The organism is Sulfidibacter corallicola (genome assembly GCF_017498545.1).
GTDB classification, from domain to species: Bacteria; Acidobacteriota; Holophagae; order Acanthopleuribacterales; family Acanthopleuribacteraceae; genus Sulfidibacter; species Sulfidibacter corallicola.
In genome coordinates, this window is record NZ_CP071793.1 from 3795172 (window position 1) to 3852842 (window position 57671).

Here is a 57671-nt window from a genome sequence, read left to right on the forward strand (position 1 = left end):
TACAACCTGCGAGAGACCCTCGCCAATTTCGCGATCTTCGCCGGCCTTCAATTGGCGAAAATCGGCATCATCGTGTGGCAGACCTGGGTTCTCGACCTGTTTTCCCCCCTGGCCCCCTTCACCCTGCCCGCCAGGCCCGGCGCGGTGCTCCTCGTTTTTCTCGTCGTCGATTTCCTTTATTACTGGCAACACCGCATCATGCACGAGGTCCGCTTCTTCTGGTGCTTCCACGAAGTCCACCACTCCAGCCCCTGGTACAACTTGAGCACCAGTCTGCGCCTCAACTGGTTTTCCGGCCTCGTGGGCATCTTTTTTCTTCTGCCGGCCGTGCTGGTCGGCGCACCACCTCGCTGGATCGCCCTCGCCCTGTTGCTCAACCTGGTCTTCCAATTCTTCCTGCATACCCGCCTGATCGGCGATCTGGGCCCTTTGGAAGGCTGGGTCAATACCCCCTCGGCACACCGCGTCCACCATGGCCGCAACCCGGAATACCTCGACAAGAACTACGGCGGCGTGTTGATGATCTGGGATCGGCTGTTCGGCACCTACGTGCCGGAATCACGACCGGTGCAATTCGGCGTCACGACCGGATTTCACGGTCACAATCCGGTGACGCTGGTGTGCGGTCCCTTCGTGCGCTACGCGCGGTCGATTTGGGCTTGTCTTCGCGAGCGGGTGCGCTAAGCTCTTAGGCGGATGACGCGAAGCCGGTCGCCGTGACGATACCGCACGGAAAACCCACCGGCCGCGCCATCGGATGATTCCACCCGCGCACGAAGCCCGGGTCGGGAGGTTGCATGGCGCGTGGACCCAAACAGATTCGAGATGCACGGACCCTGGCCGTTCGGTGCCTGGTGGAATCATCGCGAGGGCGGCGTCTCGTCCCGGAAGCGATGCACCGCTTCGATCACGCACTCAGCAGCCGCGATCTGGCGTTCGCACACGAGATGGTCTACGGCACCTATCGCTACCTGCCCGGTCTGGAGAAGGTCCTGGCCCGCTTCTGTCCCAAGCCCAAGTTCCCACCGGAAATTCGGTGGCTGCTGCTGTCCTCGCTGTACCAGATCGGGTTCATGCGCACCAAGGACTACGCGGTGTTCGACGAAGCCAACAAGCTGGCCGTTCACCTGGGATATCCCCGCCTGAAGGGCCTGGTCAACGCCGTTCTGCGCAACGCGCAGCGCGCCGGAGACGCGTTATGGCGCGACAAGGATGGCGCCGACTGGCTGCTGCCCACCTGGCTGAAGGACCTGCTGGCGGGTCAACACGGTGCAGATGCCGTGGCCGATTGGACCCGTACCTGGCGCGACCGCGCGGAATTGGCCTACTGGCGCAACGACGCCCCCGTCTCCGAGGAAGAGCGGCGCTCGGACGTGGTTCCGCACGGTTTTCGCCGCCAGAGCGCGTTACCGCCCGAATGGCTGAGTGAAGGCCGCATCTACATCCAAAACGAATCCTCGCAGGCCGTTTCGGAACTGGCCTGCCGCCTGAAGCCGAAAACCGTACTGGATCTGTGCGCCGCACCGGGAGGTAAATCCTGTTACGTGGCCAGCTTCAGCGGCTGCGATACCCTGGTCGCGAGCGACATGGCCCCGGAACGCGTCGCCCTGATCGAGGAGAACCGCAACCGCCTGGGCCTGGATTTCGAGACGCTGTGCGCCGACGCGACCCAATTGGCATGGGACAAGCCCCTCTGTGACCTGGTCATGTTGGATGCGCCCTGCAGCGGCATCGGCATTTTGGGTCGCCACCCGGAAATCAAGCACCACAAAAGTCAGCCGGTCGACGAAAGCCTGAAAAAAACACAGGCGGCGTTGCTGAAACGCGGCTGGGAGCTGGTCGCGCCAGGGGGCTACCTGTTGTACACCGTATGCTCGCTGGATATGAGCGAGGTCCCGCCACCACCCGAAGGAGCGGTGGTCGACGTGCAAGCACTCGCGCACATGCCCTCCGGCGTTCCGCTCACCCATTTCGAGCGTTTGTTCCGCATTTCGCCGAGCAACGTTTTCGACGGCTTCTGCGGCATGCTCCTGTCCAAACCGAAGTGATCTCCCCGGATTCGTCGGAACCCGGAGGATCGTCATCGACCGTCAGGCGCGATCCGTGCCGAAATCACCGCCGAGCAGTGTCTTGATTTTTCCGGTCAACAGGTCCAGGTGATCGCCGAGGTTTTCCACGGTCTTGCCGAGGTCGTCGTTCGTCTCACCGTAGGCTTTCAGCTCTTGAGCCATGTTCCGCAAGACCAGCAACTCGTGGGCGATGATCTTGTGTTCGCGCTCCCACTCCTTGCGGGGAAGAATCCAACTCATGGCGCCGATCATGCGCATGGCGCGCCCGCTGGTCCCGAAGATGGCCACGCCGAAGTCGTGAACCCAGTGGTAACTGCCGTCCTTGTGTTTCATGCGGTAATCCGCTTCGAAATGGGATGACTCCCGTGCCTGATGGCCGCGCAGCCGGCTGGAAACCATTTCGAAATCGGCCGGATGAATGCGCGAAAACCATTCGTCCAGATTGTTCTCGATCTCGTCGGTTTCGTGTCCGATGATTTTCTTCCAGCGCGTGGAGAAATTGACCTGGCCGTTTTGGAGATCCCAGCTCCACAAGCCGTCGTTGGGGCCCCGAAACTCCGGCTCGGCCCCGCCCCCACCGCGCGCGGCAAATTCGCGCAAACGGTTCAGCTCCAAGTGCAGCCGCACCTTGTACAGCAGCATGGTCGGGTCTTTGCTCTTGGAGACCAGATCGTTGGCCCCCTTTTCGAGAAACTCCGGGGTTCGATCGCCGCCCTCGTTCATGGCGGTCAACATCAAGACGGGCAGGCTCTCTTTGTTGTGGACCTCGCGGACCTTCGCCAAAAAGGTCAGGCCGTCCATTTCGGGCATCATTACATCGGTCAGCACGAGGTCGAAGGACTGTCCTTCCAGCGCCCCCTGTCCCTCGACTCCGTTCTCTACCGCAGTGACCGAATAACCCGCGCCCTCGAGGTGAAGTTGCATCATGCGACGGGTGAACGCGTCGTCTTCGAGTAGCAGGATGGCGGATTTAGGGCTCATCGGTGTTCCTCCTGAATGGTGGCGGTGGGGAGTCCGATTTTGCGATATCGGCCGAATCATGCACAATTCAAACAAGTTGTAAATCGGCGGAAGTGAAAGAGGCGACCATGGCTCGGAAACGATACGGGGTGACATTCACTTCAGGGTATCGGCGCCGGCGCATCACATCATGGAAAAAGGACCCTGTCCCCTAAATCTTCGAACAAAAGCGCGATTCGCTCAATAAGGAAAATCACCGACAGGCCTTCTATTTTCGCGACTTCGTCGGGCGTTCCCCAAGCCCGAAACATACTATTGAATCGATTCCGCCTCGAATGCCACCACCTCGTCGTCCTCGATGCGGTAGTCGATCGAGATCGGTTGACAGCAAACTTCGCAATCCTCGATGTAGGTTTGGCGTTCGACGGACGTATCCAGCAGCATGGAGATCCGCTGCCAACAGTAGGGACAGGTAAAAAAGTATTCTTCCATGGATTACTGGGCACCTCGTCATCAGGGTTTCGAATGGTCTTCGCGAGAGGGAGCGGAGCGGTTTCGAGAAAGGGCCGAGGGGCGGTTCTTTGCATCGAGGGTTTCCTTGTTCGGCCCCCGAGTGGTGGCCGGCCCCGAATTGACAGGATGGGCTAAAGCGCCTATGATGGGGACCTCCGGAACGTATGATTTTTTCGCCGCCCGGCTTGCGACTTGGCGTTACATTTTAACGACAAAACGCGGGCAGTCGGACCCGACCTCCGCCATCGGGAGTATGGCCAGCAATCAGTTTAACTTTGAGGACGATAAGGCCATGACCAAACGGATCATTCCCATATCCTCCGGAAAGGGAGGCGTGGGTAAGACCTCTTTTGCCATCAATTTGGCGTTGTGCCTGTCCCAATTCGGAAAAACGGTTCTCGTCGATCTGGACACGGGCACATCTTCGATCCGCAACGTGATTGGCGCGCCGATTCGACGCGACCTTTACCACTTTTTCAAGAAAAACGATCGGTTGGACGACTGCATCACCCCCTTGCCCGTGATACTGGATCCCGACAAGAAGTTCGACAACTTCGGGTTCGTCGCGTCGCCACTGCACATGATCAATTCCATCGCCAACATGAGCCAGGAGGACCGCAACCGGCTGATCGACGCCATCAACGGCATTCACGCGGACTACGTCATTTTGGACCTGCGTGCCGGTTTGGATCCGATGGTGACCGATTTCCTGCCCCACTCGAATACCGGCATCCTGGTGTTCACGCCGAACCATCCCGCCGCCACCCTGTCCGCGTCGGACATCGTCAAGGCCGCCCTGTTCCGTAAATTGCGCGAGGTTTTCCACGTGGGTTCGCCGGTCTATTCGATGTTCAAGCCCGGTACCGTCAAGTCGGACCGCATCAACGAAATGATCGATATCGCCGAGGATGTCTACGAACCCGAGATCGCCAATCTGGACCACTTCCTGAGTATCCTGGAACGGGAAACCGAAGGCCATCCGATCGTGAAGATGCTGGTCGACATGGTCGAGTACTTTCGGGTGTATTACGTGCTCAACCGATTCGACGGGGTGGACTCGTCCTTCGATACGGCCATCAAGCCGTTTGTGGAAAACATCGCCAACAATATTTCGCCGCGTCCCAATATCAGCAATCTCGGATGGATCATCGAGTCCAAGAAATACCATCAATCCAATATCGATCTCGTGCCTTACATCCTTCAATACCAAGGGAACCAGGCCGCAAAAGCCGCAAAGAAATCGGCCCACAAATCCAAAAAGAAAATCGATCGCGACCTGGAGGAACTCTACAAGCTGAGTGGCTTGCGCAAGGAGAAACCCGCCAAGCGGCAGAAGCGCAACCAAAAGCGCAAAGAAACCGAAGACGCGCTGCAATCCCAGCTCAACGCGATCGAGGCGATGTACAAATCGAAAAAGAAAGAAAACGAGTACGAGAACTTCCAGTACATCATTTCGTGTGTCCGCTATCTCTTTCAAAGCAAGCGGATCGCCGATTTCGGCGACACCCGGATCTTCAAAAAGGGCGAATTGGTCCCCCTGCTCCTGCGACGTCGGCTGTCGACGATCCACACCCTGTAGTTTCGCGAGGGCAGGTATCGAGCGGCCGCGATTCGCTGAATTCATGCGTGCGGCCCGGCCGATGATCGGTGGGCTCGAGAGGACGCAGGCAGCGACTTTAGATGCGGCGCGAAACGACCGTTAAGATCTCCAATCACCCCTTTCGTTTGGAGCGCGTTCATGCCGCTTTTCAACGAGCATCACCCGGTTCCGGATCCGTGTAAGTTCCCCGCCAAGGGCACCATCGTGGTTTCTCTGGAAGACGCCTTCGCGCGCAACCTGCCCGTGACGTCGATCGAGTACAACCCACCCCCGGTGAGCGATCCCCGCAAACAAGATCTCGAATACTGGAAAACCTTGCAAACACCCGACATGGAGGATGAAAAGATCCTCAGGCAGTTGCGCGGCAAGTTGACCATGTTGCGCCTTTGCCACGAGCGGAATCGCGGGTTCGTCTCGCTGACCGATTCGGCCGCGGGCATTCGCCGCCTGCACAACCTGACCCTGATCCGCTTTTTCTCCGATGCCGAGCTCACGCACCGCTGGTTTTCCCAACCGCCCATCGTTTGGGAGCCGCGTCGCGTGATTCTCCACGTCACCCGCAATCACGATCTGGATTGGCTGCGCCGCTATTTGGCGCAGTTGGGCAGGCAGGGCTTCGGCAATCTCCTGTTGATCAGCGGCGACCCCTTGAAAGGCATGAAGCTGCCGACGGTGACCGGCGAGCGGGCGATATCCGCCTCCAGCAAAGAAGCCCGGTCTTTGCGTTTGAAAAGCAGTGTGGACCTGTTGAAATTCGTGGCCGATTTCGAAAACTCCTTCTTTTTGGGGGCCGGCCACAATCCCTTCCTCAAGGCCTCCGCCGGGCAGCGTCACCTCCAGCGCAAATGCGAAGCGGGATCCAAGTTTTTCATCACCCAACCGGTCTCCTATTACGCCGAATGCTGGCAGGCCATGTCGGATCTCAAGAGCTTTTGCGAAGCACAGCGCATCGAGCAACCCTTCATTCTCGGTGTGTTCAACTATTCGGTACCCTGCAACGCTCTCGGCTATCGTGCCGAAACGTTCGAAAAACGCCGCGCCTTTTGGAAGAAGTTGTTCGGCTTCGTGCCTCAGGGCGTGCGCGCGGATTACGATCGCGGTTTGGACGGCAACGAAATCCTGGCCCGTTCCATCAACAAACTGAGGCGGATGGGTTACTTTCACTTCGATGTCATGAACGCCGAAAAACGCGGCTGGCGCGTGATTCGAGACGAACAGCGGCTGCTCCACGAAAGCGATCGACTGGCCGGCGTATTCGATTCCGCCTCGCTGTGGTAACCGGCGGTCACCGGCGGGAACGCGACCGTCCGACGGGTTGCCACACACACCGAATCGGCGGCACCCGACGCGCACAGTCCGGGACCACGCGGCCCTAGTGATGGCCTCCATTCAAGGCCGCTCCCGTGGCACCCGATAAGACGGACAATGCCGGACGCATTTTTTTCCGTCGAAACCCGCGATAGGTACGCATTCTGCACAGGTCACGAGGTGACCCCTCTCTTTCGGTTCCCACCGGAACCATTTTTCCCCATGAAGATCCCTACTTTCACATAGATAAAAAGCCCGAATTCCGCAGCGAGCGCTTGGAAAGCGGTTACCGAAACGAGAAGTTCCCATCATGAAACCCAAGCTCAGCCAAGAAGAAATCAGCATGTTGCTCGGCAAGGATGCCGACGCCTCCGCGAACGAGGATCAACAAGATCCGGGTGGGCTCATGGACCAATCCGAGATCGACAAGCTGATTCAACAGGCTCAGGGCAAAACTGCCGGTCCGGAAAAAACTGCCGAGCAGCCCGCACCGCCCCAGGCTGATCAAGGCGGTGCACTCGACCAAGCCGCCATCGATGCCCTTCTCGCACAAAAGGGTGGCGCAACCAAGCAGGCGCCGGCACCTGCCGCGGATTCCGGCGGCGCCCTGGACCAGGCCGCCATCGACGCCATGCTCGCACAGCAGAAACAGAGCCCCGCCCCGGCTTCCAAACCCGAGCCGGCCAGCGCGGTCCAATTCGACGCGGCGATGGATCAGTCCGATGTGGATGCACTGTTGGCGCAACACGGCCGCAATCCGCAGCCCGCCGCGAAGCCGAAGCCGAAACCGAGCCCAGCACCGGCGGCCAGGCCCGAGCCCAGTGCGCCCGACAACCTCGGGGCGCCCATGGATCAAGCCGGCGTGGACGCCCTACTCGCTCAGCACCGCCGCAACCCACAACCCGCGCCAAAACCGGAGCCGCCACCTACGACCGGACCGGGCGAGGCGCTGGATCAGGCCGCCATCGACGCGCTCCTCTCCGGACAGAATCAAGCACCGAAGACCACACCTCAGCCTCAACCGGCAGCGTCGGGTGATTCCAGTGGTGCGCTGGATCAATCCGCCATCGACGCCATGCTCGCTCAGCAAAACAAGCCACAACCCACTCCCGCTCCCGATCCCGGCGCGCCCCTCGACCAGGCCGCCATCGACGCCATGCTTGCCGGGCAGAGCCAGCCTCAGCAGGCTCCCGCTCCCGCTCCCGATCCCGGCGCACCCCTCGATCAGGCCGCCATCGACGCCATGCTTGCCGGGCAGAACCAGCAACAGCAGGCTCCCGCTCCCGACCCCGGCGCACCCCTCGACCAGGCCGCCATCGACGCCATGCTCGCCGGACAGAACCAGCCACAACAGGCTCCCGCTCCCGATCCCGGCGCGCCCCTCGATCAGGCCGCCATCGACGCCATGCTCGCCGGACAGAACCAGCAACAGCAGGCTTCCGCTCCCGATCCCGGCGCGCCTCTCGACCAGGCCGCCATCGACGCCATGCTCGCCGGACAGAACCAAGCGCCAACCGCCACACCAGAGCCGGCCGGATCCGGTGATCTCATGGATCAGGCCGCCATCGATGCCCTCCTCGCTCAGCAGAACGCGCAACCGGAACCCGCCACTTCGGCCCCAGCCCAGGATTCGGGCGCGCTGCTCGACCAGGCCACCATCGACGCCATGCTCGCCAATCAGCAGGGCGGTTCACCTCCTGAACCGAGCCTTCCCCAGGACGGCCCTCTCGACCAAGCCGCCATCGACCAACTCTTGGCACAGCAAGGCCAGGCACCCCAACAGCGAGCGCCGGCGGAGCCCGCCGCAGACACCCTGCTGGACCAGGCCGCCATCGACGCGCTCATCTCCGGCCAGGGTCAGGCGCCCCCCGAACCGGCGGGCGGCCCCTTGGATCAAGCCGCCATCGACGCGCTCATCTCCGGCCAGGGAGATGCGGCGAGTGCCGCGCCGCCACAAGACGGTCCCCTCGACCAAGCCGCCATCGACGCGCTCATCTCAGGTCAGGCTGGCGCACCTGCCGCACCTGCCGCACCCGCCGCCGAACCCGCTTCCGGCCCTCTCGATCAGGCCGCCATCGACGCGCTCATCTCGGGTCAGGCCGGCGCACCCGCCGCGCCTCCACCGCAACAGGACGGCCCCCTCGACCAGGCCGCCATCGACGCGCTAATCGCAGGCAATGCCGCCCCCGCAGGACCGAGCGATCAGCTCGACCAGGCCGCCATCGACGCCATGTTCAACAACGCGCCCCCGCCGGCGGCACCACCCGAGGGCGGAGGCATGTTGGACCAGGCGGCCGTGGATGCGCTGCTCGGTGGTGGACAGGCTCCCGGCCCTCAGGCGCCACCCGAACCCGAGGCCGGTGCCCAACTCGATCAGGCCGCCATCGACGCCATGTTGGCCAACTACCAGCCAGGCGCCTCGGCCCAGGCTCCCGGCGCTGCCGAGCCAGATTCCGACGAAGCCCTTTTGGGCGATCGCGACGCCGCGCCCAAGGACACCGCACCCAGCACCTTGCCGGAAAAGGTTCCCCAGGTTCCCAATTCGCTGGGAGCCCCGACGCTGTCGCCCGCGGAAATAAAGCGGGCCAAGAAGGTCCACCGCGCCCACTACAGTCCGTGGGTCACCGGTATTCATCGCTCCGTGCTCTACCAGCCGAATCAGATCGACGTCCAGGAGACCGCACTTTCGGCCATCCAACACCTCTTCGGCATGGCCAACATGTTCCGCCAGCACGTCGGCGAAGCAAAGCGTTACAACGAAATCGCTTCGATCACCAACAAGTGGGGTCACGAAGCGACGATCGCGCTGACCCGCAACGAGTACCAGCCGTTGCGGATTCGCATGAAGGGCATTCAAACGCTGAACGTGTACCGCAAAACCGTTCAAGGGGAACAGGTTTTCCTGGTGGACTACTTCAAGCCGAACTCACCTTCGACTGGACGGCGTTGGGTCAATTGGTTCGTCATGCACTTCGATCGAGAAACCCTGGAAGAGCTGAGTAAATTGGCCTGAGCACCGGGACTCAGGGTTCGGGATGAAGCACCCATCCCAGCTCGCCGCTGAAACGCGCCTTTTCCGGCAGGTTCACCTCGATACAGGTGCCGGGAAAGAAGGAAACACGAGCGCCCGTCAAGGAAAACGCGAGTTCGGCAATGATCGGCAGGTGGGAGACCAACAGCGAATTCTCTTCCATTTCGGCAATGCTCATCAAAACCGATTCCGGATTGCCGCCGGGCACGAGATCCGGCAGCTCGGCCAAAGGGACCTTGAACGACTGGCACACCAATTCTGCGGTCTGCCTGGCGCGAACGAAAGGTGAATGAAATATTTGACGAATGGCGACGCCTCGTTCTCGCAGGATCTCGGCTTGGCGACGAATCCCGAGACGTCCCTCCTCCGTGAGATTGCGCCGGCTATCGTCGGCGTGCCCCGAAAGGGATTCGGCATACCCGTGACGAATGAGGTAGATCTTCATGGTCCTGTCCTTTCCGTTTGGCGCCAACGCCAATCGAACCTGCCCCCCGAGAGGGGTGCGTCGTCTTTCACGTTGTGTCGACCTGATTGTAACAGGGAAACGCGGAGGAATATTCGAATCCGGGGATCAAACGTTTAGAGTCGGGCATTCTCCAGACGATAGAAGGTTGTTCGGGTATAATCGAAGGTCAAACAAGAGAGTGGGAGACCGCAGTACAGATGAGTGAGAACAGGAGGATCCACAAACGCTACGGATCCGACATGATTTTCTGGATGAAGCAAGTCGATTCCAATAAGGATTTCAGCCCGTTCTACATCGTCGACATCAGCGCCGGCGGACTAAAGATCGAAACCAAGGATCTTTTTCCCGTGGGCACCGAAGTCCACCTGAGCTTCGAGCTTCCCCAGCACACCGATCTCATCGAGGCCATGGCGATCGTTCGCCACATCGAATCGGTGGACGAGGGGTATCATACCGGTCTTCAGTTTCAGCAAGTCAAAGGGGTTCCCACCAGCATGCTGCTGGAGTACCTGGAAGAGATCTACGGCTGAAGCCCCTACCGCCGGCATTCCTGCTCACCTTCGCGGCTCGGGTTTTCCGCCGGAGCGTGCCGCGGTGGTTCATACGACGAAACCATCGACCGTTCGACCACCCAGCGGCCTCGCGGGAAGCGACTCGCTAAATCCATTCCTCCGGTTCCTCGCCGATCGGGAGGTGAACCGCGATCAATGCCCGATCGTCTTCACCGGTTTCGATGACGAGTCGGCCATCCATTTCGCGCAGGAGTTCACGACACAGGGCGAAGTCCAGACCCATCAGGGTTTCGAGATCCGGTTCACGTGCCAACACCTTCAACTCCTCCGCCGCGAACCCGATGCCGCCGTAGCTAATTTGAACGACCACCCAACCGGGCTCCGCGGTCCGCGTCCGGATCACCAGCCGACGGTTCCCCTTGTCGGCACGCGACAGGGTTTTCCGGCCTCCCCGGACCAATTGCACCATTACCTGCATCAGTCGAGCCTTGGACAACCGAATCAGCGGCAGCGGCGCGAGGTCCTGGACGACCTCCACGTGATTCTCCAACAAAATCGATTGCTTGATTCGGAGCACGTCTTCGATCAGGATGCTCAAATCGACGGTTTCACTGTAGGAGCTGACCTTGGCGTACTGCTGCTGGGCCTCCACCAGCTCACACACCTGGTGGACCTGATCGCGAAAATCGACCACCTCCTCCAACAGCGAATCGTGGATCCGATTCAGGGAGTCGGTGGTGGCGCTCAACTGGTCCGGCAATCCTTGGCCGCGAGCGTTGTACTCGAAGAAATGGCCCAAATCGGCTTCGTTGGCCGAGATCGACTGAGAGACGAGATGGAGGTCGGGGGTGGCGCGCAGCTCCCTGGCGGCTCGCTCCATGATGCGAATGGAGTGGTGCATGTGGGTGAGCGTCTGGTTCACGTTCTGAAGCACGTTCATCCCGACCTCGGCCATTCCAGCTCGGTGGAACGATTCGACGAGTTCGCGATTGGCCTCGATCTGGGCCTCACAGAGTCGATTCAGCTCTGCACGACTCTCGCCCTTGCAGTCGGCGATGAAGGCGATCCGACGCAGCCCGTTGCGGCGCCGAACCAGGTGTAGGCACGTGAAAAAGACCGTCACCAACAAGAACAGGAGGGGTAGCCAATAGGCATCCCGCCACCCGAAGGCCGGCACGTGAAGCGTCAAGGACCTGCCCGTTTGGTTCCACACACCGTCGTTGTTGCTGGCGATCACCTGAAACCGGTAATCGCCCGGCGGTAAGGACGTGTAGAAGGCCACCCTGCGCTCGCCGGCCTCGTGCCAGGTCTCGTCGAACCCTTCCAGCCGGTAGCGAAACCGAACCTTTTGGACATCGCTCAGGCTGGTGGCCGTGTAGCGGATGGCCAACTTGCGCATGTCGTGAGGGGCCTGCACGACCACGCGAGGATCGTGGGCCTGGCCGTCGATCTCCACGGCCTCGATCAGGACGGCGGGCGGCACGCGATTCCGAGAGAGATTTTCGGGTTTCACCACCACCGCGCCACGCGTGGTGGCGAACCACAGGAATCCGTCGCGGGTCTTCCAACCCGGCGATTGGGTACCGCCATTGCATTCCACCGTTTTCATACCATCCCCGGTACCGAACGAAGTGCATTCGACCCCGGTCAGGCTTCCGGCGGCAAAACGGTTGAGTTGGTGACGATCGACCCGGAAGATGCCGCGGTTGCTGCTCATCCACAAGTGGTCCTCGTCGTCCTCTTGAATGTGGAAAATCTTGTCGTCGTGCAGGCCGTCGGCCCGTGTCACGGCAACGACGCGCTCACCTGCGACGCGGAAGAGTCCGGCACCGTAACTTCCGGCCCACACCACATCGCTCTCGTCGATGTGCAGCGAGACGATGGTCGTGCCCTGGACCCGAGGGATCGCACGATAGTCGGCGGGTTCGTCCGACTCGAAGACCCCGAGTCCCCATTGGGAACCGACCCAGATCCGTCCACGCCCATCCTGGGCGATCTGCACGGTGGCGGTCTCTCCCATGGGTCCGGGAACCGGGTGCGATCGTTTTCCGTCGAACAAGTGCAGTCCGCTCTGGGTTCCCACCCAAAGGCGCTTGCGACGGTCCACGAACAGAACGCGCACGCGATCATCGAGCAAGTGGCCGCCGGCCACATTGAACACGTCGATCCGGTTCTCGAACAGGCGCGCCAAGCCGCCCGCCATGGTGCCGATCCAAAGCGCTCCACGCTCGTCTCCCGCAATGGAAAACACGGTATTGCCGGGGAGTCCATCGTCGGTCGTCAACCACTGTCGAAGGCCTTGTTGGAAGCGACCCAAGCCTCCGTCGGTGCCCAACCAGACATTGCCCTCCGAATCCTCGAACACGGCGCGAACCACATCGTTCAACAGGCCTTCTTCGCGCGCGTAGGTCAACAGTTTGGGGCGTCGGAACCGGGAAAGGCCCGACCGCTGGCGACCGATCCACAAATTCCCCTCGCGGTCCACGAGCATGGCCTCCAGGATGTCTCGGCCAAAATCGGAGGCCGTCCCGACGCTGTCGATCCGATCGCCGCGAATGCGATTGATTCCCCGAAAAGTACCCACCCACAGGTGGCCCTGACGATCGGCGGCGATAGTCGTCACCACATTGCTGTTCAGCCCGTGTTCCTCGGTCAAACGCTCGCGGCGCTCCTGCTTTTGCCGGATCAAGCCATTGTCGGTGGCCAGCCAGAGCGTGCGTTCCCGGTCCATGTGCAGGTTGAAGATCATGGGCTCGTCCGTGGTCTCGCCAAGGGGTACCCGAGAGACCTCGCCGCCGGAGAATCGATAGAGTCCGTTGTCCTTGGCGATCCAAATGCCACCCACGGGATCGCGCAGCAGATCGTTCAGACGTCCCAAACCCAAATCGGCACCCGAGCACATCTGCTCCAGGCGTCCCTCACGATAGCGATAAATCCCGCGCCGGGCGGTACCGATCCACATTTCATGGGCGCCACCCGCCACCAGGGCGGGGATCTCGTACTCGGCCAACGGCTCCAGCGAGGGATTGGGCGCGTAAGTACGCCCGTTCATGGTGAACAGGCCGGCTTGGGTCCCGATCCAGAGTACGCCGCGACTGTCCTCGGCCAGGGAGAGCACGCTCTGACTGGGCATCTCGGGGATTTCCCGACGCGTCCAGGTTTGGAAGCTGAAGCCGTCGAAGCGGGTCAACCCGAGCTGGGTGCCGAGCCACAAAAAGCCGTCGCGCGTTTGCAGGATGGCGGTGATCGAGTTCTGGGGCAGGCCATTGCGCCGGGTCCATTGCGTCTGAACGAATTGGCTGAGCGCGAGTTCCGAATCCTGGGCGACCGCGGGCCCGACCCATGCGATCAGGGCCACCAATCCAATCAAGACGAGGCGAGAGACAGGCCCGAACGGTCTCGTGGGCGACGAGATCGAGGACCTAGGGCCGGTATCGGACCACCTCGGGCTGCCATCAAGTGGGTATGCGCACAACAAACGTCGCTCCTCGCAGGGGTCCATCCAACCGCACCGTCAGGTCCCCTTCCATTTCCCGCATGACCTTGCGGCAATAGTGGAGACCGAAGCCGTGACCTCGCGGCTTGGTCGTGAATCCATGGCTGAACACCTGGTCGAGGTGATCGGGCTCGATGCCCGGTCCACTGTCGCAGACCTCGACGATGACCTGCTCCCCGTCCTGGTGGGTGAAAATCGCGATCATTCGCTCGGTGGGAAGTGGGCTCTCCTCGGCCTCTTCCACGATGGCTTCGTAGGCATTTTTGATCAGGTTGACGAGGATCTGAAGAATCTGTGATTTGCGACCGCGTACCGGTGGCAACGGCTCCAGGTTCTGTTCCACCTCGATGCTGTGTTTGCGAAGAGCGTGGCTCTGCATCTTGACGGCGTCCTCGATCAGGATGTTGATGTCGAATCGATCGGGCCGCCCTTTCTGGATTTCCCGCATCGATTTCACGATTTCGTTGAGATGGCCGGCCTGAACGTTCAAGTTCGCGAGCTCGTGCACGAGGCTTTCGTTTCCCTCGTCGATCAGATCTCCCATTTCGTGCAATGCCCGCGCGACCCGACGGCCCTGAGGGTCGCGGCCAAAGAAATGGACCAGATCGTGGCGATTGCCGTCGACCAGATCGGCAACCCGCCGCAACACCTGATAGACGCCCGTCGAACGCATCATTTTCTCGACGATCCCCGCCGACACGGAGACGCTGTTCAGTACATTGCCCACGTTGTGCAGCAACAGGGTCGCCACTCCGCTTTTCTCGGCTTCCTCGCGCACCTCCTCCACCTGGCCCCTGGCCCGTGCCAGGCGATGCGTCACCTCGTGACACTCTTCGCGAAGCCGCTCGTATTCGGCGGCTTTGGCGGCCATGGAGCGCTCGATCGGCTTCATGAGGCCGCAGTGGGCGAGCCAGGCGATCCCCGTGAAGGCGAGCAGACTCATCCACAGGAACCAACTGGACTGGTACAGCCTGGGAGACACCAGAAAGGCCTGCGAGGCGCGATGGGTGAGTCCGGTTCGATTGGTCGCCCGGACCTCGAAAACATATCGCCCGGGCGGCAACCCCGTGTAATACGCCACCCGCCGATCGTCGTGAGATTCCCAGTCCACCTCGTAACCGGTCAGGCGTGATTCGAGCTTCAGGGACTCCGGCGCGAAGAAGTCCAACGCGGAGAAATGGATTTGCAGGTCGTGAAAATCGTCGGCCAGTGCGGGAAGGTCCTGCCCGTCGGATGCCAGATTCACCACCCGACCATCGATCACCATCTGCTCCAGGAACACCCGCGGCGGTTCCAGCTCGGGGGGATTCCGATGGTATGCGGCCGTATCGATGAAGGTCACGCCCTGGGTGGTGGGAAAATACATCACGCCATCGCGAGAGCGCGTCCCTACCGGATATCCGCCCGAATTGCACTCGGGACTTTTCATGCCATCGGCATATCCGAAGACCCGGCCACGCACTCGGGTTTCGCGACCAGCTAAAAGATCTTCCAGGTGGGACCGGGCCAACATGCAGACCCCGAGATTCGAGGAGAGCCAGAGGTTTTCGTAGTCGTCTTCCAGAACGCTGAAAATGGCGTCGTCGAACAGTCCGTCGGCCATGGAGAAGGTGTGGAATCGATTGTCGGAGAAACACATCAGGCCGCTGTTCCCGGTGCCCAGCCAAATACAGCCGCGCTCATCCGCATACACCGCGAGAATGTCTTCGGCGGGAAGTCCGCTCTCCAGGGACGGCCAGCGATCGATCCGTTCATCGGCAATTCGGAACAGACCGGCATCGGTCCCTACCCATATTTGGCCACGGTTGTCCTCGGCGAATGCCTGCACGGTGACAGAAGCCAAATCGGCCTCCCAATACACTTTGAGGCGACCTTCCTGCAGGCGACCGATCCCTTCCTCCATCCCGAACCAAACGCGATCCCGGCTGTCCACGAACACGGGGAAAAACAGGCCATCCACGTTGACGGACACCGCTTCGCCGGTGTCTTCCATGGCCATCCGGGTCACCTTCACGAGCGATTCATCGACCAGGCGAAACAGTCCATTGACCGAGGCGAACCAAGGATTGCCGTGGGAATCGAAGGCCACACCGGGAAAAATGGTGCGGCGCAACGCGTCCGGCCCGGGAAGCAGCCGCTCCGCCCTACCGTCCCAGATATCGAATCCAGGTGCATCCGTCTGAATCCACACATCATCGCCACGCATCGCCAGACACCAGACCATGTCGTCGTTCAATCCATCGAGTGCGGTCACGCTTTGAAAGGGTCCCTGGGAAAGCCGATGCACGCCACTGCCGGCACCACCAATCCACAGATTGCCGCTGCGGTCCTCGAAAAGATCGTTCAACAGGCTGATCGGCCGGGCTTCGATGGTTTCCGAAAGGGTGAGGGTCTCACCGTGAAGGCGTCCGATACCGGCACCGGATGCAAACCAAAGAACGCCGTCGCGATCCATGAGCAAGTCGTAGATGTGGTTGAACTCGGGTTTGCCGTCGTGCAGGAACACCCGGTCGAGCCGCCCGAGCCCGGCCCCCTCGGAAGCGGGAGTCCACCGAAACAGGCCCCGACCGGCGGTTCCGATCCAAAGCCGGCCTCGCTCGTCCAGCTCCAAGCTGTAGAGCACATCGCCCAGTTCGTCGATTTCGGTACCGACGGGCTCGAAACGCTCGTCGCGATATCGCCACAGCCCCTGGCCATCGGTGGCCAGCCATACACCACCCTTGCCATCGGGCGCCATGTCGACGATCTTCTCGGCGGGGAGGCGATCCAAATGGCGAAGCCACTGGCCATCTCGTCGCTGAATCAGGCCCAGCCCGCCGGTGCCGACCCATAACCCCGATTGTGTGGCCAGCAGGGTCAGGATGGGCACGGGAGCGCGGTTTTCGCTCCACGTCCCGTTTGGAGCCGTGGCGCGCGAGAAGCCCTCGGGGCCGTAGCGAAGCAGGCCGTCCGCATGGGTTCCCACCCACAGGACGCCCGTGTCATCCACCGCCAGGGAGCGCACGTCGCCAATTCCCAAAAGCGGCGTGTTGGCGGGGTCGAACAGTTTGAAGCGGCTGCCGTCGAAGCGGACCAAGCCCTCCTGGGTGGCGATCCAGACGAATCCCTCGGGGGTTTGGATGACTTGGGAGACGGAATTTGACGGCATCCCGTCGCGAATGGTCCAACGCTTGTAGATCAGGCGATCCAAGGCCACGGACGGATCCAGTGCGAGAACCTGCCAGGCCGCGGGGCATACCATGACCAGCAGCCATAAGCCATTTCGAATCAATGCGCCATGAACTTTGCAGGACTCACGCACGAGATGCCAACCCATCGGATTCGCGCGCGGCTCAGGGACGGAAGCATGTGCGACGCGAGATCCATAGATATCTGTTAGGTTCTTTTCTCAAGCATACCATAGCGCAGGGGATCGTCGTTTGACCAAGGCGTCGACAACCCACTCGGTTCAAAAGCGTTAACCGGCCACATCCAGAAACGGAACAATCTCGGCATCTTGGAAACGAGGGCCGATCCCGCCAGGACCCGACGGCAAGGCCGAGCGGGATAGTCTGTGGACGAGCGGAACCGCGACAGCCGAAATCCATTCGCCTACCCATCCAGGCGACCCGCCGAGGTCGCCATCGGCCCGATTGGTCCGCTCAGGGGTTGGCCAGGAAGCGCTTCGGTCGCTTGAAGTCGCGCGCACCACAGGCACGGGCGTGGCGGGCCAGTGCCTGATCCAATGCCTCGGAATCCGGCGCCACGTCCTGTTCGCGCCACACCCGGTCGACGTGCAACACCCCGTCTCGGCAACGTCCCTCGAGCCGCCCCACCAGGCGACCGCCCTGCAACAGCGGGCACACGTACCAACCCCAGATCCGTTTTTTGATCGGCTTGTAGACCTCCCACACGTAGTCGAAACCGAATATTTGCTTGACCAGCTTGCGGTCCCAGAGCAAGGGATCCAAAGGCGCCAGAATCCTCAGATGCTCGTCGGGATCGGCGGTGGGGCGCGCCATGAAATCCCGGGGTGCGAGAAACGGCCGACTGGATCCCTCCACCCGAACCTCCACCACTTCGCCCTCGGCCAGCATGCTTCCCAGCGGCTCTCCCTGGCGCGCGAATGACAGCACCGACCAATGGGGTCCGCCGGCCCGCGGCAGAAGGCCACAGGCTTCCACCCGTTCGCGGATGCCCCAGCGCGCGAACGAGTCGTCTGCATCCCGCTGATGGTGTTCGGGCAGGGCGCGACTGGGGATGTCGTAGAGTTTGTCCTTGCCGCGTTTGCCGATCACCACGACCTGGCAACGACTCCACAGGATCTCCAATGCCATGGTTCCCGCTTTCCCGGTGCTTTTCCATCCGCTGTAATTCAAGGGCTGGATCTTGCCGTAATCGTCCAAATCTGCCGGGGTCAACGGGCCTTCCCGCGTGACCTGGTCCAACACGGCCGCGACTGTTTCCGGCGGAACCCGATCCCTGCGGCTGGTCTCTCCCCACCAATTCCGTTCCGTAGTGAACGCGCGGTAGTAGGGAAAGGCTTCGGCCGGCAGCCAGCACCGCTCCTTGGCGAAATGTTCGAACCCCTTGCCGCGAAGCTGATCACCGAACAGCGAAGAGAAATCCGCTCCGCCCGTGCGCGCCAAAACCACCATGTCGGGACTCGAGCCCATCGGACTCAATGGATCGATCTGGATGCAGCGCAAATGGCGCAACAGATCCACCAGCCCGGCTCCGGCCGCGCCGAACGCGAACCGGTTCAACACCAGTTGCGACAGCATGTAACGGCGTGCTTCGTCCTTAGATATGCGCAGAACCATGTCACCCCCTCGGAATTTCCCCATTCTACAGCAGAGGTCCCCGCAGCTTGCCTTTCGATCCAAGGAAGATGCGGGCTGGTACCCATCCAGAACCTGTGCACCTGAAATGTTTCTCCTGGATCGACCGGGTTTCCCATGCAAACCGGCATTGGCGACCAGGCGTCGGTCCCCAGCTAAATGACCGATTAAAAAGCCTTGATAAAAACCCGCATCCAAGATGCCGCTACCGGACCCACCGAAGCGAGCCAACTTGGCGGCGACGATCTTTTCGTTTCGGGGTGGGCACGCGCTAGAATGAATCCGTGACGGACTCCACTCAGGGAATCACTCGAAAATGAAACCCTCCCACTCCAAATCCCGACCCGCACGATCGCAAGATACCGCCGCTTCGAAATCGGACAGCCGATCCAAAGCGAAGCCGGTCAAGGCGAGAATCGATCAACTGATGGTCGATCGCGGACTGGCGACCTCCCGCGACGAAGCCTCGCGCTGGATCATGGCCGGCCTCGTGCTGATGGAAGACCAGCGCATCGACAAACCCGGCACCAAAATATCCGAAACGGCCTCGATTCGCGTCAAACACAAGGCCCATGCCTACGTCAGCCGCGGCGGTCTCAAATTGGAAGGCGCACTCAATCACTGGGGCATCGACGTCGAGGGTACCACGGCCCTCGACTTGGGCGCTTCCACCGGAGGATTCACCGACTGCCTGCTGAAGCGCGGTGCGAAAAAGGTCTACGCCGTCGACGTGGGCACCAACCAACTGGACTATCGCCTACGCGCGGACACCCGCGTGATCAGCCTGGAGCAGACCCATGCCAAGGAGCTCGACACCGAGCTGGTCCCCGATGCCATCGAGGTACTGACCGTCGATGTGTCCTTTACCAGCCTGACCTATGTGCTGCCCTTCGCATTGCCACTGTTGCAAAAGGGCGCCGCGTGTCTCTGCCTGTTCAAACCGCAGTTCGAAGTCCCGCGATCGGCGGTGGGCGAAGGCGGTATCGTCACGGATGAAACCGCGATACGGCAGGCCCTGACGGAGGGCCTGACCTGGTTCGAAGAACACGGGTTACAGGTGGTCGGAAAAATAAAAAGCCCCATAAAGGGGCGGGAAGGAAATCAAGAATATCTTTTGTGGGCGCGCTTCACCGATACGGTAAAGGCATCGGGAAAAAGCTGATCAGTTCTTTTTCCCTTTCTGTTTGAACTTCAATCCATCGCTATATGAAAAATCAGGATAATCTTTTTCACGCTTGGGAGCACTGAGCCCTTCCAGGACATAACTGTTTTCCGTGGAATCGGCAATGACATAGGGGCGACCCCAAGGGTCCTGCTCGGGAACATCACTCGTGTACTCACGCAAGGGGCTTTCCGCATTCGAAAGCTGATTCCAATCGGAGAAAACCGGATACTTACCTTTTTCCAGGTAATGTTTTTCCATGGCCTTGGCCACTTCAGCCAAGCTTAAAACGGCAACCTCATAATTGGCCTTGTCACGAGTATTTTTGATGATGGGACTGGCAATCGAGGCAATCAAGCCGAGAATGGCCAAAACAATCAAAATCTCCAACAGAGAAAACGCTTTCTTTGTACTCATCAAAAAATCCTCACACGCACAGGTCGGCGAATTTGTTCAGACCCTTATTCTAGCAAAGGATAGGAGTAGCCCAATCAAAAAAACCATTCGTTTGCCAAGAATCGGGTGGTGTTCAACACATGAAGACGGACGCCCATCGGGTTCGGACGAAATAAATTGGCGGTAAATCACTCGGCGAAGTAGCCGCGTTCCTTACCTTTTCCCAAATAGTAACGAAAGCTGCGAAACGACATGCCCAACAACTCACAACTCTTGTTTTGCACCCCGTTGGTCTTTTCGAGCGCGAGTTCCATGAACCGAAAACGCAAGTCGTCGAGATAATGCTCCAGGTCCATGCCCGTCTCGGGAATGGAAATCGAGTGGGTCTTCTGGGTGGTGGTCACCTTGCGGATGTGCTCCGGTAGATCCTCGATGCCGATATCGTTACCGGGCGTCAGGGCCACGATGCGCTCGATGGTATTTTCCAGCTCGCGAACGTTGCCCGGCCAGGAATAGGTCTCGACCATGGCCAGGGCATCGGTCTTGATATCCTTGGGCGCTTCGCCGTACTGGCTGGCAAACTTTTCGAGGAAGAAGCGTACCAGTGGGATGATGTCCTCGCAGCGCTCCCTCAACGGCGGCAACAGGATCGGAACGACATTGATGCGATAGTAGAGGTCCTCGCGGAAATTCCCTTCCTGTACCTCTTTCGCCAGATCGCGGTTGGTGGCGGCCACCAACCGGAAGTCCACCGAGATCTCCTCGGTCCCGCCCACGCGGCGGATCTTTTTCTCCTGAAGGACCCGCAACAGTTTGATCTGCATCTTGAGCGGCATCTCGCCGATCTCGTCCAAAAAGAGCGTACCGCCCCTGGCACTCTCGAACAGACCGATGCGCCGCTGTTCGGCACCCGTGAACGAGCCCTTCTCGTAGCCGAACAACTCGCTTTCGAAAAGCGATTCGGGCAAGGCCCCGCAATTGACCGAGATGTAGGGCTGCTCGTGACGCGGCGACATCTTGTGGATCGTCTTCATGATCAGCTCTTTGCCGGTACCGCTTTCTCCCGAGACCAAGATGGTGGTGTCCATTTTCGAAACCCGCCGCAAGACATCGATCAGCTTGCGCATGCGATCGGATTTGTAGACCAGATCCACTTGTTGGGATTGTTCGAGCACTTCCTTGAGCTTGCGGTTCTCGGCGATGAGGTTGCGGGTTCGAATGTTGTTGCGAACCACGACCCGAACTTCGTCGACGTTGAAGGGTTTGGTGAGGTAATCGATCGCCCCCAACTTCATCGCCTCGACGGCGGTTTCGGGACTGGCATACGCCGTCATCATGATCACCGGAATGTCGCTGTCGCGCTCTTTGCAGGCGGCGAGGATTTCCAAACCCTGGCCATCGCCCAGTTTGATGTCCGACAACACCAAATCGAAATCCTCTCCCTTGACCATCGCCAAACCCGAGCGAACCCCGTCGGCGGTCAACACGCTGTAACCTTCACGTTTCAAGGTCACTTCGAAGAAACGACGCATGCTCGGTTCATCGTCGACAACCAGAATGGTCCCTTTCACATCAGCCATCTACAGCCTCACCTTTTCAACCGGGTCGAACCCGGCAATTCAATCGCGATATTTAGGAAAATGGACGTCGATTCTGGTGCCTTCGCCTACCTTGCTCGTGACTTCGATGCGTCCGTCGTGCATTTGCACGATTTCGTAGACGATACTCATACCCAGACCGGTGCCCCGTGAAAAACTCTGGAAAGGCGTGAACAAATCTTCGAGCTGATCCTCACTCATGCCCTTGCCGTTATCCACGATACTGAAGATCACATCTTCCCGAGCTTCCCTACATTCTAGGATCAAAAGCCCCTTTTCACCACAAGCCTCGTGACTGTTGCGCACCAGGTTCCAAAAGACCTGGTTGAGTTTGGCCACGTCGCCGAGGATCGTGAGATCGCCCTCCGCCAAATTTACCTGGATCTCGAGGTTGCTGTAGTAGGCGTCGTTGCGAACCAGCTTTACGAAATCCCGAACGCTCTGACCCAGATCCACGATGCGCGGATCCGGCGGCGAGCCCGGCCTGGCGTAATTCAGGAATTGGGAAATGATATCGCTGAGCCGGGTCGATTCCTTCTCGACGATATCGGCCAACTCCTGGGCGGTTTCTTCCGGGGGCACCATCTCCTTGAGCACCTGGATGCTGCCGCTGATGGCCGCCAGGGGGTTGCGGATCTCGTGGGCGACCCCTGCCGCCATTTTGGCGAGAGCGCCCATGCGTTCGGCCAGCCGCTTGTTCTCCTCGAGCATCTTGATCTTGGTCAAATCCTGAAACACGATCAAAAAACCCTCGGTTCCCGATTCGAACTCCATCGGGCTGAAGGTCACGCCGAAAATCCGGCGGGTCCCCTTCACGGTGACCCGACACTCCACCCGCGAAATGGGTCCGTGGGGTTTCCTCGGCGGAATCGTGACCGGATGCAGGCCAAACAGGGCCCAGGCATTCTGGTAGAGCAGATCGTTGTTGGTGCGTTGTAACAAACGCAATCCCATTTGGTTGACGAAGTTGATATCGCCCTCGGAATCACAGGTCATCAGACCGCCGGGCAGGCTTTCGACGATCTTGCGGCGAATGACGCGCAGGGAGCGGATGTTTTCTTCCTTGCGCATCAAGATCCTTCGGCTGGATCGGTAGGCGGTCTGCATGAACCCGCTCAACAGGGCCGTAAAGAAGCACAGCACGACCTGGCCGATCATGTAGGGGTTGACCTGTTTGGCGACGGTCAGGAAATCGGCGGTGCGGGCCGGCACCACGATGGGATACACCATCAGAACCAGGGTCGAATAGTACATCGACAACGAGCAGACCATGATGGCGTAGATGGAGAACTTGTCGAGAAAGACGGCCGAAAGCAGAATCACGGCCAGGTACACGAAACGCAGATTGGTCTCGATCGCCCCGGTCAGGTAAATGGTGATGCTGATCAGAATCAAATCAACCAGAAACTGTACCAATACCAGGCCGTTGAGCCACGATCGCCGCTCCTTCTCGGACCGGGCCTCACCCACCTGAAGCTGCTTGGCCAGCAATCGGATGTACAGCAGGCTGAGCAACGAAACGAGGGCGACCAACAACAACACCGAGGCGAAGGCGAAGGTGGGGAACTCGAAAATCAGTGCCAGCACCTGGTAGAGGAGCAGCATGGACACCAGGACCACGCGATAGAGAATCAGTGAAATGACGCGAATGATCATGCCCGATCCTCGATCGGCACGCCCGGGTGGATCCTTTCCACTCGCCGGCCGAAGCCCCTGTGTGCATTCATGGATAAACCTTTCGAAACGACCACGACCCACCTGGCCAGGCTCGATTCCGCGCGCCGTTCGTGATGCGGCGGGGAGACCGGCCTGGACCCGCCACCGAACGCCGAATCGGGAACCCCAATCGGTGTCGGTGTCTGTCGAGGCGGCCGGCGCTGCCCCATTCTACCGACTGAAGTCCCGGCGCCGACCGGAAAAGATGGCGATCCGGATGGGTTCGGGGCCGTGAACACAAAAAACCGGAAAAGCACGGGTGGCTTTTCCGGTTTTTGCAAGGCAAGTCAGTCGGACTTTCGCGAGGCGATCAGCCTTGGTTTGCCAACTGGAAGATCGGCAAGTAGAGCGAGATGACGATGAAACCGATGATACAACCGAGTACGACGATCAGGATCGGTTCCAGCATACTCATCAAGGCGGCGACGGCCACATCGACCTCGTCCTCGTAGAAATCGGCGATCTTGCTGAGCATGGTATCCAATGCACCGGTCGATTCACCGACGCTGATCATGGAGACGACCATTTGTGGGAACAACGATATTTTACCCAGCGGCTCCGCAATGGTCTTACCTTCTTCGATTTCCTTCTTGACGCCCATCAGCGCATCTTCGATGATGGCGTTCCCCGCGGTTCGCGCGGTGATCTCGATGCCGTCGAGAATCGGGACACCGGCCGCGATCAAGGTGGACAGGGTTCGACAGAAGCGCGCGATGGCGATTTTCTGGAGTAGCATCCCCATGACCGGAATCTTGAGCACCAACCGGTCCAAGACCCTTCGACCATGGTAGGTCCCGTGGTAGCGCTTGATCGTGTAGAAGATCAGGGCCATAGCGATGAACATGAAGATGGCGTAGTTTTCGATGAACTTGGAGACGCCGAGCGTGATGCGCGTCGGAGTTGGCAGCTCGTTACCGGCCGACTGGAACATGGCCGCGAAGGTCGGGATGACGAAGTACATGATGATGAAGACGACGATCCCGGCAACCGCCATGACGATGGCCGGATAGACCAGGGCCGATTTGACCTGGGCCTTCAGCTTGACCGCTTTTTCGATGTATTCCGACAGACGCTCCAGGATCTGATCGAGAATACCGCCGGCCTCACCGGCCGCGATCATGTTCACGTAGAGGGAATCGAACGCCTTGGGGTGTTTCCGCATGGAATCGGACAGGGTCGAACCGCTTTCCACATCGCCGCGTACCGCGTGAATCATGGCGCCGAATTTCTTGTTCTTCTGCTGGGAGCCAAGCAACTCCAAACACTGAATCAAGGGCAGGCCCGCGTCGATCATGACCGAGAACTGGCGCGTGAAGACCGCAACGTCTTTGGCCGAGACCCCGCCGCCGATGGCCGGCATCTGGAAACTCTTGCCCTCTTCCTTGATGTTGCTGACCTTGATATTCCGCTGGTTCAAAAGGGATTCAGCTTCTTCCCGGCTTTTGGCAACCAGGACGCCCCGTTGGTTCTCGCCGGATTTGGTTTTCCCTTTCCATTCAAATTTTGCCATTTAAAGCCTCCCCATCCTACCGGTACTTGGTCCGCGGGTTTCGTTTCTGAGCGGCAGACGCCCCGGAATCCATGCTGTATTCAACCAAGCCGGTACCGCGCTCGATCATTTCCTTGAGTTCTTCGTTGTTCGAGCTCGCCCGCAATGCCACATCCATAGAGATCTGCTTCTTGAAATATGCAGTGGCCAAAGCCTGATTGAAAGTTTGCATGCCGTGTTTGGTCTGCCCGGATTGCATGGAGGAATAGATTTGGTGAATTTTGTCCTGTCGAATGAGGTTGCGAATCGCGGAATCGGGAATGAGGATCTCCATGATGAGTACCCGACCCTTCCCGCTGGCCCGCGGCAACAGGGTCTGACACATGATTCCTTCCAGCGCGAGAGAAAGCTGGGCACGGACCTGAGCCTGTTGGTGCGCGGGAAAGGAGTCGACCAGGCGGTTGATGGTTTCCGCGGCCGAATTGGTGTGCAGGGTGGCAAAGGTCAAGTGGCCCGTCTCTGCAATGGTAATCGCAGTTTCCATGGTTTCCAAGTCACGCATCTCACCAATTAGGATTACGTCGGGATCTTGACGCAGCGCCGAGCGCAAAGCGGAGGAGAAGGCGTGGGAGTCGGCGTGAATTTCGCGCTGGTTCACCAAACAGTTCTTGTGGGTGTGGAGATACTCGATCGGGTCCTCGATGGTGAGAATGTGCGCGTGCCGATCGTCATTGATCTTGTTGATCATGGAAGCCAGGGTGGTCGACTTGCCCGAACCGGTGGGACCGGTCACCAGAACCAATCCGCGCGGCTTGTCGCAGAGCTTGCTGACGACCGGCGGCAGCCCGAGCGTGCTCATTTCCGGAATCTGGTTGGGAATGGAGCGAAATACGCCCGCGATGGCCCCTTTTTGGTTGTACACGTTGGCACGGAAACGGGACAGACCCTTGACCCCGAAGGAGAAGTCGATCTCGAGGTCTTCCTCGAGTCGGTGCTTTTGGGCATCCGTCAATACCGAGTAACAGAGTTGCTTGGTTTCGGAGGCATTGAGCGGGGGACTTTTGAGAGGAATCAAGCGGCCGTCGACCCGAACCTGGGGCGGTGAATTGGTAGTGATATGAAGGTCGGACCCGTTTTGTTCGACCATGGTTTTGAGCAACTGTGAAAGTGTAACCGACATTTGTCCTCACCCTTCTTAAAGAACCGTTTCGCGAACGACCTCTTCGATATTGCTGGTCCCGGCCAGAATTTTGTACAGTCCGCTGCGTCGCAACGTGATCATTCCGTCCTCGACCGCCTGCTCCTTGAGCTCGATGGCGTTCGCCCCCGTAAGAATCTGCTCTTTGATATTTTCGGTAATTTCCATGACTTCATAAAGGCCCACTCGGCCCTTGTACTTGTTGCCGTGACAGGTCGCGCAGCCGACACCTTCGTAGACGGTGGCGGTTTCGGCTTCCTCGGCCGTCAAGCCGATGTCCATCAAGGCTTGAGCCGGAACGGAAACCACTTCCTTGCAGTCCTTGCAAACTCGGCGGATGAGTCGCTGGGCCACGATGCAGTGGACCGAAGTGGCCACGAGAAAGGGCTCGATCCCCATGTTCATGAGGCGGTTGATCGTGCTCGGCGCGTCGTTGGTGTGCAGCGTGGACAACACCAGGTGCCCGGTAAGGCTGGCCTTGATGGAGATTTCCGCGGTTTCGAAATCGCGGATCTCGCCCACCAGAATGGTGTTGGGATCCTGACGAAGAAAGGAGCGCAGTGCCGCGGCGAAGTTCAATCCGATGTTGTCGCGAACCTGGACCTGGTTGATGCCGGCCATGTTGAATTCCACCGGGTCTTCGGCGGTCATGATGTTCACGTCCGGACGGTTCAACCGCTGAATCGAGCTGTAGAGCGTATTGGTCTTGCCCGAACCGGTGGGCCCGGTCACCAGCACCATGCCCCAGGGTCGTTCGATGGAATCCAGAAAGATTTTGAGCGACCGTTCCTCGAAACCCAGCTTGGTGAGGTCCAGCATCAGGTTGTCCTGATCCAACAGCCGGAGAACCACCTTCTCGCCGAAAAGCGTCGGCAACACCGACACGCGATAATCCAATTCCTTCTTGCGGCCGTCCAGGTTCATCTTCAGCTTGATGCGCCCATCCTGGGGCAGGCGCTTCTCGGAGATGTCCAATTTGGACAGGATCTTCAAGCGGCTGATAATCGCATCCCGCATCTTCAGCGGCGGTGTCATCACTTCGTGCAGGATACCGTCGATACGGTACCGCACCCGGAACTCCTTTTCGTAAGGCTCCACGTGAATGTCGCTGGCGCCTTTGCGAACGGCATCGGTGAGCATGATGTTGACCAGCTTGACGACGGGCGCTTCCTCGGAAGAATCCTGGAGCGAGTCGACGTCGATCTCTTCTTCGTCTTCGATGACTTCGAGATCCGGATCTTCGAGCTCCTCCTCTTCCTTGGTTTGGATGTCGTCCATGATCTGCTTGAGTTCCAAGGCAGTATTGGACCCGTAGTAACGCGTAATGGCTTCTTTGATCGCCAGTTCACTCGCAACCACCGGTTCGACGTTGTAGCCGGTCATGAACTTGATGTCGTCCATGGCGAACACGTTGGTGGGGTCGATCATGGCCAGGGTCAAGGTGGCGCCCTGACGACTCACCGGCAATACCTGGTACTTTTGCGCCACGTCCGCCGGCACCAACTTGATGACCGAGGGATCGATGTGCAATTTCGCCAGGTTGATGGCCGGCACGCCGTACTGCTTGCTGAGGAACTGAGTGATCTCGTCTTCTTTGACATAGCCGAGCTTGATCAAGGTGAACCCAAGCCGGCCGCCTTCCTTGTTCTGGACACCCATAGCGGTGTCGAGCTGCTCTTTGGTGATGAGTTCCGCCCTCACCAAAAGCTCGCCTAACTTATTACTCACACATGCCCCCAAGCTGGGAATACATAGTTCCAAGCCTAATGTTTGCAGGTCCAATTGTCAATCTTTGATCGCGTCATTTTCGATTGAAACAAACTGAGTTTAAAGAAGATTAACCTTCTCATCCAAATCGGGTATTCACGGGGTAATGTGTCACAACGATACTGTGACAATCCCGACTCAGACAGGCCTCAGTCGACGCAGTCTCAGAGACAGCCGACCCACTCGAGCATATGCGACAACGCTAGGTACGGTCGTACCACGACGCCGCGACACCGTTTCTGGCTATCACTAAAGGAAATACCCCAGCTTGCCCCCGTCGGGCAAAGCCAAACCGAAAGAATGTGATGTGCCGCAAGGATACCACGACCACCGTGCTTTTGGTTCCCTTCAAAAGAACCAAATCCAAGAGAACACGGCTTTTGTGGGATTCTGGGAGATCGCGGCGCCCCCCCTGGAAACGCACCCGAAACGGCGATTTGCCGCACGCTTAGGACGGCTCAGGGCAGCGGTAGTCGCTCGGCCAGGTCGGCCACGATATCTTCGACCGACTCGTGATGCGGCGGATACGATTGCCAGACCAAATCGGCCTGGAGATAGATCGGCCGCCGCCGCGCGTAAAGTGCGGCCAGACGCGCGGCGTCGACCGCGAGCGGGCGGTTGGGATCGCCGGCGACGCGGGCCAACAGGATGTCGAAGGGCCAATCCAGGAAAATCGCCAGGCCCTGTTCGAGAATGTGGTCGCGCACGGCTCGGGTCGCGTAGGTGCCGCCGCCCAGGGCGATCACGGCCGTGGCGGGCAACCGGCGCAGATAGGTCAGTTCCAGGTCGCGAAAGAACGCCTCTCCCGACACGCTGAATATATCGGGGATGGTTCGGCCTTCGCCGCGTTCGATTTCGACGTCGAGATCGAAAAAGGGCAGCGCAAGCCGATCGGCCAACGCACGCCCCACGGTCGTCTTGCCGGCTCCCATGAAGCCGGTCAGGCAAAATTTAGTTTTTTTCATCTCGTTTGGCGAAAAAGTGTTCCATGAAGCGCGTCGACAGACGACCCTCCACGAAATCGTCATCGTCCATGATGGCATTGTGCAGGGTCAAGTTGGTATCGATGCCCTCGATGACGGTCAACCCGAGCGCCCGTTTCATACGTGAAATCGCCTCGCCACGGTCGGCACCGTGGGTCATCAACTTGGCGATCATGGAGTCGTAGTGCGGCGGCACCCGATAGCCGGCATAGGCCGCGGAATCCACCCGCACCCCTGGGCCGCCTGGCAGATGGAAGTGCTCGATCAATCCGGGCGAAGGCCGGAACGTCTCCGGATGCTCGGCGTTGATGCGACACTCGAGCGCGTGTCCATGGATTTTGACGTCTTCCTGCTTCACGGTGAGTCGCTCGCCGGCGGCCACGCGAATCTGCCATTTGACCAGATCCATGCCCGTGATCAATTCGGTCACGCCGTGCTCTACCTGGATCCGCGTGTTCATCTCCATGAAGTAGAAGGAGCCGTCCTCGTCGTAGAGGAACTCGACCGTGCCCGCACCGCGGTAATCCACCGCTCGGGAGGCCAGAACCGCCGCGTCGCCCATCGCATCGCGAATCTCCTGGGACAGGACCGGGGAAGGCGCTTCCTCGATGATTTTTTGGTGGCGACGTTGAATGCTGCATTCCCGTTCGCCCAGGTGGATCACGTGGCCGTGGTGATCGGCGAGGACCTGAATCTCGATGTGGCGTGGATTGGTGAGGTATTTTTCGATGTACACGTCGCCGTTGCCGAAGGCCGCCACCGCCTCGGCACTGGCCGTATCCAAGGCGTGCTCCAATTGGTCGGCGCTCTCGACCACGCGCATGCCGCGTCCGCCGCCGCCGGCGCTGGCCTTGATGATCACCGGGAATCCGATCTCCTTGGCGACCTGAATCGCCTTCTCACGCTCGCTGATCGGCCCGTCCGAGCCGGGCAGCACGGGAACCCCGGCCTTTTTCATCGTCTCGCGGGCCATCGCCTTGTTGCCCATGGTGCGAATGGCGTGCACCTTGGGACCGATGAACATGAGCTTGCAGGATTCGGCAACCTCGATGAAATGGGCGTTTTCGGACAAAAACCCGTAGCCGGGGTGGATGGCCTCGGCGCCGGTGATCTCCGCGGCCGAAATGATGGCGGGAATGTTGAGGTAACTTTGATTGGAGGGTGCCGGGCCGATGCACACGTCCTCATCGGCGAAGCGCCGGTGCAAGGACAGTTCGTCCGCCTCGGAATAGACGGCGACGGTTTGAATCCCCAACTCTTTACAGGCCCAGATGACGCGCAGGGCGATTTCGCCGCGATTGGCGATCAAGATCTTTTTAAACATAACTCGATGAACTCCGATCCGCGTTGGCGCCGTGCCTACCCGACCTTGATGCCGATAAGCGGTTGACCGTATTCGACGCCTTCACCATTATCCGCGAAGAACTTGACCACTTCGCCGCTCTGCTCGGCCTGAATCTCGTTCATGAGTTTCATGGCTTCGACGATACACAGGGTCTGTCCCTTTTTTACCCGAGACCCGACGTCCACGAACGGGTCGGCGTCGGGGCTGGGAGCGCGGTAATAGGTACCGACGATCGGAGAAGTCACAATGAACAGGTCGGTATCTTCGGCGTCTTCCGGGGGAGCTGCCGGGGACGATACGGCCGCGGCAGTGGGAACGACTACCTCGACGGGCGCGGAAACGACACTGGTCTTGTCCTTGCCGAGTTTGAGGCTCAGTCCTTCCTTGTCGATTTCGAGCTGATCCACATTACTGCTGGAAAACAGCTTGATGATTTCTTTGATCTCATTGATTTCCATAATCAGCACCTAATTCCCATAACATTGAAACCGACTTCACGCCACATGACAGGGCGCGGACCGTGGGAAGATACGGGGTTAAGCCGGAACACCTCGGCATCTTAACCGAGTCAGGCTCACCGATCAAACTTAAAACGGAGAATCAGGCGATGGCCGAATACCACTCGTAGGACTTCAACGTGAATCGATATTGAACCAGACCCAAATACTGGGGGTCCTTGACGACGCCGAGGAGAAGATACTCGGCCGTAACCATTTGGATGGCGATCATCATGTCTTCGTAGTGGGCACAAAGGCTTTTGAGGTTGCCGGCCTCCAGCTCGCCACCGAATTTCTGCACGTCTTTTACCAGACTGGCGGCCTCCGCCGCGACGATATCGTCCTTCTCGCTCTCGTGATGGCGCGCTATCACGATCCCATCGACGCCGGAAAGCATGACATTGTCCAAGCCCGGTGTCGTAGACCAGATTTCCTTGATGAGGCTATGAAACATGATAGGCTCCCTTGATTTTGTCCAACCAGTTGGAAAGGCGTCGAATCTTTTTCCGCTTCTTGGTTTCGGTGGTCATGATCCCCACCAATCGCTGTAGGTGATTGGTCACGACCACATCACCCGGTCGATGACGCAACAGCGTGCGGTATATGAGCTCGGCTTCCTCGTAATGCTCCATCTTCTCATGTTTCAGACCAAGCGTCGTTCGGTGTTCGTATTCAGGGTCGGAAATATCCACCAGTGGATCGAGATCCACACCCTCTTCCAGGCCCGCGCTGAGTTCGGCTTCCAACAGGGCGGCCGGGTCGTCTTCGGCGGCACTGAGCGCCTTTTCGAACTGGAGATCGATGGCGTCCATATTGGCGTCGGCGGGTTCGGGTTCGGGTTCCGATATGGCCTCGGCCGCGACCGATTCGGGCGGCGCGGGCTCGGGAGTCGGTTGGGACGGACGCTCCACCACGACGAAGTCATCGAAGGCCAAATCGCCTTCCATTTCCACGGTGGCGTTGGCGTCGACAAAGCCTGCATCGGTGATAGGCAGCGTTTCGCCTGGCGAAAAGGTCGCGATGTCCGGTTCCGGCACCGGCGCCGTTTCCTCGGCAGGCGTCTGCGCGGGTTCGGCCGGCGGTTCCTCGACGTGCACCTCGGAATCCGGTTCGGAATAGGGTGCGGCGGTGTCGGTCTCGACCCGGTCGTCCTCCAGAGGGCGATCGTCGAGAAAGGAACCATTGGCGCCCGACATGGCCATCTCCACCTCGTGATCGTGAAAATCACCGTCGAGATCGTCGAGGTCCGGCATCTCGAGATCGTCGTCGTCGAGGAAATCATCCTCGTCGAGTTCCTCGATAGCACTCAAATCATTGTCGCTTTGGCCACTCGCAAAGCCCGATCGGGGTTGCGGTAGGTCCGATTGACCGGCGCCAATCACTTCAGTTCCATCTGGGGGTTGTTGGCCTTCGAAGGAGACCGCTTCGTTCGAGGTCTCGAACCCGGTCGGAGATTCATCGGCCGACGTACTGTCCTCGACGATCATGGGCTCCCGCTCCAACGTGTCGTATTCGGAGTCGTCGATCTCCTCGATCTGATCCTCCGCGAGTTCTTCCATGTCCTCTTCGAGCAGCATCGCTTCGTCTTCGTCGACCAAATCGGGGGCACTCTCGTCCTCTCCCGCTTCATCGGGGATCACGAATTCGATGTCGGCTTCGGACGGATCTTCGGACACGTCGCTCGCATCCTCGCCCGAACCGGCTTGCGCATCCTGGGCCTGCCCGATCTCCAGCAACCACGCCTCGAGCTGCTCGTCGGCGGGCTCCTGAATCAACAGCCGTTCGAAGTGGTAGCGGGCCTGTTCCCACTGACCGGCTTGCTTGAAGATCAGCCCCAAACCACGCAAGGCATGGGGATTGTCGGGTGCGAATTTGAGCACTTCGCGAAAGGCCTTTTCGGCCTCCGCGACATCGCCCAGGCTTTCGCGACATCGCCCCAGACAGACCCATGCCGGTACGTAGTTCGGATGATGGCGAAGCCCCTCCATGCACACGCGAGCCGCCCTTTGGAAAAGGCCACCCTTTCTCAGCTCCTCGGCAAGCCGAAGAAAGACCCGCGAATATGGATCCTTCTTAAGCTGCTGCTCGAGTGAAGAGATAATGTACTGGTTCATGGAGGGGCTGAAATCCTTTAAACCCGGTTTCGATTTAGGGGTTCGGCGCCACGATGGTCAAGGTGCGCGAGAACGTCGCCGTGACATCGTTCTGATCTTCCACATCCGCGGAGATCTGATAGGTACGGGTGGCGCCCGCGGTGGGCAGGTTCGGTCCGAACGAGCCTACCGTGAAGCTGAAGAACCAACGCGAAACCCCGTTGTCGATCGGCGTGTCGCTGGCGGCGGTGGTGGAACCGGGGTTCGAGAAGTAACCCACGCGGGTCATGGAACCCGTGTTGTCCACACTGCCGGAGGGCAGGAAATCCCTCGTGTAGTCGACGGTCGCGATGTTGCCGGGGTTGTTGGTTTCGTGGCTGAAATCCCAAATCGAGGAGATGCCGTCGATCGGGCCGCTCAGGTCGCTGTTGCGGAAGAAGCGGGGATCGCCGCCGGTATCGCCGAGGAACAACAGGAAGTCGTTGATGGCGTCGGTGTTGTTCACGCCACCGAAAAGGTTGGCGAAGAGACCGTCGAACCGCAGGGCGATCGTTCCCGGAGTGGGATCGACGCCGCCACCGCCGGTGGTGCCCTTGTCGTGACGCAGGATTGCGATGTCGACCTGGGGCTCGGCCACGCCGCGCTCTTCGACGCGAACCTCGAAGACGACCGGATCGGCCGGCGTATCGGGATCGTCCACGTAGCGAACGGCGATGTCGCCGTTGCCGGAGTTGACCGTACCGGAGCTGGGCGTCAGGGACCCGCCGAAATCACCGGCGACGATTCGGACCGACCAGAAGAGGCTCGGTGTATCCGGATCGGAGAAGGCGAAAGCGATGATGCCTTCGGTACCGGGAACCGTGCTGTCGGCCAGGTCGCCACCTTCGATGAAGGTCGGTCCTTCGGTGATCGTGGGTCCGTTGGCCGATTGATCGGTGGTGAGGAAGGAAACCAACTGAACCGCACGGGTGGAACCGCGATCGAAGCCGAAGATGTCGTCATCCCAGGCGGAGATCTCGAAGGTGAAGTACCCGTTGGTGTTGTCGGGGCGATCGTCGAACGCGACACTGGCATCGCCGAGGCCGTCTTCGATCTTGCCTTCGGTGGGGAAGAAGGTGACCTGGTCACCGGCGATCTTGCGTACCCGCCAGGAGGAGTCCTGACGCTCGGGATCGCTTACGGTGAAGCGGAAAGAACCTTGATCGCCGTTCTCGATGGTCGGGTTCGGCTCTTGAACGATGTTGGTGATCTCGATCTGCTCGTTCAGGTTCTCGGAGTAATCGACCGTCACGGTCGAGGCGACCACGGAGCCGTCGATGCCGCGCGCGACCAGCGTGTAGGTCTGCTGACCGGTGGCGTTGATCGGCGGCATCAGGAAGCTTTCGCGATCGGTAACGTCGACGCGGTTGCCGTTGACCGGGAACAGGTCGATCGAGGTGAACTGACCGGATACATCCCAGAACAACACGATCTGGCTGCCGACCGGAACCAGGGTGCGCGATGCGGAGAAGTGCACGATGGTGGGCGGACCGATTTCATTGGAGGTCACCGTGATCGCCGTTTCGACGAAGGCTTCGTCGATGGCGCCGTCGTTGCGGCGGGCCCGCAGCAGGGGACGTACGGAGAACTCGGGCGTGATCGTGACGCTGTCGAAACTCAGGTCGCGGCCGGTGAAATCGACCGGCACACCACTGTAGGAAGAGGGCAACACTTCCAGTTGGTCGGGACCGCCGGTGACGGCCCAGTTCAAATTGATGCTCTCGCCGCGGAAAATCTCGGTGCGATCGGCGAAAAACTGGGTGATCTGCATATCGGAAGTGCTTCCGGCGCTGATCACGACATCGTCACCCGAATCGGACTGTGAGGTGCCCGCGAAGTTGGTGACGAACAGTACGCCGGTGGGGAAGGTGATGGAACCACCGGGCGGAATCCGGTCGGCCAGAAAGCCGGTGCTGACCGCGGCGCCGCCTACCGGGAAGTTGTTGGAACCCAGCGCCAAGGTCTGGCCCCAGGGAGTCAACAACAGACCGGACGAGATGCCCAGCGGACCGCCGAAGGCGGACCAACTGGCGATGTAGTCGTTACCCACGGTGACCTGTTCGGTCTGGGAGAAACTGGTGATCGACGGCAGCAGGGACTCGGTTTCGCCGAACACGGCACACTGGACCTTGAAGCCGGCAGATCGGCTGATCTGATCCCCACCCTGGGTGCGGCCGAATACCGTCAGCGTCGCGTCGAAGATGACCGGCGACGGATTGGCCCGGAAGGCCTGCGCGAAGTTGGAAAACAACTTTTCGTCGGTGGAAACCACCAGCATCTCTTCGGAGATCTCGACGGGAATCGCTCCGGGATCGGGTTCGATGGTAGCCGCGCGAATGGTCTGGGCCAACCCGCCCTGTACCGGCTGCAGGTTGGGAGAGCCGCCATCGGTGCGCTCGAAACTAATGGTGTACCGTTCGAGGTTCACGACGCCAACCGTGGGGTCGACGGGAGCCCCGGATTGGGCCACGGACACATCCACAACGATGCGGGTCGAAGCAACGTCCTTGATCATCTCCGCTTCGACAAATTCGCCATCGTCATCAATCTCGTTGACATCCAGAACGAGGTTGACGGAGACATCGGGAGGGTTGTCGTTGGCTCCCCCACCACAATTCATCATGACCATAACCATGGGTATGGCGATCATCCAAAACCAATTTTTTCTCCACATCGGTACAACATCCTTCTCTAAGCAATGGTTCAAATCGACCGACCTTCAGTGATCTAGTATTTGACAATTCTCGGGGTTATGAAAATCAGAAGTTCCTGGTTTTCGAACTGTTTCAACTCGTGACCGAACAGGCGGCGAATGAAGGGAACCTTCCGCAGCGTGGGGATCCCTTCCTCGGAAGTCTGCTCATTCAGGGTAAAAATACCACCAATGACCGCCGTGCCTCCATTCTTAACCAGCAGGCGGGTTTCGGCGCGCCGCACGTTGATGACGGGGTTACCGCCGACCGCGCGGGTGAAGTCCGCTTCCGATTTGTCGACCACGACGTCCATGATGATCGTCTCGTCGGAAGTGATGTGGGGCGTCACGTGCAGCTCCAGGACCGCTTCGATGTAGCGGATCGTGATGGTACCGCGCTGGATGGTCTGAATGGGAATCCGCTGACCGTTCTTGATGGTCGCCGTTTTGTTGTTCTGAGTCGTGATCTTGGGGGCCGAAATGATCTGGCCTTCACCGGAGGTCTCGAGCATCTGGAGGGAGATGTCGAGTTTGAAGTTGTCCAGGAAGTTCCCCAGCGAGAGACCGATACCGGAGGGGTTCTCGGAGACGGCCGGGAAGTTGACCGCATAGCCGCCCTGGAGGCCGCCGGGAGAGGTGTTGCCGATCAACGGCCCGCCGACGCCGACGCGGTTGGGGAAATCCAAACCGGTGTTGGTGCCCAACTCGGGCGAGTAGGTGGCGGAGAGACCCCACTGAACCCCCAATTCGCGCAGGAAGCGCTTGGAGGATTCGACGATTCGCGCCTCGATGGTCACCTGCGAGATCATCTTGTCCAGCTTCTTGATCAAGGCCCGAATGGCGACCATGCGCTTGGGGATATCTTCAATGATCAAGGTATTGGTACGTTCGTCCATCAGGATGGTGCCGCGGGGAGACAGATACTGTTCGACGATGGGCACGACCTCGGGCGCCTTGGCGTAGGAAAGCGGGAAAGTCACGGTTTCGGGCGGAACACTCAATTCGCGCTGGGTTCTCAACTGGGCCCGTGCAATCTCTTCCTGGCGGAATTTCTCGGTGGTGGCGACCCGAAGAACGCCGTTCTTGAATTCTTTGGCCAGGTTCGCGTTGGTCAAGATGATGTCCAGAGCCTGGTCCCATGGAATGTTGCGAAAGCGATAGGTGGCCTTGATCGTACCTACCGAGGAATCTACGTAGAGGTTGATTCCCACTTGGTCCGCGATGAAGCGGAGCAGGTCGACGACGTCGGCGTCTTTGACATCGATGATCGAGATTTCGAAGCCGCGGTATTCCTGCTCGCCACCGTCGATGGTTTCGTAGTCGGAATCCTCGTCTTCACTGAACAGGGTGGCGAAGTCTTCGCTCTCGCCTTCGGCCTGCTGCATCGGGCGCATTTCGCGCAGTTTGCTGGACTCGATCGCGTTGTTGGTGACGATGATGGTATCCAGTTCACGGTGATTGCTGCGCACGTTGCGCATCATGCCGTAAAAGGAATCTTCCTGGTCCTCCGCCACGAAATCGCGCATTTCCATGTCCATGTCGGAGGCGATTTCGAACTGGGGCTTCGGCAGATCGACTTTGGCCGGGGCTTGGTCGTTGCGGGAAACCGCGACTTCCCGAACCTGCGGCAGCTCGGTGCGGGCCTGCTCGCTTCCGAAGCCATCGAGCTCGGCGGCGATACCGTTGTCGGCGGGAACCGCTGCGGGCTCTTCGACGATCGGTGCCGGAGCTGCGGCAGCCGTAGCCACGTTCGAGGTTTGCGCGGGCGATTCTTCGATCGTCGCTGTAGGCGTTTTTTCGATCGTCGCCGCGGGCTTTTCTTCAACGACGGCGACCTGGGCGGCCACGGGTTCCACGACGGGTGCGGTCACCTGTTCGGGAGCCGGCAGGCTCTCCGGAGCCGAGTCCGTCGAAAAGTCGTCCATTGCGGTGTCGGCCACCATCTCCGTCCGAGTTTCTTCGATCTCGTCCGCGGGCTCTTCGATCACCGGAGCGATGTCGGTATGGTCTTCGAGGGCCGCGACGCCGGCGGAAGCCATTTCGTCCTCAGCGGCAATCGGCTCCTCCACTTGGGCGGGAACTTCGATTTCCGGCTCCTGGGGGCTGTCGACGACCTGAGCCGTCCGTGCCGCACCCATGCCCATTTCCAAGGTGCTCACCAGGGTGGTCAGGGCTTCTTTCTGGTCCGCGAAGGCCACCGCGACACCGCCGTCCACCTGCAACACTTGAATGTGGGCCGGACGCTGGAGGTCGAGCACGCAACGCGTGATCGGCTTGGGCGAAATGCGGAATTGGCTGACGCGAACGCGCTGGATCAAAGCCGAATCGGCGGTCAAGGTATTTTCTTGGAGATCGGCGATCGTCTCTTCGAGATCCAAGACGAAACGATCGGGATTGGACAGAAAGAACTGACGGTAGTTTTGCAGCCCATCGACGGCCAACCGAACGACGCCGGTCCGTTCCTGAGCGGCGAGCGTCAACCCGTTCAAACGTTTTTTGCCGGGTACACCATCGAGCGCGAAGGAAACCGGGACGGCGGATTCACCGACGGGGGCCTCTTCGGTTGCGGCAAGCGTTTCGGCAACGTGGTCTTCAGATTCGAAAAACAGGGTGACTTCCCCCTCGGCGCCCTCGAAGACGGAACACTTGACCTGGTCCCGAATCACGAACCGCAGGCGGATCCCGCTGTTGGCATCCACATCCAAAGGTTCCTGAATGACTTCGGAGATCTGAGGGAAGGACAATTGAGAGAAATCGACTTTGCTGTAAACACCGGGGAAATCGATGGAAAAGATCCCTTCCGTGGCATCCAGAGCAAAGAAGCTCAATTTTTCGGCACCCGAATAAAAAATCACCAATGAAGTTTTGGATTCATTGGACATGGGGACCGCTTTTTCGATCGTCACTTCATTTGCGAATAAAACCGCGCCATTCAACAGCAAACAAAAAGCAGCGATCCATTTCTTAATCATGACTACTCCTCACCACGGTGCAATTCTTTAACCACTTCACGAACGTGATCACTATCTTCGGAGGTATAGTGCTTGAAAACCACAGCGTTGTCGGTAATGTTGACCAAGTCCGCATCTCGGAACAGCACACCGACCTGATACCACTTGTAATCACCACCGATATCGAAAATTGCCCAATACCCGGTTTTCGCGTCGAGATAGATCCCCTTCAAATCCAACTCGCCGATCGATTGTGGTAAACGATTCTGCTGATTCGGGATCCCGGCATTTACCCCGGTTTGGTCCTGTTGTTCCTGCTCCAGTTCAAAGGGAGACTTGAAAGGATCCCTGGCTTTCTCGTTCTCATCCAAGCGGGGGTTGTAGGTAATGCCCCCGGTAATGGGTGCATTGTCGTCGACCTGCTCATCGGCGGAATCCTGTGCAAAAAGCGGCAGAAAAGCCCCGACGCAAATCATTATCGATAGGGTAAACCAATTCATGACAGCCCCTTACCTCCTTCCCCGTTTGCCCTTCTTGTTCTTGCCAGACTTGGCGGCACGCTTCTCCTCGATCTGGGCCTTGAGCTCTTCAGGGGTAGGTTCGCGATAGGTGAATACCGACACGATGAATGTCGCCTTGACCGAATAACCGATGTTTTCCTTATCATCGGGCCGACCCAGGCTCAATCCCTTGATGTTGACGATGCGCGGATAGTTGGTCAATTGCGCGAAAAATCGTCCGAAGTCGTGGAAGGAACCCCAAGCCTCGTAGGAAAAGGGATGTTCGATGATGACATCATCGGTAACCGGTTTGTTGTTGGTCGCACGAACGATCTCGATGCCGTTCTCGTTGGCGTAGCGCTTCACGTCGGCCTGAAACTTGGGCTTGTTGATATCGACGGGAAGAACCTTCTTCAGACGGTCGAGCTGCGCGCGCAAATGGTTCATCTGCTCCTGGAGTTCGGCGGCCGAACGCTGGATGTTCTTGGCGACGCGAATATCCTGCTCCAGTTCGGAGATTTTCTTTTCCGTACTGGTGATATTGGTCTTGATATCCTTGAGGAACACCCAGTTGGTCAGAATGAGGCCGAGCACGATGATGCCGAGCCCCGTGAGCGCCTGCTGTAACTTGGTCAGTTTCATGGTGCGCCGCCCCCGCTTTGCTCACCCGCGGTATCACCGCCGCTGCTTACGGGCTTGATCTTGAAGTAGAGATCGAAACTGTACCCAGATCCTTCCTCTTCTTTCTGAAATTTTTCGAACTGGTTGAGATCCAGATTGGCGTAGCGGCGATCCAACGACTGAATCTTCTTGGCGAAATTGGTGATGGCGTCGGTGTTCTTGGCGAAACCCGAAACCTTGACGTCCAATGAAGACGGTAGGCTGCGCCCCTTACTGGGCGCGAACGAGGAACGTCCGGCACCGGTGGCCTGGGTCAGGTTGCGATCGAAACCCTGGTTGATGGAACTCAACCACACCGACTCGGGAAGCACGTTGTGCACGTCTTCCATCAGCTTGACCGGGCCCTCGCGGCGATCTTTGAGGGAACTGATCTTCTGGATCTTCTCGTTGAGCAACTCTTTTTGAATCTCGAACTCTTCGCGCTTTTCGATCCAGATCTTGACCTTGTCGTATTCGGCCTGGAGCTTGCGCTGTTCGTTCTTCAAGTCCTGTAACTTATTTTTGTAGTGGCGATGCCAAAAGAAACCACCCAAGAGCGCGATCACGATGGCCACGATGAGAATGATGTTCTCTTCGAGTTCACTGGACTTCTTCGCCGCCTTCTTGGGCGTCTTCGGGGCACCGGCCTTGCGCTCGGCTATCAGGTTGATGCGTATCATGGTCATTTGTCGCCGACCCTCCTCATCGCCAGCCCCACCGCAATGGCGGCACTTGCCCGCAAATCATGAATTAGCTGGGGGTTAAACTGTTTCTCATTATAGCTGATATTCTGAAAGGGATTAAGCATTTCCACCGGAGCCTCGAAGCGCTCCGAGAGGAAGGAATCCAGGTTGAGGATCTTGGATCCGCCCCCAGTCAGCATGATGCGGTTGATCTTTTCGGCGGACGTCGTGGCCTTGAAGAAATCGAAGGTCTTCTGGACCTCGACGCCGAGGTCGTTGGTCACGCTCGAGAGGATGGGGATCACGCTCTCGAAATTGATGTCGTCGACCGACTCGCCGCGTTTGAGCTTCTCCGCCGTGTCGAAATCGACGCCCAGGTCTTTTTGGATGGCGTCGGTATACACATTGCCACCAAAAGAGATATCACGCCAGAAGATGGAGTTGCTTCCCTGAAGAATATTGATGTTCATCACGGAGGCACCGATGTTGATCAGGGCGGTCACCTGAAAATCGGACAACTCGTAGTTGGCGGTCAAGGCGTTCTGCAGCGCGAACGAGTCGCAGTCCACCACGACCGGGTTCTTGCCGGCCTGCTGGACCACACTGACGTATTCCGAAACCTTCTCTTTCTTGGCCGCGACCAGGAGGACATCCATGTTGCCGTCACCGCGGTCACCCTCGTCCAACACCTGGTAGTCCAGGTAGACGTCGTCGATGTCGAAGGGAATGTAACTTTCGGCTTCCCAGCGAATGGATTCGCTCAGTTCGTCTTCCGACATGTAGGCCATGGTGATCTTCTTGATGATCACACTGTGACCCGACACCGCGATCGCCACCTCGCCGGTCTTGATCTTGTTTTCGTTGAACAGCTGAACGATCCCGTCGACCACGACCGTGCTGTCCATTATCGAGCCGTCGACGATCACCTCGGGCGTCAGATGGGCGACACCGAGGTTGACCAACTTCCATTTGTTTTCGACTTTGGAAAGAGGCTTGAGCTCGACGAGTTTCACGGCGCTGGAACCAATATCCAAGCCCACTAGCCCCTTGGACTTCCTAAACAGCACAACCGCCCCCTTTCATTCATGCAAAACCCAAGAAAATACAAGCTTATGAGTCACTAAGAGTGTGGAAACATTAGCACTTTCCAAGTTTAGGAGTCAAGCTACATTATCATCGGCTTATCCGCAAAAACATTTAACGTTTTTGTAGATTTGGCGTGTAAAACGTCACGTTTTTCGGGACCTTGTTCTGTTTATGTGAAAAGATTGTCAATTTTCACCAAAGAAAAAAATCACCCTTTTCCCATACCATACAGCTTCAGAGCCCTCATCACTCGTATTTACAACGCTCTAGAGCCGACAGATAAACTACTACCTAACGACTCAAACAAGCTTATCGCGTCCAATGCCCATACTAAACCGGCTAGTTGCAAACGCGGGTTTTTATATCACCCCGGCAAACCGACTCCGCCGAAGCTCTCTCCTACAGCCCACCAACCAAACCAAGAACGACACGCCACGCGCCACGGCGATCCGAACCGACGACAAAGCGAGGCCTGTCCACCTCATCGAGAGTTCCCAGTAAGGCTGCATTTTCACTTTACCTGAAAAAACCGCCGGGCCGAACGTCCATTTTCAATTTCGCCGTTGAATTTGAGATGGCTCACAAACAGACTGTTTTTATCGGCTTAGGCCTCATTCGAAGACCCGGATCAAGGCCACCGTGATGTTGTCGTCGCCGCCTTTCCGGTTGGCTGCGTCCACCAGCAAATGGGTCATGTCGTCCAAATGAGCGTCCTTGTTTTGGGCGATGACCCCGAGTATTTCGTGATCGGTCAACATCGAGTTCAAGCCATCGGAACACAGCAACAACAAATCGTTGTCTTTCAGCAACAGGTCCTTGAGATCGGCCTTGACCTCGACCCCGCTGCCGAGGGCCTGGGTGATGACATTGCGAAAAGGGTGGTTACGGGCGTGCTCCAGGGTTAAAAAGCCCTGCTTGAGCTGTTCGTTGACCCAACTGTGGTCGGAGGTCAGCGCCGAGAGTTTTCCTTCGCGGAAAAGATAGGCCCGCGAATCGCCCACGTGCGCCACGGTGCAATGTGCACCGCGAATGATGGCCGCAACAATAGTAGTACCCATGCCGCGACATTCGACGCGCTCCAATGTAGTACGACGTATTTTTTCATTGGCGAGATTTATGGCAAAACGCAGCTTGTTGGCCGTCAGCGATGCGCTGGTATCGTAGGTATCGGGCCAGGTCCAATCTTCGTCGCCCTGGGACTGCAGCAACACCGATTCGATTTCCTCGACGGCCAGGCGACTGGCCACCTCTCCGGCCGCGTGACCACCCATGCCGTCGGCGACGACAAAGAGGCCCAGCTCCTTGTTGGCGCAGAAATTATCTTCGTTGGCCTTGCGCTTCATACCGACATCGGTCGCCACATAGGATTGGAAATACACGTCAGCGTCTCCTATTTTTTGCCAAAAATTCCACCCAACAGTCCGCCCTTCTTTTTGAACCGACCTTCCTTCTTGGCATCCTCGGGATCCAATTCCGCGGCCATTTCCGCCAGTTTCTCGTCCTTGGGAAACAACTGACGGGCCCGGGCGACGACGCCCTTGGCGCGCGTTTTTAGCCCATATCGCATCAATAACTGGATCAAGCCATGGTGGTATTCGACGTTTTTGGCGTTGAGCGAAAGGGCCTTTTCGATGCTTTTCACCGCATCTTTACCCCGACCGGAGACGCGACTCTCCGCCATACCTTTGTAGTACCAGGCATCGGATGATTCTTTGAAATAGATGGAGCGATTCAGGGCGTCGATCGCCTGTTCGAAATTCCCGGCGTTATAGCGTGCCAATCCCATTTTGTAATGGCGTTGCGCATTGGTGGCCGGATCCTCGTGAACCTCCACCTTGGGTGTGATGCCGGATGCCAGCGTCTTGTCGTGCCTTGCACGTAAACGACTATCCTTAAGGGTGTTAAATGCAATTACAATGGTCTGATAATGTTTCTCGGCCCGTTCCCGCTCCGCTTCCGGAAACCGATCTGGATGATATTGCTTGGAGAGGCGCCGAAACGCCTTATGCAAATCGTCCCTCGTGCAGGTACGCGATACTTCCAATACCCGGTAGTAATCCATCGAGAACTAAGCCTCTCAGAATGAGATTATTGAAACCATTTTAAGATAAGGTTGCGGCTTGTCAATTTAGAATCGTGACCGAATCGTGCAGAAAAGCCGATCGCAGCCGCCGAAAACGTCCAAACCGGTCGCCATCCCACCCCTCTCCGACGACGCTACCGATTGGCCTGCATCTGGCGGCGGGCAACGGTCCGCAGCGCTTCCGGGATATTTTTATCCCGCATCAGCATGCGCACGTCGTTCTTGTTGAGACGAGGAAATAATTTGAGCGTAAATGCGAGCGGCGTGCGAGGATTGCGCACCAGGTTGAGCACGACCTTGTAGTTTTTGGTCCATTCCCGGTTCATGGCGATCAACCGCAAGACGTCGGTCTGCACGTTGCGCAAGTTCGAGTAGAATTCGATTTCGGACTCGGTCACGCGCGGCGATTTGACGACGGCACAGGAAACCAGCTTGTTGGAATCGCGAATCAAGGCGTTGCGGTACTCGCGGTCGCCCTTGATGGCGGCCTGAATCTTCTGGGGCACCGACATCTCCTGGATCAACTCCAATACCGAGCGCTTCTGTTTGGCGGCGTCCTCGGCCATGCGCTGCTTGATGAGATCGGTCTGGTCCTTTTCCTCGTCGAGGGCGGCCGCGATCTTCTCGGCAGCCTTTTTGGGAACGACCTTGGACTCCTTCTCCTTGCCGAAGGTCTCGACGAAGGCCTTGGCGTCGGCGATGGCTTCGGCTTCGATTTCCTTGGTCGACTTGTTTTGGAGCACATCGACGGAGTCCACCAACTCCTTCAGCAGCAATCGCTCGTATTCGTCGAGCTTCTGCTTGTGAATCACGGAAAGGCCGGGATTGGCGCGCAATTTCTCGATGATACCGGGCTCTTCGAGAATCTTGACCTGGTTGTTGACGACCAGGTCGAGCATGTCGACCTCGATCACCGAAGCGATTTCCATGATCGCGGAGCCCGGAGTATTGGGATTCAGGAGGGTGGAACTTTTCACCTCGCCGGTCAAATGACACTGACGCAAATAAAAGTCGAGATACTCTGATTTTTGCTCTCGATCTTGAAAAAACGGCTTTTTTACACCGTCACTCAAACTATCAAAAGTCTCACGAGCATCATCCAAATAGTCCTGATTTTCTTCGCAAAGATAATAAAGCGCCAGTATCAATTCTTCCGCTTCGAGCGGAACAATACCCTTTACGACGGCCTCTTTCGCCTGATCGGGCAGCTCACCTCTACGGATCTGTTCGAGAACCCCTTCCATGGATCGTGCCTCCCTGCGCCAGATTTAGTTTTCAGTGCTTTCTTCGAGAACTCGCTGCAACGACTCGATGAACCGACCGGACTTGAAATCGGTGACGAGGACGGACCCGCTCCGGTCCGAGCCCGGACGAAAGACGTTCGACCCCTCTTGAATCACCACGCGCTCCAGATCCCATATCTTAATAGTATGGAGGTAGCCGGTGCGGTACGCGCGATAATCGCCGGCCTCGATCTGGCGATTGGTCTGGGAGGCACCGTCGATGTAGACCTCGATCCGGACCGGTGCCATTGCATAAATAATGAATAGGTCCTCCAGCCGCTCGGCTTCGCCGTTGACGATGGTCAGGCCGTCCAGCTCGTGGACGGGGAGCAGATCGTCGCGCATGGGCGGCGTCGGCTGGGAAGGATCGCCCGACCCCGGCGCAGGGTCGTCTTCGCGCGCGGCGGGACTCGAGGCGCTTTCGTCGAGCGAATTTCGGTCTTCGATCGAATCGGGCGGTCGCAAGGGTCGGTCGGCCGCGGAAGACGCCGACACGTCACGCGTTTGGACGTCGGAGGGAGGCGGCGACGTCCCGGCCTGGCTGGGTGCGGTCGTCGCGGAACCGGCCGTGGTGGTGACGGTGCCCGCGCCAATCGGGTTGGTGCCGGCATCGCCGGGCGATGAATCGATCCGATCGGTCGGCAACGGCAACGAGCGCACATCGGAACCCAACTGGGGATGGGATTCACCCGAATCGGAGGGAATCAGGCCCCAGGGTTCGAACACGAAGGCGCCGATCAGGGCCGCCACCAGGAGAACGATCAACATGATCAGGAGATGGCGACGGCGCTGTCGCTTGTAATCGCCGTCGTCCATCTTGGTCTGCTCCTGCTGGAGCACGAAATGAGGCTTGATCTCGTATTGCTCGTGGTATTCGGCGGTGATGATATCTTCGTCCAGGCGAAGGAACTGGGCGTAGGTGCGCAGGAAGTTGCGCGTATAGACCCCGCCCGGCAACGCGGTGACGTCGTCGTTTTCCATCGCAATGAGAAACATCTTGGCAATCTTGGTGTCGCGGGCGACATCGTCCAACTCGAGGTTCAATTTTTTGCGCGCCCGTTTCAGCTTTTCACCGATGGTCATGTGAAAATGCTCCGTTTCTGATTGCGTCTTGTTTGGCTTGTCTTTGGGTGTCGCGCCCACAAGCGCCCCCTACATTGGTTGGAAGACTTATTTTATCCTAATTTAATCCAAGGACATGTTGTAAACGAGGGGTGAGAACCCAAAAAGAAGTGTATGCTGATTTCGAATGCCGAACGGCGGCGTTCTCCCCGATCCACCATCCCGCCTCGCGCCGAGGCGAGCCGGGTTCGCCGCCTCAAGGAGCTGGCAGTGTCCTTCTCTTCGATCGATGACGATCACCTGTTTTTCGACCTGCAGACAATGGCCGTGGACGCGCGCCATCCCGAGCGTTGTTGGTTGCTGGTCAAGCGGCGGGAAACCCTGGCCGACCTTCCCTGGCGCGAGGTGTTCCTGCTCTCCGTGCCCAAACCCGACGCGGGCGACGACCGGACCGCGACGGGCGAATCCTCCCCCGACGCCGCACGACTCATCCGCAGCGGCGAGGCCACGCCCCTCGAGGAGGCGCGACGCTATTTCGAGGATTTGGCCGGCGGTCGCATCGCGGCCGATTTGCCACCCTTCGCCCTGGCTCACCTGGGAGACGACGAACCGGACCTCGCGACCCGGTTCTCCGCCGAACGCGAATATTTCGCGGAACGGTTCACCCACGAGGCCCCGCGCCTCGGACTCCAGGGCTTCCTGACAAAATGCGCCCAGCGCTTCCCGCTCGCCGAGGAAACGGCCGCCGAAATACAAAAGGTCCTCTCATGGCTGAAACCCTGACGGGTTCAGTCACGGAGGACCTTTCTCAAACGCAGGTCGAAGGTGCAGCGGAACGCAGGGGTCCCCGACGGGTCGTGAACGAACCCTATCGGCCCCAAATCCGGCCGTTTCGATTCAGGTCGCTTCGGTGGCGGCTTGCTCGCCCTCGCCCAGCTCCTTGAGAAGCTCTTCGGCGGTGGAGAATACCGGCGGCCGATCGTTCACGTCGTTTTCCTTGTACTTGTCGACCAACTCGTTGAGCAGGGAACGCGCCTGGGAGAGGTCGCCCTTGCCCTTGAAGCAACGGGCGCGCTGAATGGTCACCAGTTCGTCGACTTCGGGGAAGGTCGCGCCACGCGCTTTCTGGAGGGCGTCATACTGCGCCAGCGCCTTGTCGTACTCGTTGCGGGCCAGGTAGAAATCCGCGAGGCCCTTGATGCCGAAGAAGCGGTAACCGTTGTTCTTGGCGATGATTTCCTGGTAGACGGGCTCGACTTCATCCTGACGGCCGAGCGCGATCAGGCAACCGACCTTATGAATCAGCGCCTGCTGACGGGTGATGCCGGATTGTTCGGAGATCACCTTCTCCACTTCGAGCAGTGCGGCCTCGTATTGAGCCTTTTTTGAATCGAACTTGAGTTCGGTTTCGAGGTCTTGATCATCTTGGCTGGCGGAAAGGATTTTCTCCACCTGGTAAACGGAAGCGGCGTTGGTGTCCCTCTGGGTTTCTCTAAGGGACATGAAGCCGAAAATGAGCGCGAGGATCAAAAGCGCTCCAAGGGAGCTGCCCAACACGATTTTCGGTTCGTCGTGTGCAAACCGGGCACCGCGCTCCATGACGTTTAAAAATTCGTCATCCTTGAGAAGTTCTCTGCGTTCTTCCTTGCGTTTGGTCATTTTGGGGATTCCTCGGTTGTCAAAAAAGTCTCGATGGCGTTCTCGAAAAGCATCGAGCCGCGAAGGGCATGGGAAGGATCCAAGACGAATCGAACCCAGTTGGGTCGAAGAGCCGCCCGTCCTCGAACCGGAGGCGGGAGATATCGGAACCGGTGGACCAGGGCAACGGCACGTCGAACGGAAAAAAAATGCCCGCAAAGTTCAATATGATACATCAAATGGGGGCTTAGAAAAGTAAAACCTGCGGGGCGATCCTCGCGCGAGCCGGTTGCGCGAGCCGATTTTTTCAGGACAGGCGACGGGCGCCGAGGCGGTGCGGGCGAGGGCCGAACGGCCGAAGGTCGCGGGAGTCATCGACTTGTCGCCGTTGTGAAGTTGCAATACAGATAGTTTGGAGCGATAATGACGCTCCGAAATACGGTGGGCCGTTTTCGTGGTGTCGACCCTAGCGATTTTTATTTAAGTGTGGCATGTCGAAACCCGGAACCACAGACACCATAAATCGAAGCGGCCTTTGAATGGAGGGGCAGGAGTGAAAGAAGTTGGCACGATCGAGCTGAAAACCGGCTTGGCCGAGATGTTGAAAGGCGGCGTCATCATGGACGTCGTAACGCCCGAACAGGCACGCGTCGCCGAAGACGCGGGAGCCGTGGCGGTCATGGCCCTCGAAAGGGTCCCCGCCGATATTCGGGCCCAGGGCGGCGTAGCGCGCATGTCCCCCCCCGAGCTGGTCTCGGCCATCAAGGAATCGGTCAGCATTCCCGTGATGGCGAAATGTCGTATCGGACATTTCGTGGAAGCCCAGATCCTGGAATCACTGGGCGTAGACTTTATCGACGAGAGCGAAGTGCTCACCCCCGCCGATGAGGAAAACCACATCTGGAAATCGAGTTTCAAAACACCCTTCGTGTGTGGTGCCACCTCGTTGGCGGAAGCACTGCGACGGATAGGCGAAGGTGCCGCGCTGATGCGCACCAAAGGCGAGGCCGGCACCGGCAATGTCATCGAAGCCGTGCGTCACATGCGCATGATCAACCGCGGCATCGCCGAACTGCAATCCTTGGATCAGGGGTCCCTGATGTCGCGCGCCAAGAAGATGGGCGCCCCCTTCACCCTGGTTCAGTACGTGGCGGAAAAAGGAAAACTGCCGGTACCGAACTTTGCGGCCGGAGGCATCGCCACCCCGGCCGATGCGGCCCTCATGATGCAGTTGGGCGCCGAGTCGGTCTTCGTGGGCTCCGGCATCTTCAAGTCGGGCGACCCGCTCAAGCGCGCCACGGCGATCGTCAAGGCGACCACCCACTTCAAGGATCCCGCGATCCTGGCCGAGGTCTCCAAGAACCTCGGTGAAGCGATGGTCGGCATCAACATCAGCGAAATCCCCGAAAAAGAACTACTCGCGGGACGCGGCTGGTAAATGGTAGAGGTCGGCATGATCGGCGTTCTGGCCATTCAGGGCGGCTTTGCCGCCCACATCAACGTGTTGCGACGGCTGGGCGTGCCGCACCGCGAGGTGCGCCTGCCTGCCGATCTGGCGGGCCTCCAGGGCCTGATCATCCCCGGCGGCGAGTCCACCACGATGCTCAAGCTGCTTCAGGCATTCGACATGAAGCAACCGCTGCAGGAGTTCGCCGCCTCGGGCCGCCCCATTCTGGGCACCTGTGCCGGCGCCATCCTGATGGCGGAGCGGGTCACCCATCCCGAGCAGGAAAGCCTGGGATGGATTCCCGTGACCATCGAACGCAACGCCTATGGCTCGCAGCGCGAGAGCTTCCAGACGACGCAAGCCTGTGAAGCCTGGGAGATGGACGCCTTTCCGGCACTGTTCATTCGGGCCCCCCGGTTCCGGGAACCCCGGTCCGAAGTCGAGGTGCTCACCCGCCTGGACGACCACATCACGGGCGTGCGCTACAAGCACTTCACCGCCATCACCTATCACCCGGAATTGACCGAAGACGACCGTTTTCACCAGGCTTGGCTCACCCATCAGGTCCACGGAGCCGAGACCGAACCGGTAGAACAGGTCACCACCTGACCCGGCATCGCAGGGAGCCCCATGACCAAATCCCATTCCAGCGGCGATTCGAATCCGCCACAGTCCGGAGCGGAACAACTCCTCGAAAAAGGCGACTTCCGACTGCCGGGCCACTTCGGCCCGGGCGAGCACGAGGTACTGGCGCAGAAATGCGGCGTCGTGGAGTTGGTCCAGAATCGGTTCCTGCGCGCGTCCGGCAGCGACACCCAAGCCTTCCTGCAGGGCATGCTGACGCGCGATCTGCGCACCATGGCCGTGGGCGAGGCGGGTGAAACCCTACACCTGGAAGCCAACGGGAAGACCGTGGCCCTGCTGTATCTCTACCGCGAGAGCGACACCGACTGGTTGATCGAAACCCCGCCGGACATGTCGGAATCGATCCGGCAGACCTTCGACAAGTACATCATCATGGAAGACGTGGCCCTGATGCCGCTCGACACGCACTACGCCTTCTCGCTGCAGGGCCCGGAAAGCTCGGATCACCGCCAGGCCCTGGGCGAAGAAAACCCCGAGTGGATTTGGATTCCCCACGACCGCTGTGGCCACGGCGGCTTCGACGTGCTCTGTCCGGTCGAGGAGGCCGGCGAGGCGATGACCCGCCTGGTCGACGCGGGCTTGCGCCCCATCGGACTGAATGCACTGAACTTCGCCCGGATCGAAGCGCTTCGACCCTGGTTCGGACAGGACATCGCGGTCGGCGAGAACCCGTTGGTCTACGGTCATGGCGATCGCATCGCCCGCGACAAGGGCTGTTATCTGGGCCAGGAAACCGTGGCCAAGACCCGCGATCGCGGCAGGCCGCCGCGCCTGCTCGTACAGGTCGAATGCACCGATCCCACCGCCGATCGGCTTCCCCATCTCCCCAACGACGTCACCCGGGACGGTGCCTCCGTAGGTCAACTGACCTCTTGGTCCATCAGCCCCGAGGGGACGCGTGTGCTGGGGTTGGCCACGCTCAAGTTCAGTTCGGCCGAAACCGATGCGGCGCTACTAGATGGCGCGGGCACCGAATGGAAAGTTCGCCGCGTGGTCTCCTACAAGAGCTGATCGCCCACCCACCACCAATTTCCCAGTAAGGCAACGTTCATCATGAAGGTTCACGGTCGCGAATACGAAATCGTCGTCAGCGTACAGAAAACGTTCCGGGGCTCCCATTCCCTTCCGGCGAGACCCGAGCTCCACGGCCATCTCTGGGAAGTGGAGTTCAGCGTATCGGGCCCCCTGGATCCCAGCACCGGCATGGTGTGCGACATGTTGGTACTCTCGGATTTCTTCGGGCCCTACACCCGGGAACTGGACAACGGCAACCTGCACGAGCTGCCGATGTTCCAACAGGCCGACGAATTGGTCAGCCTGACGGCGAAATACCCCACCTGCGACACCCTGGCCCACTACTTTCTGTGGCGCATCACCCCCGATTTCGAGAAGGATCCCCGATTCAGTCGCCTGCGCCTGTGCGAAATCACGGTCTGCATTTGGGAAGAGAACAAGAGCCGGCGCTGGGGACGCGCCAGCATTCGCCCGCGCGGCACCTGACTCGGGGTCGCTTCCGCCGCACGCCTCAGTCGTCGGCGATGAACACCGACTTGAGCTCGCTGAACTGAGCCAAGGCCGCCATGCCCTGTTCGCGGCCGGAGCCGCTGTGTTTCATGCCGCCAAAGGGCATCTCGATGTGCACACTGCTGCTCGAATTGATCGAGAGGCATCCGCTTTCCACGGCCCTGGCCACCCGCAGCGCACGACCGATGTCGCGCGTCCACACCGATCCGCTCAGACCGTAATCGGTTTGGTTGGCGGCCTCGATCGCTTCGCCCTCGTTGTCGAAGGGCATGATGCAGGCGACCGGACCGAAAATCTCCTCATTCATGATCTTCATATGGGCCTTGACGTCCACGAAGATCGCGGGAAGCAGGAAATTCCCGTCGGCCAAGGGTTCCTCGGCGGGGATCTCACCGCCCTGGAGCAGGGTGGCGCCCTGATCGACGCCGGCACTCAGGTAACCGCATACGCGGGCCCGATGAGCGGGTGTGATCAAGGGTCCGATCTCGGTATCCTCGTCGTCGGGCATGCCGACCTTCAGACGTCGCGTTCGCTGTGCGAACCGGGCCACGAACTCGTCGTAGACCGAGCGCTCCACCAAAATGCGCGAACGGGCACAACAGTCCTGGCCACAGTTGTCGTACACGGCCCAGACGGAGGCGTCGACACATTGGTCCAGGTCCGCATCGGAAAACACGATGGCGGCCGACTTGCCCCCCAGCTCCAGCGAAACCCGCTTCAACCCTTCGGCGGCCACCTTGGCCACGCGTTTCCCCGTTGCGGTCGACCCCGTGAAGGAGACCTTGCGCACCAGGGGGTGCTCCACCAAGGCCACGCCCGCCATGTCCCCGAGTCCGGGAAGCACGGTCAAAGCGCCGTCGGGAAGCCCCGCCTGCAGCGCGAGTTCGGCGAAACGAATCGCGCTCAGCGGGGTGGCTTCGGCCGGTTTGATCACCACCGTGTTGCCCATCGCCAGAGCCGGCGCCACCTTCCAGGCCGTGATCAGGAGCGGGAAGTTCCACGGCACGATCAAGGCGCAGACGCCAAGCGGCTCGTGAAAGACGAAACCGTGTCCGCGCGCGCCCAGGGGTACCGTCTGACCGCAATATTTGTCGACGGCACCGGCGTAATAGTCGAAACAACGGGCCACGGCTTCGATTTCACCGCGCGCGGCGGTCACCGGTTTACCGACGTTGCGAGACTCCAGGCGCGCCAGTTCCTCACCGTGGTTGCGCACGGTTTCGGCGAGGCGCGCCAGCAACGAGGCGCGGTCGCGCGCGTGCATCGATCGCCAAAGATAGCCTCGATAGCGCGCATGGGCGCTCTGGACGGCCAAGTCGACCTCGGCCGCACCGGCCATCGCGACCGTGGCCACCACGCCGCCATTGGCGGGATCGACCACTTCGTACCGGCCCGAACCGGCGTAGGCTTCCCCCTCGATCATCAGGGGATAGTGAGGAACATCCGCAGCGCGCATCGCCAACTCCCGTCATTCAGGTGTCACATAGGCAGCCGTGAGCCCTCCATCCACGGTGAAGGCCGTGCCCGTGACGTAGGAGGAATCGCTTCCCGCAAGAAAAAGCGCGGCATCGGCCATTTCCGAGGCCAGCCCGAAGCGGCCCATGGGCACGTGCACCAGACGACGTTGGCGTTTTTCTTCGGTATCCAGGAACGACATGAGGAGTTCGGTCTTCAACGGACCGGGACACAGCGCATTGATGCGAATGTTTTCGCGCGCGTGCACCACGGCCAGCTCCCGCGTCATGGCCAACACGGCTCCTTTGCTGGCAGTATAGGCCAACTGGGGCGTGGCCGCACCCATCAAGGCCACGAAGGAGGCGGTGTTGATGACGGAACCGCCGCCGGAACGGCGCAGGGCGGGGATGCCGTACTTGCAGCCGTAGAAGACGCCCTTCACGTTGACCGCCATCGTGCGATCCCACACTTCGTCCTCGGTGGATACGGCATCGCCGTCGCGGCTGTCCATGATGCCGGCATTGTTGAACAGGACGTGCAGGCCGCCGAAGGTCTTTTGGGCGAAGGTGACCATCTTGGCGCAATCCTCGGCACGCGAAACGTCGGCGCGCACGAAACGACAGATGAGGTCTTCCCCGCGGATGCGTTCGGCCAAGGCCTCGCCGGCCTCTTCCTGAATGTCGACGGCGACCACGGCGGCGCCCTCGCGCGCGAACTTCAGCGCGGACTCCATACCGATGCCGTTGGCGGCACCCGTGATCAGGGTGACCTTGTTCTTCAACTTCATGTGTACCTCTTTATTGGTGAAGGGGCGAGCCGCATCGGCGACGAAGGCCGTGGCAAAGCCACGGCGTGGTCTAGATCTGCTCGAAGTAGCGACGGCGCTCCCAGTCGGTGACGGCCCGCTCGTAGGCTTGGAGCTCGGTCTTGTAGAAATGGAGGTAATGGGCCACCACTTCCTCGCCGAGCGCCTCGCGGGCGAAGTCGCTTCGCTCCAGGCCGGCGATCGCCTCGGCGAAGGTGCGCGGCACCTGGTGCAGGTCGGCCGCGGCATACACGTCGCCCTGGAACATGGGCGGCGGCTCGATGCGGCGGCGGATGCCGTCGAGCCCGGCGGCCATCACCGCGGCATAGGCCAGATAGGGATTGACGTCCGCGCCGCAAATCCGCGATTCGATGCGCAGCGAGGAGCCGCGGCCCACCACGCGGAAGCCGGCGGTTCGGTTGTCGTAACTCCAGGCCAGGCCGGTCGGCGCCCAGCTACCGGCCTGGAACCGCTTGTAGGCGTTGACCGTCGGCGCGAAAAACGGCATCAGTTCGGCGGCATGAGCCATCCAGCCCCCCAGAAACCAGCGAAACGCGTCCGATACCTCGATCGGACCGAGCTTCTGGTCGCCGGCGAACAGGTTTTTCCGACCCGCCGTATCCCACAGGCTCAGGTGGGTGTGGCAACTGGAGCCGGCCAGGTCCTCGCGGTACTTGGCCATGAAGGTCACGGCGTAGCCCGCCTGATCGGCGATCTCCTTGAGGCATTGTTTGTAGATCGCGTGCCGGTCGGCCATCTCCAGCACGGGTGCATAGCGAATGTTGAGCTCGTGTTGTCCGGGGCCCCACTCGCCCTTGCTGAATTCGACCGGAACCCCGCTGGCGTTCAGGTGGCGTCGCGCCTCACCGTTCACCACCTCTTCGCGCGCGCCCTGCAACATGTGGTAATCCTCGATGTAGGCGCCGAAGGTCTTCAGGTCGCGGTAGTCCTTTTCGCGGGCTCCATCGAAGGAGTCCTTGAAAAGAAAGTACTCCAATTCCGAGGCCGCCTTGGCGGCGAAGCCCATGTCGCGAGCCGCTTCGACCTGCTTCTTCAGGATGTTGCGCGGGGACACGGCGATCGGGGTGTGGTCGGCCTCGTTTTCCAGGTCGCAAATGACCAGGGCCGACTTGGGCAGCCAAGTGGCCAGGCGCAGGGTGGTGAAATCGGGTACCCCGTGGAAATCGCCGTAACCGCGTTCCCAATTGGCGAATCGATAGCCCGGAACCGGTTCCATATCGATGTCGGTGGTCAGGAGATAGTCGCAGGCGTGAATGCCGTGGCCTTGGGTGTGATCGAGGAAAAAGGTGGCGGCGATGCGTTTGCCCATCAGGCGCCCGTAGTGGTCGGGAAACACGGTCAGCACCGTATCCACTTCCTTTTGGCGGATGCGCACTTCGAGCTCTTTGAGGGACAGCATACCGATCGGACTGGTATCCATGGTCGACGACTCCTCATCGCGTCGCGGGTGGGGAGGCGGCACCGGTGACACCGCGAGCGACGCGCAAAAGAAAAACGAAAACATTCAAACTGGGAAGTTCCGCTCCCATCTTACCCAGAGCCGCCCGTTTTTTGGGTGATTTTTCGTGGAAAGCGGTTGCGGAGCGATGGCGGTGGCCCTCCATGGGGTTTGGCGGGAGTTTCTTCAGCAGCGAATCGCCGCTCAGGTCGGTGGCCGGTGTGCCGGACCACGGCTTGCCGGACCACGGCTTGCCGGACCACGGCTTGCCGGAGGCCGGTGTGCCGGTGGTTCGGCATTCCGGCAATTGGGTTTCAAATCGAAACGATTCGCTCGGGAGTTCCCGCACTCCAATGAGAGGCGTCGTGCACGGCCGTGCCCGCCACACATTCTGCAGCCGCGTGTTTTAATTGCGCCGACCCTCAAAAATATATCGGAACTCCGATCATGGATCACTTCGGCAAGTCCATCGGGCCGATGGACCTACCGGGCACGACGACTCTCTCGGCATTCGTTCACTCCGAGGCGGTTCGTTTCAATATGGAGACACAGAGTCGGTGCTCAGACCAGGGGCCTGGGTTTCAAGTGGGTAACTAATCGAAGCCAATCGCTAGGGGGTTCCCGCATTCACGAGAGGGGCGTCGTGACCGGTAGGTGCGCTGGCCTTACCGGCCCTGGCATACCGGCCGTGCCATACCGGCCCTGCCCGCCGCACATTAATTAGGTTGGAACTCCGATCATGGATCACTTCGGCAAGTCCATCGGGCCGATGGACCTACCGGGCACGACGACTCTCTCGGCATTCGTTCACTCCAAGCTGGTTCGTTTCAATATGGAGACACAGAGGTCGCGGCGTCGCGATCCTGCGCGAGAACCACCAGCACCTGCGAGAATCGACGCGAATCCGGCCACGGCGGCCTGCGTCGTGCGCCGCGCGACTTGGTTTTTGGCGGGGGCTGCTATATCATCGCAAACGCGCGTCTCGCATTTGCGTCCTCACGCGCCACTCCCCTCTCTTAGGATTCCCGGCATGCAAGAGCCAGAATCGCGTGAATCGGCACCCCAGCCACCAGAGGAAGGCCGCATTCGACCGCCCGGCCCGGACCGGAAACTGACCCTGGTCCACGTGTTCCAGTACCTGCTCGTCCGGTTCCTGGAGTTCTTCGTCACGATCCTGCCGCTGCGCCTCGCACTGTGGTTCGGCAGCCGCATCGGCGACGCGGTCCACGCGCTGGACAAGAGACACCGCAAAATCGCGCTGTTGAACCTGGATCAGGCCTTTGGCGATCGCAAAGGCGAGATGGAAAAGCGGGCGATCGTCCTGGAATGCTATCGCCATTTCGGCCGCGCCATCATCGAAACCCTGCGCCTGCCGCTGATTCACCCCGGCAACTTCACCAAGTACGTGGAACTCGACAACGTCGGCGGCTTCTACGAGGGGCTCAAACAGGGCAAGGGCGTCATTCTGTGCACCGCCCACTACGGCAACTGGGAAATCATGAACCTGGTGCTCGGCTACCTGAACCTACCAATGTCCGTGGTGGCGCGCCCGCTGGACAACCCCCTGGTTCACCGGTACCTGGAACGGCTGCGCAATCGCAACGGCAACCAGTTGATCTACAAGCACAAAGCCGTACGCAAACTGCTCTCGGCACTCAAGGAAAACCGCGTGGTGGGACTGGTCAACGATCAGAACGTCCACGACCGCAACAAGATCATGGTACCGTTTTTCGGGCGCGATGCGGCCACCACGCCCACCCCCGCCGCGCTGGCCGTCAAAACCGGCGCCCCGATCGTTACCGGGTTCGCCCTTCCGCTGGACAGGGGTCGCTATCGCCTCAGCTTCGGGCCGACGCTCCACGCCGACCCCAACGCGGACAAGGATGCCGAAATTCGTCGCCTGACCCGCGAGATCAACCTGCGACTGGAAAACCAGATCACCTACCACACGCCCTATTGGTTTTGGGTGCACAAACGTTTCAAACACGACGAAAACGGCGAAACCCAGTTCTACAAACGCGACCGCGACGTTTAGACGGTAACGAACGAAAGAATCGTTGACAGCCGCCCGCGTTCCCCTTTGAATATTAGGTTTTCCACGAATACGCAGGTGCGGGGACCGCTTGCCGCGAATCCCCAATGCACGAGGTACCACGGCACCCGACGTGTCCGGTACTGGGAGGGCAAAACCATGATCGATCACGTCGGCTTGGACGTTCGGGACTACCAAAAGAGCCTGGCTTTTTATCGCAAGGCCCTGGCGCCGCTCGACTACGAACTCATCGTCGAAATCCAGGGTTGGGCCGGATTCGGACGCGGTGGCGTCCCCACCTTCTGGATTCGCGGCGGTCGCCAAACCAGCCAGGCGGTCCATATCGCCCTGCGCGCCAAGAGCCGCGAGCAGGTCGGCGCCTTCCACGCCGCCGCGTTGGCCGCCGGTGGTCGCGACAACGGCGAACCCGGTCCGCGCCCCCACGAGCACGACTACGGTGCCTTTGTCGAGGATCCCGACGGACACAACATCGAAGCGGTCTGCGGCGAACCCGCCTGACCTGGGCGAACACCGTTCGACGCTCGCGTCGGCCGCGTGCTTTTTTGCCGACCCACCGCGCCGCCCCTGTTAAAATGGGCCCGGGAACG

General features: G+C 59.5%; 45 protein-coding genes (1 of these 45 running past the window's edge). 14 read left to right on the forward strand and 31 right to left on the reverse strand.

The features are described from left to right. Together J3U87_RS11030 and J3U87_RS11035 are read left to right on the forward strand one after the other, a co-directional pair. Window positions 1-684, forward strand: partial view of a sterol desaturase family protein gene (locus J3U87_RS11030; RefSeq protein WP_237383090.1) — the 3' portion only. 90 nt of this gene lie to the left of the window's left edge; 684 of the gene's 774 nt are visible here — the last part of the coding sequence; its start codon lies off the left edge, out of view; the stop codon is at window positions 682-684. 113 nt (window positions 685-797) lie between these two features. Beyond that, the gene (locus J3U87_RS11035) at window positions 798-2048 is read left to right on the forward strand and encodes a transcription antitermination factor NusB (protein WP_237383091.1); all 1251 of its coding nucleotides are present in this window, start codon (window positions 798-800) and stop codon (window positions 2046-2048) included. 42 nt (window positions 2049-2090) lie between these two features. Here the strand turns inward: J3U87_RS11035 and J3U87_RS11040 are convergent, their stop codons facing one another. Together J3U87_RS11040 and J3U87_RS11045 are read right to left on the reverse strand one after the other, a co-directional pair. After that, complete coding sequence (locus J3U87_RS11040; RefSeq protein ID WP_237383092.1) at window positions 2091-3050, reverse strand: response regulator; 960 nt, start codon at window positions 3048-3050, stop codon at window positions 2091-2093. 291 nt (window positions 3051-3341) lie between these two features. Next, window positions 3342-3521 (reverse strand): CPXCG motif-containing cysteine-rich protein, encoded by a 180-nt coding sequence (locus tag J3U87_RS11045; RefSeq protein ID WP_237383093.1) that lies wholly within the window; start codon window positions 3519-3521, stop codon window positions 3342-3344. 313 nt (window positions 3522-3834) lie between these two features. Between J3U87_RS11045 and J3U87_RS11050 the strand changes: the two genes are divergently transcribed. The 3 genes from J3U87_RS11050 (at window position 3835) to J3U87_RS11060 (ending at window position 9463) form a co-directional block, all read left to right on the forward strand. Continuing rightward, window positions 3835-5121 (forward strand): AAA family ATPase, encoded by a 1287-nt coding sequence (locus J3U87_RS11050; protein ID WP_237383094.1) that lies wholly within the window; start codon window positions 3835-3837, stop codon window positions 5119-5121. A 159-nt stretch (window positions 5122-5280) separates the two neighbouring features. After that, complete coding sequence (locus J3U87_RS11055; RefSeq protein WP_237383095.1) at window positions 5281-6420, forward strand: methylenetetrahydrofolate reductase; 1140 nt, start codon at window positions 5281-5283, stop codon at window positions 6418-6420. Between the two features lie 340 nt (window positions 6421-6760). After that, the gene (locus J3U87_RS11060) at window positions 6761-9463 is read left to right on the forward strand and encodes a hypothetical protein (RefSeq protein ID WP_237383096.1); all 2703 of its coding nucleotides are present in this window, start codon (window positions 6761-6763) and stop codon (window positions 9461-9463) included. A gap of 10 nt (window positions 9464-9473) precedes the next feature. Here J3U87_RS11060 and sixA read toward each other — a convergent pair whose 3' ends face one another. Further along, the gene (gene sixA / locus J3U87_RS11065; RefSeq protein WP_237383097.1) at window positions 9474-9926 is read right to left on the reverse strand and encodes a phosphohistidine phosphatase SixA; all 453 of its coding nucleotides are present in this window, start codon (window positions 9924-9926) and stop codon (window positions 9474-9476) included. A gap of 218 nt (window positions 9927-10144) precedes the next feature. Between sixA and J3U87_RS11070 the strand changes: the two genes are divergently transcribed. Continuing rightward, complete coding sequence (locus J3U87_RS11070) at window positions 10145-10477, forward strand: PilZ domain-containing protein (RefSeq protein WP_237383098.1); 333 nt, start codon at window positions 10145-10147, stop codon at window positions 10475-10477. Between the two features lie 127 nt (window positions 10478-10604). Here the strand turns inward: J3U87_RS11070 and J3U87_RS11075 are convergent, their stop codons facing one another. The 3 genes from J3U87_RS11075 to J3U87_RS11085 form a co-directional block, all read right to left on the reverse strand. After that, the gene (locus tag J3U87_RS11075) at window positions 10605-13817 is read right to left on the reverse strand and encodes a two-component regulator propeller domain-containing protein (RefSeq protein ID WP_237383099.1); all 3213 of its coding nucleotides are present in this window, start codon (window positions 13815-13817) and stop codon (window positions 10605-10607) included. Window positions 13818-13914: 97 nt separating this feature from the next. Continuing rightward, window positions 13915-17196, reverse strand: a complete 3282-nt coding sequence (locus tag J3U87_RS11080; protein ID WP_237383100.1) for a sensor histidine kinase — start codon at window positions 17194-17196, stop codon at window positions 13915-13917. Window positions 17197-17596: 400 nt separating this feature from the next. Next, complete coding sequence (locus J3U87_RS11085) at window positions 17597-18757, reverse strand: DNA glycosylase AlkZ-like family protein (protein WP_237383101.1); 1161 nt, start codon at window positions 18755-18757, stop codon at window positions 17597-17599. Between the two features lie 334 nt (window positions 18758-19091). Between J3U87_RS11085 and J3U87_RS11090 the strand changes: the two genes are divergently transcribed. Further along, window positions 19092-19937, forward strand: a complete 846-nt coding sequence (locus J3U87_RS11090) for a TlyA family RNA methyltransferase (RefSeq protein WP_237383102.1) — start codon at window positions 19092-19094, stop codon at window positions 19935-19937. On the opposite strand, the gene J3U87_RS11095 is transcribed toward J3U87_RS11090, so the two are convergent. From J3U87_RS11095 to J3U87_RS11195, 21 genes are all read right to left on the reverse strand, one after another. After that, on the reverse strand, window positions 19938-20354 hold the full coding sequence (locus J3U87_RS11095) for a type II secretion system protein (RefSeq protein WP_237383103.1): 417 nt from the start codon (window positions 20352-20354) through the stop codon (window positions 19938-19940). A 167-nt stretch (window positions 20355-20521) separates the two neighbouring features. Then, on the reverse strand, window positions 20522-21913 hold the full coding sequence (locus tag J3U87_RS11100) for a sigma-54-dependent transcriptional regulator (RefSeq protein WP_237383104.1): 1392 nt from the start codon (window positions 21911-21913) through the stop codon (window positions 20522-20524). 39 nt (window positions 21914-21952) lie between these two features. Further along, window positions 21953-23587, reverse strand: a complete 1635-nt coding sequence (locus tag J3U87_RS11105; protein ID WP_237383105.1) for a two-component system sensor histidine kinase NtrB — start codon at window positions 23585-23587, stop codon at window positions 21953-21955. 370 nt (window positions 23588-23957) lie between these two features. Continuing rightward, window positions 23958-25157 (reverse strand): type II secretion system F family protein, encoded by a 1200-nt coding sequence (locus tag J3U87_RS11110; protein ID WP_237383106.1) that lies wholly within the window; start codon window positions 25155-25157, stop codon window positions 23958-23960. A gap of 16 nt (window positions 25158-25173) precedes the next feature. Beyond that, a complete protein-coding gene (locus J3U87_RS11115) occupies window positions 25174-26316 on the reverse strand; it encodes a type IV pilus twitching motility protein PilT (RefSeq protein WP_237383107.1) in 1143 nt (380 codons plus the stop codon). Between the two features lie 15 nt (window positions 26317-26331). Beyond that, on the reverse strand, window positions 26332-28062 hold the full coding sequence (gene pilB / locus J3U87_RS11120; RefSeq protein WP_237383108.1) for a type IV-A pilus assembly ATPase PilB: 1731 nt from the start codon (window positions 28060-28062) through the stop codon (window positions 26332-26334). Between the two features lie 497 nt (window positions 28063-28559). Then, entirely contained in the window at window positions 28560-29066 is a 507-nt protein-coding gene (locus J3U87_RS11125) for a shikimate kinase (RefSeq protein WP_237383109.1), read from the reverse strand. After that, on the reverse strand, window positions 29053-30408 hold the full coding sequence (gene accC, locus J3U87_RS11130) for an acetyl-CoA carboxylase biotin carboxylase subunit (RefSeq protein WP_237383110.1): 1356 nt from the start codon (window positions 30406-30408) through the stop codon (window positions 29053-29055). Before accC ends, J3U87_RS11125 begins: the two co-directional genes overlap by 14 nt. Before the next feature lie 35 nt (window positions 30409-30443). Beyond that, on the reverse strand, window positions 30444-30887 hold the full coding sequence (gene accB / locus J3U87_RS11135) for an acetyl-CoA carboxylase biotin carboxyl carrier protein (RefSeq protein WP_272932482.1): 444 nt from the start codon (window positions 30885-30887) through the stop codon (window positions 30444-30446). A gap of 142 nt (window positions 30888-31029) precedes the next feature. Continuing rightward, a complete protein-coding gene (locus J3U87_RS11140) occupies window positions 31030-31380 on the reverse strand; it encodes a roadblock/LC7 domain-containing protein (protein WP_237383111.1) in 351 nt (116 codons plus the stop codon). After that, complete coding sequence (locus J3U87_RS11145) at window positions 31370-33040, reverse strand: tetratricopeptide repeat protein (protein ID WP_237383112.1); 1671 nt, start codon at window positions 33038-33040, stop codon at window positions 31370-31372. The genes J3U87_RS11140 and J3U87_RS11145 overlap by 11 nt, the downstream gene beginning before the upstream one ends. Window positions 33041-33074: 34 nt before the next feature. After that, the gene (locus J3U87_RS11150) at window positions 33075-35681 is read right to left on the reverse strand and encodes a hypothetical protein (RefSeq protein WP_237383113.1); all 2607 of its coding nucleotides are present in this window, start codon (window positions 35679-35681) and stop codon (window positions 33075-33077) included. Window positions 35682-35785: 104 nt separating this feature from the next. Further along, the gene (locus J3U87_RS11155) at window positions 35786-38578 is read right to left on the reverse strand and encodes a type IV pilus secretin PilQ (protein WP_237383114.1); all 2793 of its coding nucleotides are present in this window, start codon (window positions 38576-38578) and stop codon (window positions 35786-35788) included. A 146-nt stretch (window positions 38579-38724) separates the two neighbouring features. Next, the gene (locus J3U87_RS11160; protein ID WP_237383115.1) at window positions 38725-39201 is read right to left on the reverse strand and encodes a hypothetical protein; all 477 of its coding nucleotides are present in this window, start codon (window positions 39199-39201) and stop codon (window positions 38725-38727) included. 9 nt (window positions 39202-39210) lie between these two features. Continuing rightward, a complete protein-coding gene (locus J3U87_RS11165; protein ID WP_237383116.1) occupies window positions 39211-39843 on the reverse strand; it encodes a type IV pilus inner membrane component PilO in 633 nt (210 codons plus the stop codon). Continuing rightward, window positions 39840-40547 carry a PilN domain-containing protein gene (locus tag J3U87_RS11170; protein WP_237383117.1) on the reverse strand — a complete coding sequence of 236 codons (708 nt, stop codon included), beginning with the start codon at window positions 40545-40547 and terminating at the stop codon, window positions 39840-39842. Before J3U87_RS11170 ends, J3U87_RS11165 begins: the two co-directional genes overlap by 4 nt. Next, window positions 40544-41578 (reverse strand): type IV pilus assembly protein PilM, encoded by a 1035-nt coding sequence (pilM, locus tag J3U87_RS11175; protein WP_237383118.1) that lies wholly within the window; start codon window positions 41576-41578, stop codon window positions 40544-40546. Before pilM ends, J3U87_RS11170 begins: the two co-directional genes overlap by 4 nt. A gap of 663 nt (window positions 41579-42241) precedes the next feature. Further along, window positions 42242-43009, reverse strand: a complete 768-nt coding sequence (locus J3U87_RS11180; protein ID WP_237383119.1) for a Stp1/IreP family PP2C-type Ser/Thr phosphatase — start codon at window positions 43007-43009, stop codon at window positions 42242-42244. A gap of 11 nt (window positions 43010-43020) precedes the next feature. Then, window positions 43021-43692 carry a J domain-containing protein gene (locus J3U87_RS11185; RefSeq protein ID WP_237383120.1) on the reverse strand — a complete coding sequence of 224 codons (672 nt, stop codon included), beginning with the start codon at window positions 43690-43692 and terminating at the stop codon, window positions 43021-43023. A gap of 155 nt (window positions 43693-43847) precedes the next feature. Beyond that, window positions 43848-44957, reverse strand: coding sequence for a hypothetical protein (locus J3U87_RS11190; RefSeq protein ID WP_237383121.1), 1110 nt, complete (start codon window positions 44955-44957; stop codon window positions 43848-43850). A gap of 24 nt (window positions 44958-44981) precedes the next feature. Next, on the reverse strand, window positions 44982-46079 hold the full coding sequence (locus J3U87_RS11195) for a helix-turn-helix domain-containing protein (protein ID WP_237383122.1): 1098 nt from the start codon (window positions 46077-46079) through the stop codon (window positions 44982-44984). A 153-nt stretch (window positions 46080-46232) separates the two neighbouring features. On the opposite strand from J3U87_RS11195, the gene J3U87_RS11200 reads away from it, so the two are divergent. After that, window positions 46233-46841: a hypothetical protein gene (locus tag J3U87_RS11200; RefSeq protein WP_237383123.1), complete on the forward strand. Its 609-nt coding sequence runs from the start codon at window positions 46233-46235 to the stop codon at window positions 46839-46841. Window positions 46842-46955: 114 nt separating this feature from the next. Here the strand turns inward: J3U87_RS11200 and J3U87_RS11205 are convergent, their stop codons facing one another. Continuing rightward, window positions 46956-47717, reverse strand: a complete 762-nt coding sequence (locus J3U87_RS11205) for a tetratricopeptide repeat protein (protein WP_237383124.1) — start codon at window positions 47715-47717, stop codon at window positions 46956-46958. A gap of 577 nt (window positions 47718-48294) precedes the next feature. On the opposite strand from J3U87_RS11205, the gene pdxS reads away from it, so the two are divergent. Genes pdxS through J3U87_RS11225 form a run of 4 tightly spaced genes read left to right on the forward strand, consistent with a single transcriptional unit; the run spans window position 48295 to window position 51288 of the window. After that, window positions 48295-49134, forward strand: a complete 840-nt coding sequence (pdxS, locus tag J3U87_RS11210) for a pyridoxal 5'-phosphate synthase lyase subunit PdxS (protein WP_420038299.1) — start codon at window positions 48295-48297, stop codon at window positions 49132-49134. Between the two features lie 15 nt (window positions 49135-49149). Next, window positions 49150-49752 carry a pyridoxal 5'-phosphate synthase glutaminase subunit PdxT gene (gene pdxT / locus J3U87_RS11215; RefSeq protein WP_237383126.1) on the forward strand — a complete coding sequence of 201 codons (603 nt, stop codon included), beginning with the start codon at window positions 49150-49152 and terminating at the stop codon, window positions 49750-49752. 21 nt (window positions 49753-49773) lie between these two features. Further along, entirely contained in the window at window positions 49774-50799 is a 1026-nt protein-coding gene (gene ygfZ, locus J3U87_RS11220) for a CAF17-like 4Fe-4S cluster assembly/insertion protein YgfZ (RefSeq protein WP_237383127.1), read from the forward strand. 42 nt (window positions 50800-50841) lie between these two features. Then, complete coding sequence (locus J3U87_RS11225; RefSeq protein WP_237383128.1) at window positions 50842-51288, forward strand: 6-carboxytetrahydropterin synthase; 447 nt, start codon at window positions 50842-50844, stop codon at window positions 51286-51288. A 25-nt stretch (window positions 51289-51313) separates the two neighbouring features. Here J3U87_RS11225 and J3U87_RS11230 read toward each other — a convergent pair whose 3' ends face one another. From J3U87_RS11230 to J3U87_RS11240, 3 genes are all read right to left on the reverse strand, one after another. Continuing rightward, window positions 51314-52768 carry an aldehyde dehydrogenase family protein gene (locus J3U87_RS11230; RefSeq protein ID WP_237383129.1) on the reverse strand — a complete coding sequence of 485 codons (1455 nt, stop codon included), beginning with the start codon at window positions 52766-52768 and terminating at the stop codon, window positions 51314-51316. 12 nt (window positions 52769-52780) lie between these two features. Then, complete coding sequence (locus J3U87_RS11235) at window positions 52781-53554, reverse strand: glucose 1-dehydrogenase (RefSeq protein WP_237383130.1); 774 nt, start codon at window positions 53552-53554, stop codon at window positions 52781-52783. Between the two features lie 70 nt (window positions 53555-53624). Next, the gene (locus J3U87_RS11240) at window positions 53625-55013 is read right to left on the reverse strand and encodes a glutamine synthetase family protein (protein ID WP_237383131.1); all 1389 of its coding nucleotides are present in this window, start codon (window positions 55011-55013) and stop codon (window positions 53625-53627) included. A gap of 1048 nt (window positions 55014-56061) precedes the next feature. Here J3U87_RS11240 and J3U87_RS11245 point away from each other — a divergent pair. Beyond that, a complete protein-coding gene (locus tag J3U87_RS11245; RefSeq protein WP_237383132.1) occupies window positions 56062-57066 on the forward strand; it encodes a lysophospholipid acyltransferase family protein in 1005 nt (334 codons plus the stop codon). Between the two features lie 156 nt (window positions 57067-57222). Further along, a complete protein-coding gene (locus J3U87_RS11250; RefSeq protein WP_237383133.1) occupies window positions 57223-57582 on the forward strand; it encodes a VOC family protein in 360 nt (119 codons plus the stop codon). The last annotated feature ends 89 nt before the right edge of the window (window positions 57583-57671 follow it).

Bases quoted from the DNA above. Each gene is read 5' to 3' on its own strand.
- sixA (WP_237383097.1), bottom strand. From the start codon at position 9,926: ATGAAGATCTACCTCATTCGTCACGGGTATGCCGAATCCCTTTCGGGG.
- J3U87_RS11040 (WP_237383092.1), bottom strand. From the start codon at position 3,050: ATGAGCCCTAAATCCGCCATCCTGCTACTCGAAGACGACGCGTTCACC.
- J3U87_RS11050 (WP_237383094.1), top strand. From the start codon at position 3,835: ATGACCAAACGGATCATTCCCATATCCTCCGGAAAGGGAGGCGTGGGT.
- J3U87_RS11090 (WP_237383102.1), top strand. From the start codon at position 19,092: ATGAAACCCTCCCACTCCAAATCCCGACCCGCACGATCGCAAGATACC.
- accB (WP_272932482.1), bottom strand. From the start codon at position 30,887: ATGGAAATCAATGAGATCAAAGAAATCATCAAGCTGTTTTCCAGCAGT.
- accC (WP_237383110.1), bottom strand. From the start codon at position 30,408: ATGTTTAAAAAGATCTTGATCGCCAATCGCGGCGAAATCGCCCTGCGC.
- pdxT (WP_237383126.1), top strand. From the start codon at position 49,150: ATGATCGGCGTTCTGGCCATTCAGGGCGGCTTTGCCGCCCACATCAAC.
- ygfZ (WP_237383127.1), top strand. From the start codon at position 49,774: ATGACCAAATCCCATTCCAGCGGCGATTCGAATCCGCCACAGTCCGGA.
- J3U87_RS11245 (WP_237383132.1), top strand. From the start codon at position 56,062: ATGCAAGAGCCAGAATCGCGTGAATCGGCACCCCAGCCACCAGAGGAA.
- J3U87_RS11205 (WP_237383124.1), bottom strand. From the start codon at position 47,717: ATGACCAAACGCAAGGAAGAACGCAGAGAACTTCTCAAGGATGACGAA.
- J3U87_RS11240 (WP_237383131.1), bottom strand. From the start codon at position 55,013: ATGGATACCAGTCCGATCGGTATGCTGTCCCTCAAAGAGCTCGAAGTG.
- J3U87_RS11185 (WP_237383120.1), bottom strand. From the start codon at position 43,692: ATGGATTACTACCGGGTATTGGAAGTATCGCGTACCTGCACGAGGGAC.
- J3U87_RS11080 (WP_237383100.1), bottom strand. From the start codon at position 17,196: ATGGTATGCCCCGCGGCCTGGCAGGTTCTCGCACTGGATCCGTCCGTG.
- J3U87_RS11200 (WP_237383123.1), top strand. From the start codon at position 46,233: ATGCTGATTTCGAATGCCGAACGGCGGCGTTCTCCCCGATCCACCATC.
- J3U87_RS11150 (WP_237383113.1), bottom strand. From the start codon at position 35,681: ATGATGAATTGTGGTGGGGGAGCCAACGACAACCCTCCCGATGTCTCC.
- J3U87_RS11110 (WP_237383106.1), bottom strand. From the start codon at position 25,157: ATGGCAAAATTTGAATGGAAAGGGAAAACCAAATCCGGCGAGAACCAA.
- J3U87_RS11125 (WP_237383109.1), bottom strand. From the start codon at position 29,066: ATGAAAAAAACTAAATTTTGCCTGACCGGCTTCATGGGAGCCGGCAAG.
- J3U87_RS11115 (WP_237383107.1), bottom strand. From the start codon at position 26,316: ATGTCGGTTACACTTTCACAGTTGCTCAAAACCATGGTCGAACAAAAC.
- J3U87_RS11045 (WP_237383093.1), bottom strand. From the start codon at position 3,521: ATGGAAGAATACTTTTTTACCTGTCCCTACTGTTGGCAGCGGATCTCC.
- J3U87_RS11085 (WP_237383101.1), bottom strand. From the start codon at position 18,757: ATGGTTCTGCGCATATCTAAGGACGAAGCACGCCGTTACATGCTGTCG.
- J3U87_RS11235 (WP_237383130.1), bottom strand. From the start codon at position 53,554: ATGAAGTTGAAGAACAAGGTCACCCTGATCACGGGTGCCGCCAACGGC.
- J3U87_RS11160 (WP_237383115.1), bottom strand. From the start codon at position 39,201: ATGAATTGGTTTACCCTATCGATAATGATTTGCGTCGGGGCTTTTCTG.
- J3U87_RS11165 (WP_237383116.1), bottom strand. From the start codon at position 39,843: ATGAAACTGACCAAGTTACAGCAGGCGCTCACGGGGCTCGGCATCATC.
- pdxS (WP_420038299.1), top strand. From the start codon at position 48,295: ATGTTGAAAGGCGGCGTCATCATGGACGTCGTAACGCCCGAACAGGCA.
- J3U87_RS11225 (WP_237383128.1), top strand. From the start codon at position 50,842: ATGAAGGTTCACGGTCGCGAATACGAAATCGTCGTCAGCGTACAGAAA.
- J3U87_RS11250 (WP_237383133.1), top strand. From the start codon at position 57,223: ATGATCGATCACGTCGGCTTGGACGTTCGGGACTACCAAAAGAGCCTG.
- J3U87_RS11035 (WP_237383091.1), top strand. From the start codon at position 798: ATGGCGCGTGGACCCAAACAGATTCGAGATGCACGGACCCTGGCCGTT.
- J3U87_RS11060 (WP_237383096.1), top strand. From the start codon at position 6,761: ATGAAACCCAAGCTCAGCCAAGAAGAAATCAGCATGTTGCTCGGCAAG.
- J3U87_RS11100 (WP_237383104.1), bottom strand. From the start codon at position 21,913: ATGGCTGATGTGAAAGGGACCATTCTGGTTGTCGACGATGAACCGAGC.
- J3U87_RS11095 (WP_237383103.1), bottom strand. From the start codon at position 20,354: ATGAGTACAAAGAAAGCGTTTTCTCTGTTGGAGATTTTGATTGTTTTG.
- J3U87_RS11055 (WP_237383095.1), top strand. From the start codon at position 5,281: ATGCCGCTTTTCAACGAGCATCACCCGGTTCCGGATCCGTGTAAGTTC.
- J3U87_RS11230 (WP_237383129.1), bottom strand. From the start codon at position 52,768: ATGCGCGCTGCGGATGTTCCTCACTATCCCCTGATGATCGAGGGGGAA.
- J3U87_RS11170 (WP_237383117.1), bottom strand. From the start codon at position 40,547: ATGACCATGATACGCATCAACCTGATAGCCGAGCGCAAGGCCGGTGCC.
- J3U87_RS11105 (WP_237383105.1), bottom strand. From the start codon at position 23,587: ATGATCATTCGCGTCATTTCACTGATTCTCTATCGCGTGGTCCTGGTG.
- J3U87_RS11140 (WP_237383111.1), bottom strand. From the start codon at position 31,380: ATGTTTCATAGCCTCATCAAGGAAATCTGGTCTACGACACCGGGCTTG.
- J3U87_RS11145 (WP_237383112.1), bottom strand. From the start codon at position 33,040: ATGAACCAGTACATTATCTCTTCACTCGAGCAGCAGCTTAAGAAGGAT.
- J3U87_RS11070 (WP_237383098.1), top strand. From the start codon at position 10,145: ATGAGTGAGAACAGGAGGATCCACAAACGCTACGGATCCGACATGATT.
- J3U87_RS11190 (WP_237383121.1), bottom strand. From the start codon at position 44,957: ATGGAAGGGGTTCTCGAACAGATCCGTAGAGGTGAGCTGCCCGATCAG.
- J3U87_RS11195 (WP_237383122.1), bottom strand. From the start codon at position 46,079: ATGACCATCGGTGAAAAGCTGAAACGGGCGCGCAAAAAATTGAACCTC.